Annotated in this window: 55 protein-coding genes (2 of these 55 cut by a window edge); 29 read left to right on the top strand and 26 right to left on the bottom strand. The window is 29.0% G+C overall.

The window, feature by feature from the left end; genetic code table 11:
• The 4 genes from BLT70_RS16430 to BLT70_RS16415 all read left to right on the top strand — a co-directional run.
• On the top strand, positions 1–1,688 hold the 3' portion of the coding sequence (locus BLT70_RS16430; RefSeq protein WP_091896906.1) for a nitric-oxide reductase large subunit. 532 nt of this gene lie to the left of the window's left edge; the window shows 1,688 of its 2,220 coding nt (coding positions 533–2,220); the start codon falls outside the window, past its left edge; it ends in the stop codon at positions 1,686–1,688.
• Between the two features lie 623 nt (positions 1,689–2,311).
• A complete protein-coding gene (locus BLT70_RS16425; protein ID WP_091896903.1) occupies positions 2,312–3,094 on the top strand; it encodes an MbnP family protein in 783 nt (260 codons plus the stop codon).
• A gap of 52 nt (positions 3,095–3,146) precedes the next feature.
• Positions 3,147–4,196, top strand: a complete 1,050-nt coding sequence (locus tag BLT70_RS16420; protein ID WP_091896900.1) for a cytochrome-c peroxidase — start codon at positions 3,147–3,149, stop codon at positions 4,194–4,196.
• Positions 4,183–5,190 carry a hypothetical protein gene (locus BLT70_RS16415; protein WP_231962752.1) on the top strand — a complete coding sequence of 336 codons (1,008 nt, stop codon included), beginning with the start codon at positions 4,183–4,185 and terminating at the stop codon, positions 5,188–5,190. The genes BLT70_RS16420 and BLT70_RS16415 overlap by 14 nt, the downstream gene beginning before the upstream one ends.
• Before the next feature lie 33 nt (positions 5,191–5,223).
• On the opposite strand, the gene BLT70_RS16410 is transcribed toward BLT70_RS16415, so the two are convergent.
• Positions 5,224–6,087, bottom strand: coding sequence for a winged helix-turn-helix domain-containing protein (locus BLT70_RS16410; protein ID WP_091896894.1), 864 nt, complete (start codon positions 6,085–6,087; stop codon positions 5,224–5,226).
• A 130-nt stretch (positions 6,088–6,217) separates the two neighbouring features.
• On the opposite strand from BLT70_RS16410, the gene BLT70_RS16405 reads away from it, so the two are divergent.
• Together BLT70_RS16405 and BLT70_RS16400 are read left to right on the top strand one after the other, a co-directional pair.
• On the top strand, positions 6,218–6,775 hold the full coding sequence (locus tag BLT70_RS16405) for a YceI family protein (protein WP_157691930.1): 558 nt from the start codon (positions 6,218–6,220) through the stop codon (positions 6,773–6,775).
• Between the two features lie 4 nt (positions 6,776–6,779).
• The gene (locus BLT70_RS16400) at positions 6,780–7,358 is read left to right on the top strand and encodes a hypothetical protein (RefSeq protein WP_091896889.1); all 579 of its coding nucleotides are present in this window, start codon (positions 6,780–6,782) and stop codon (positions 7,356–7,358) included.
• 47 nt (positions 7,359–7,405) lie between these two features.
• Here BLT70_RS16400 and BLT70_RS16395 read toward each other — a convergent pair whose 3' ends face one another.
• From BLT70_RS16395 to BLT70_RS16380, 4 genes are all read right to left on the bottom strand, one after another.
• Complete coding sequence (locus BLT70_RS16395) at positions 7,406–7,762, bottom strand: cupredoxin domain-containing protein (protein ID WP_091896887.1); 357 nt, start codon at positions 7,760–7,762, stop codon at positions 7,406–7,408.
• 33 nt (positions 7,763–7,795) lie between these two features.
• Positions 7,796–8,344 carry a carboxymuconolactone decarboxylase family protein gene (locus BLT70_RS16390; protein ID WP_091896885.1) on the bottom strand — a complete coding sequence of 183 codons (549 nt, stop codon included), beginning with the start codon at positions 8,342–8,344 and terminating at the stop codon, positions 7,796–7,798.
• 300 nt (positions 8,345–8,644) lie between these two features.
• A complete protein-coding gene (gene trxA / locus BLT70_RS16385; protein WP_091896882.1) occupies positions 8,645–8,959 on the bottom strand; it encodes a thioredoxin in 315 nt (104 codons plus the stop codon).
• Positions 8,960–9,242: 283 nt separating this feature from the next.
• Positions 9,243–10,082, bottom strand: coding sequence for a helix-turn-helix domain-containing protein (locus BLT70_RS16380; protein WP_091896879.1), 840 nt, complete (start codon positions 10,080–10,082; stop codon positions 9,243–9,245).
• A 138-nt stretch (positions 10,083–10,220) separates the two neighbouring features.
• Here BLT70_RS16380 and BLT70_RS16375 point away from each other — a divergent pair, with 138 nt between their 5' ends.
• Positions 10,221–11,159, top strand: coding sequence for a hypothetical protein (locus BLT70_RS16375; RefSeq protein ID WP_091896876.1), 939 nt, complete (start codon positions 10,221–10,223; stop codon positions 11,157–11,159).
• Positions 11,160–11,175: 16 nt separating this feature from the next.
• On the opposite strand, the gene brnQ is transcribed toward BLT70_RS16375, so the two are convergent.
• A complete protein-coding gene (gene brnQ / locus BLT70_RS16370) occupies positions 11,176–12,438 on the bottom strand; it encodes a branched-chain amino acid transport system II carrier protein (RefSeq protein ID WP_091896873.1) in 1,263 nt (420 codons plus the stop codon).
• Between the two features lie 2 nt (positions 12,439–12,440).
• The gene (locus BLT70_RS16365; protein ID WP_091896870.1) at positions 12,441–13,991 is read right to left on the bottom strand and encodes a serine hydrolase; all 1,551 of its coding nucleotides are present in this window, start codon (positions 13,989–13,991) and stop codon (positions 12,441–12,443) included.
• 93 nt (positions 13,992–14,084) lie between these two features.
• Between BLT70_RS16365 and BLT70_RS16360 the strand changes: the two genes are divergently transcribed.
• The 4 genes from BLT70_RS16360 (at position 14,085) to BLT70_RS16345 (ending at position 19,012) form a co-directional block, all read left to right on the top strand.
• Positions 14,085–14,864: an alpha/beta fold hydrolase gene (locus tag BLT70_RS16360; protein ID WP_091896868.1), complete on the top strand. Its 780-nt coding sequence runs from the start codon at positions 14,085–14,087 to the stop codon at positions 14,862–14,864.
• A 26-nt stretch (positions 14,865–14,890) separates the two neighbouring features.
• On the top strand, positions 14,891–16,012 hold the full coding sequence (locus tag BLT70_RS16355) for an AraC family transcriptional regulator (RefSeq protein ID WP_091896865.1): 1,122 nt from the start codon (positions 14,891–14,893) through the stop codon (positions 16,010–16,012).
• Between the two features lie 145 nt (positions 16,013–16,157).
• Positions 16,158–18,536: a TonB-dependent receptor gene (locus BLT70_RS16350; RefSeq protein ID WP_091896862.1), complete on the top strand. Its 2,379-nt coding sequence runs from the start codon at positions 16,158–16,160 to the stop codon at positions 18,534–18,536.
• Between the two features lie 191 nt (positions 18,537–18,727).
• Positions 18,728–19,012 carry a hypothetical protein gene (locus BLT70_RS16345; RefSeq protein WP_091896860.1) on the top strand — a complete coding sequence of 95 codons (285 nt, stop codon included), beginning with the start codon at positions 18,728–18,730 and terminating at the stop codon, positions 19,010–19,012.
• Between the two features lie 25 nt (positions 19,013–19,037).
• Here BLT70_RS16345 and BLT70_RS16340 read toward each other — a convergent pair whose 3' ends face one another.
• Both BLT70_RS16340 and thiL read right to left on the bottom strand, forming a co-directional pair.
• Entirely contained in the window at positions 19,038–20,198 is a 1,161-nt protein-coding gene (locus BLT70_RS16340) for a sugar MFS transporter (protein ID WP_091896857.1), read from the bottom strand.
• A 30-nt stretch (positions 20,199–20,228) separates the two neighbouring features.
• Positions 20,229–21,275 carry a thiamine-phosphate kinase gene (thiL, locus tag BLT70_RS16335; RefSeq protein WP_091896854.1) on the bottom strand — a complete coding sequence of 349 codons (1,047 nt, stop codon included), beginning with the start codon at positions 21,273–21,275 and terminating at the stop codon, positions 20,229–20,231.
• Between the two features lie 48 nt (positions 21,276–21,323).
• Between thiL and BLT70_RS16330 the strand changes: the two genes are divergently transcribed.
• From BLT70_RS16330 to BLT70_RS16300, 7 genes are all read left to right on the top strand, one after another.
• Positions 21,324–23,237: a M1 family aminopeptidase gene (locus BLT70_RS16330; RefSeq protein ID WP_091896851.1), complete on the top strand. Its 1,914-nt coding sequence runs from the start codon at positions 21,324–21,326 to the stop codon at positions 23,235–23,237.
• A gap of 131 nt (positions 23,238–23,368) precedes the next feature.
• A complete protein-coding gene (locus tag BLT70_RS16325) occupies positions 23,369–23,698 on the top strand; it encodes an iron-sulfur cluster assembly accessory protein (RefSeq protein ID WP_091896848.1) in 330 nt (109 codons plus the stop codon).
• A gap of 15 nt (positions 23,699–23,713) precedes the next feature.
• Positions 23,714–25,162: a Fe-S cluster assembly protein SufB gene (gene sufB / locus BLT70_RS16320; RefSeq protein WP_091896846.1), complete on the top strand. Its 1,449-nt coding sequence runs from the start codon at positions 23,714–23,716 to the stop codon at positions 25,160–25,162.
• Positions 25,163–25,172: 10 nt separating this feature from the next.
• Positions 25,173–26,024: an N-acyl homoserine lactonase family protein gene (locus tag BLT70_RS16315; RefSeq protein WP_091896843.1), complete on the top strand. Its 852-nt coding sequence runs from the start codon at positions 25,173–25,175 to the stop codon at positions 26,022–26,024.
• A 19-nt stretch (positions 26,025–26,043) separates the two neighbouring features.
• The gene (sufC, locus tag BLT70_RS16310; protein ID WP_091896840.1) at positions 26,044–26,793 is read left to right on the top strand and encodes a Fe-S cluster assembly ATPase SufC; all 750 of its coding nucleotides are present in this window, start codon (positions 26,044–26,046) and stop codon (positions 26,791–26,793) included.
• A gap of 139 nt (positions 26,794–26,932) precedes the next feature.
• Complete coding sequence (gene sufD, locus BLT70_RS16305; protein WP_091896837.1) at positions 26,933–28,246, top strand: Fe-S cluster assembly protein SufD; 1,314 nt, start codon at positions 26,933–26,935, stop codon at positions 28,244–28,246.
• Positions 28,247–28,334: 88 nt separating this feature from the next.
• A complete protein-coding gene (locus tag BLT70_RS16300) occupies positions 28,335–28,541 on the top strand; it encodes a hypothetical protein (protein ID WP_091896834.1) in 207 nt (68 codons plus the stop codon).
• A gap of 45 nt (positions 28,542–28,586) precedes the next feature.
• Here BLT70_RS16300 and BLT70_RS16295 read toward each other — a convergent pair whose 3' ends face one another.
• Positions 28,587–29,912, bottom strand: coding sequence for a serine hydrolase (locus BLT70_RS16295; protein ID WP_091896831.1), 1,326 nt, complete (start codon positions 29,910–29,912; stop codon positions 28,587–28,589).
• A gap of 100 nt (positions 29,913–30,012) precedes the next feature.
• Between BLT70_RS16295 and BLT70_RS16290 the strand changes: the two genes are divergently transcribed.
• Positions 30,013–31,227, top strand: coding sequence for an aminotransferase class V-fold PLP-dependent enzyme (locus BLT70_RS16290; protein ID WP_091896829.1), 1,215 nt, complete (start codon positions 30,013–30,015; stop codon positions 31,225–31,227).
• Between the two features lie 140 nt (positions 31,228–31,367).
• Here the strand turns inward: BLT70_RS16290 and BLT70_RS16285 are convergent, their stop codons facing one another.
• Together BLT70_RS16285 and BLT70_RS16280 are read right to left on the bottom strand one after the other, a co-directional pair.
• Complete coding sequence (locus BLT70_RS16285) at positions 31,368–32,897, bottom strand: G-D-S-L family lipolytic protein (protein WP_091896826.1); 1,530 nt, start codon at positions 32,895–32,897, stop codon at positions 31,368–31,370.
• 14 nt (positions 32,898–32,911) lie between these two features.
• Entirely contained in the window at positions 32,912–35,563 is a 2,652-nt protein-coding gene (locus BLT70_RS16280) for a TonB-dependent receptor (RefSeq protein ID WP_091896823.1), read from the bottom strand.
• A gap of 192 nt (positions 35,564–35,755) precedes the next feature.
• Between BLT70_RS16280 and BLT70_RS16275 the strand changes: the two genes are divergently transcribed.
• Both BLT70_RS16275 and serS read left to right on the top strand, forming a co-directional pair.
• Positions 35,756–36,688 (top strand): bifunctional riboflavin kinase/FAD synthetase, encoded by a 933-nt coding sequence (locus tag BLT70_RS16275; RefSeq protein WP_091896820.1) that lies wholly within the window; start codon positions 35,756–35,758, stop codon positions 36,686–36,688.
• A 344-nt stretch (positions 36,689–37,032) separates the two neighbouring features.
• Positions 37,033–38,307, top strand: coding sequence for a serine--tRNA ligase (gene serS / locus BLT70_RS16270; protein WP_091896818.1), 1,275 nt, complete (start codon positions 37,033–37,035; stop codon positions 38,305–38,307).
• Between the two features lie 66 nt (positions 38,308–38,373).
• Here the strand turns inward: serS and BLT70_RS17280 are convergent, their stop codons facing one another.
• Entirely contained in the window at positions 38,374–38,517 is a 144-nt protein-coding gene (locus tag BLT70_RS17280; protein ID WP_172824432.1) for a hypothetical protein, read from the bottom strand.
• Positions 38,518–38,643: 126 nt separating this feature from the next.
• Here BLT70_RS17280 and BLT70_RS16265 point away from each other — a divergent pair, with 126 nt between their 5' ends.
• Together BLT70_RS16265 and BLT70_RS16260 are read left to right on the top strand one after the other, a co-directional pair.
• On the top strand, positions 38,644–40,449 hold the full coding sequence (locus BLT70_RS16265) for a tetratricopeptide repeat protein (protein ID WP_091896816.1): 1,806 nt from the start codon (positions 38,644–38,646) through the stop codon (positions 40,447–40,449).
• Between the two features lie 102 nt (positions 40,450–40,551).
• Positions 40,552–40,881, top strand: a complete 330-nt coding sequence (locus BLT70_RS16260; protein ID WP_091896814.1) for a DUF4286 family protein — start codon at positions 40,552–40,554, stop codon at positions 40,879–40,881.
• A gap of 143 nt (positions 40,882–41,024) precedes the next feature.
• Here the strand turns inward: BLT70_RS16260 and BLT70_RS16255 are convergent, their stop codons facing one another.
• Positions 41,025–41,879: a hypothetical protein gene (locus BLT70_RS16255; RefSeq protein ID WP_157691929.1), complete on the bottom strand. Its 855-nt coding sequence runs from the start codon at positions 41,877–41,879 to the stop codon at positions 41,025–41,027.
• A gap of 83 nt (positions 41,880–41,962) precedes the next feature.
• On the opposite strand from BLT70_RS16255, the gene rsmA reads away from it, so the two are divergent.
• Together rsmA and mgtE are read left to right on the top strand one after the other, a co-directional pair.
• Complete coding sequence (gene rsmA, locus BLT70_RS16250; RefSeq protein ID WP_091896809.1) at positions 41,963–42,766, top strand: 16S rRNA (adenine(1518)-N(6)/adenine(1519)-N(6))-dimethyltransferase RsmA; 804 nt, start codon at positions 41,963–41,965, stop codon at positions 42,764–42,766.
• Complete coding sequence (mgtE, locus tag BLT70_RS16245) at positions 42,756–44,111, top strand: magnesium transporter (RefSeq protein WP_091896806.1); 1,356 nt, start codon at positions 42,756–42,758, stop codon at positions 44,109–44,111. The genes rsmA and mgtE overlap by 11 nt, the downstream gene beginning before the upstream one ends.
• A gap of 149 nt (positions 44,112–44,260) precedes the next feature.
• Here mgtE and BLT70_RS16240 read toward each other — a convergent pair whose 3' ends face one another.
• From BLT70_RS16240 to BLT70_RS16230, 3 genes are all read right to left on the bottom strand, one after another.
• Positions 44,261–44,938, bottom strand: a complete 678-nt coding sequence (locus BLT70_RS16240) for a response regulator transcription factor (protein WP_091896803.1) — start codon at positions 44,936–44,938, stop codon at positions 44,261–44,263.
• A 3-nt stretch (positions 44,939–44,941) separates the two neighbouring features.
• Positions 44,942–45,220 (bottom strand): sensor histidine kinase, encoded by a 279-nt coding sequence (locus BLT70_RS17615; protein ID WP_368086359.1) that lies wholly within the window; start codon positions 45,218–45,220, stop codon positions 44,942–44,944.
• A gap of 703 nt (positions 45,221–45,923) precedes the next feature.
• Positions 45,924–46,454, bottom strand: coding sequence for an RNA methyltransferase (locus tag BLT70_RS16230; RefSeq protein ID WP_091896796.1), 531 nt, complete (start codon positions 46,452–46,454; stop codon positions 45,924–45,926).
• Positions 46,455–46,571: 117 nt separating this feature from the next.
• On the opposite strand from BLT70_RS16230, the gene mutS reads away from it, so the two are divergent.
• Positions 46,572–49,202 carry a DNA mismatch repair protein MutS gene (gene mutS / locus BLT70_RS16225; protein WP_091896793.1) on the top strand — a complete coding sequence of 877 codons (2,631 nt, stop codon included), beginning with the start codon at positions 46,572–46,574 and terminating at the stop codon, positions 49,200–49,202.
• A 313-nt stretch (positions 49,203–49,515) separates the two neighbouring features.
• Here the strand turns inward: mutS and BLT70_RS16220 are convergent, their stop codons facing one another.
• The 4 genes from BLT70_RS16220 to BLT70_RS16205 all read right to left on the bottom strand — a co-directional run bounded on the left by BLT70_RS16220 (position 49,516) and on the right by BLT70_RS16205 (position 53,160).
• On the bottom strand, positions 49,516–50,298 hold the full coding sequence (locus tag BLT70_RS16220) for a glycine zipper family protein (protein WP_091896789.1): 783 nt from the start codon (positions 50,296–50,298) through the stop codon (positions 49,516–49,518).
• A 351-nt stretch (positions 50,299–50,649) separates the two neighbouring features.
• A complete protein-coding gene (locus BLT70_RS16215) occupies positions 50,650–51,498 on the bottom strand; it encodes an IS3 family transposase (protein ID WP_231962863.1) in 849 nt (282 codons plus the stop codon).
• Positions 51,444–51,902: a helix-turn-helix domain-containing protein gene (locus tag BLT70_RS16210; RefSeq protein WP_091893387.1), complete on the bottom strand. Its 459-nt coding sequence runs from the start codon at positions 51,900–51,902 to the stop codon at positions 51,444–51,446. The genes BLT70_RS16215 and BLT70_RS16210 overlap by 55 nt, the downstream gene beginning before the upstream one ends.
• A gap of 391 nt (positions 51,903–52,293) precedes the next feature.
• The gene (locus BLT70_RS16205; protein WP_091896782.1) at positions 52,294–53,160 is read right to left on the bottom strand and encodes a hypothetical protein; all 867 of its coding nucleotides are present in this window, start codon (positions 53,158–53,160) and stop codon (positions 52,294–52,296) included.
• Between the two features lie 487 nt (positions 53,161–53,647).
• Between BLT70_RS16205 and BLT70_RS17200 the strand changes: the two genes are divergently transcribed.
• Positions 53,648–53,791: a hypothetical protein gene (locus BLT70_RS17200; protein WP_157691928.1), complete on the top strand. Its 144-nt coding sequence runs from the start codon at positions 53,648–53,650 to the stop codon at positions 53,789–53,791.
• The gene (locus BLT70_RS16200; protein WP_091896780.1) at positions 53,791–54,246 is read left to right on the top strand and encodes an RNA methyltransferase; all 456 of its coding nucleotides are present in this window, start codon (positions 53,791–53,793) and stop codon (positions 54,244–54,246) included. The genes BLT70_RS17200 and BLT70_RS16200 overlap by 1 nt, the downstream gene beginning before the upstream one ends.
• Here BLT70_RS16200 and BLT70_RS16195 read toward each other — a convergent pair.
• A complete protein-coding gene (locus BLT70_RS16195) occupies positions 54,243–55,508 on the bottom strand; it encodes a D-alanyl-D-alanine carboxypeptidase/D-alanyl-D-alanine-endopeptidase (RefSeq protein WP_231962751.1) in 1,266 nt (421 codons plus the stop codon). The two genes, BLT70_RS16200 and BLT70_RS16195, sit on opposite strands and share 4 nt — an antisense overlap.
• A 101-nt stretch (positions 55,509–55,609) precedes the next feature.
• Here BLT70_RS16195 and BLT70_RS16190 point away from each other — a divergent pair, with 101 nt between their 5' ends.
• On the top strand, positions 55,610–55,891 hold the full coding sequence (locus tag BLT70_RS16190) for a twin-arginine translocase TatA/TatE family subunit (protein WP_172824431.1): 282 nt from the start codon (positions 55,610–55,612) through the stop codon (positions 55,889–55,891).
• A 93-nt stretch (positions 55,892–55,984) separates the two neighbouring features.
• Here BLT70_RS16190 and BLT70_RS16185 read toward each other — a convergent pair whose 3' ends face one another.
• The 4 genes from BLT70_RS16185 to BLT70_RS16170 all read right to left on the bottom strand — a co-directional run.
• Positions 55,985–56,626: an O-methyltransferase gene (locus BLT70_RS16185; protein WP_091896774.1), complete on the bottom strand. Its 642-nt coding sequence runs from the start codon at positions 56,624–56,626 to the stop codon at positions 55,985–55,987.
• 180 nt (positions 56,627–56,806) lie between these two features.
• Complete coding sequence (locus tag BLT70_RS16180; protein ID WP_091896772.1) at positions 56,807–57,067, bottom strand: hypothetical protein; 261 nt, start codon at positions 57,065–57,067, stop codon at positions 56,807–56,809.
• 4 nt (positions 57,068–57,071) lie between these two features.
• The gene (locus BLT70_RS16175; protein WP_091896770.1) at positions 57,072–57,638 is read right to left on the bottom strand and encodes a sigma-70 family RNA polymerase sigma factor; all 567 of its coding nucleotides are present in this window, start codon (positions 57,636–57,638) and stop codon (positions 57,072–57,074) included.
• Positions 57,639–57,666: 28 nt separating this feature from the next.
• Positions 57,667–57,671, bottom strand: the final stretch of a protein-coding gene (locus BLT70_RS16170) for a nuclear transport factor 2 family protein (protein WP_091896767.1). It continues 475 nt past the right edge of the window; only the last 5 of its 480 coding nucleotides appear in the window; its start codon lies beyond the right edge, outside the window; the stop codon is at positions 57,667–57,669.

Here is a 57,671-nt window from a genome sequence, read left to right as displayed (position 1 = left end):
TAAAACAATTAAACGCTTTTTTCTTTTGGACTTCTTGGGCTGCAAGTACTAACAGATTAGGAAAAGACTATACATATACTTCTAACTGGCCACACGAACCTTTAATTGATAATAATATTACAGATGGTTCTATAATTTGGTCTGGTTTATCAATTGTATTGTTACTTGTATTTATCGGAATTTTATCCTTCTATTACTTAAGAAATCATGAAAAAGGAGAATCTCTTACAAAACCAGATTCAGATCCTTTACTTAACATGAAATTAGCAAAATCACAAAAAGCAGTATTAAAATACTTCTTTGTAATTTCATTATTAATTGCTTTACAAGTAATTTTAGGAATTATAACGGTTCATTATACGGTAGAAGGACAAAGTTTCTTCGGATTTGATTTAGCTAAATTTTTACCATATTCAGTAAGTAGAACGTGGCATACACAATTAGCTGTTTTTTGGATTGCTGCTACTTGGTTGGCAACAGGATTGTTTTTAGCGCCAATGATTTCTAAAAAAGAAATGAAATATCAACTTTTTGGAATCAACTTTCTTTTTGTCGCTTTAATCGTTATTGTGCTTGGTTCTATGTTAGGAGAATGGTTAGGTATTCATCAATTTTTAGATTTAACAACCAACTTTTTCTTTGGTCATCAAGGATATGAATACATGGACTTAGGTAGATTCTGGCAAATATTTTTAGGAATCGGTCTTGTTTTATGGGTTGTTATGGTTAGTAGACATATTTTATATGCAATTAGAAAAAACGACGAATCTAAACACTTATTAATTATTCTATTAATATCTGTAATGGCAATTGGTATGTTTTTCTTCTCTGGATTAATGTATGGAGAAAACAGTAGTTTACCAGTAATTAACTATTGGAGATGGTGGTTGGTACATTTATGGGTAGAAGGCTTTTTCGAAGTTTTTGCAACAGTAGTAATTGCGTTTATTTTCTCAAGAATGGAAATAATTTCTGCTAAAACTGCTGGTAGAGTTTCTATCGCTTCTGCATCTATATTTTTAGCGGGTGGAATTATCGGAACTTTACATCACTTATATTATTCTGGTACGCCAGTACAAGCAATCGCTTTAGGAGCAACATTTAGTGCTTTAGAAGTTGTGCCGTTAACTTTAATGGGTTTTGAAATTAGAGAAAACTGGAACCTTTTAAAAAGTAAAAAATGGATTCAGAATTATAAATGGCCAATATTCTACTTTATCTCTGTTTCTTTTTGGAACTTTTTAGGAGCCGGAGTTTTTGGCTTCTTAATTAATCCACCAATTGCTTTATATTATATTCAAGGTTTAAATACCACTGCAGTTCATGCGCATACAGCTTTATTTGGTGTGTACGGAATGTTAGGAATGGGCTTTATTATAATCTGTTTACGTTTTTATTCTGATAGAGCTTGGAGCAATACAAAACTAAAAAGAGCTTTTTGGTTTTTAAATATCGGTTTAATAGCAATGATGGTATTTAGTATGTTACCAATAGGAATTATACAAGCATATACTTCTATCACAGAAGGATATTCTTTTGCAAGAGAATCAGATCTTTTATATTCACCAACAATACAAACATTAAAATGGATGAGAATGATTGGAGATATTCTCTTTTCTATAGGAATCTATTATTTCTGTTGGTTTACTATTGATGAAGTAATTTACAATTACAAAAGGAAAAAATAGTTTTTAGTAAAAAAGGCGAGCAGAAATGTTCGTCTTTTTTATTTTATCTATGGCAAATACAAATTAACCATACTATATTTGCGAAAAAATATTTTTTCTGAAAAAATTAATTTTCATAGTATTATTTACAGCATTTGCTTTTAGACCCATATATCACTTAGGATATATTGGGTATTTTGAGTTAAATATTGATTATATTATAGAAACATATTGTGTAAATAAAGATAAACCAGAACTACAATGTAATGGTAAATGTCATTTAGCAAAACAGATTTCGACAAATATTGATACTTCTAGCAAAGATGTAAAAGGCACAAATTCACTTTCTGAATCATTTTTTCCTGTTTTTCATCAGATAAATGAAGATTACGTTGCAAAAAACATATTACTTCTTAACAATAAACTTATCAGGAATAAAAATTCTTTACGTTCCTTTTCTTGTCAAAATAAATTAGAACAACCACCAGATTTTCTTTCTTAAATAACCCGTTTTATTAAACCTTTTTGGTACACTTTTATAGAAACACTTTATGTGCTTTCTGTAAATATGTTTTGTGCTAAAAAAAATTACACCCTATTTATAACCAACCAAAATACGAAACACGTATTTTAAAAAGAAAATTATGAAAATCACAAAATATATCGTTGCATGTTTTATTGCAATGTCAATTACAGCATGTTCATCTAACGAAGATGAAGAGATGATAACAGGAGAAGGATCAGTTTCTGTAGAGTTTGATAACTCATACCTTACATCAGATTTATTATTAAGTACAGCCACTTATTTAGCAAACGACACAGAAGAAATTAAAATTTCTGATGTAAAATACATTGTAAGTAACATTCGTTTAGAAAATGAAGAGGGCGTTATTTTTACATATCCAAAAGAAGAATCTTATTTTATTGTATCAGAAGCAGATACAGATTCTCAATTTATAACACTTTCTAATATTCCTGCTGCAAACTACACTAAAATTACATTTGGAATTGGTGTAGATCAAGAAAAATATTTAGAAGGCGCAACTGATCAAGGAGACTTTTTAACTTTAGCACAAGATGCTGGAATGATGTGGTCTTGGCAAGCTGGTTATAAGTTTTTTGTATATGAAGGTCTTTATACTTCTGATGCAACAACTACAGAAACTGCTTTTGCTTTTCATATGGGAAGCCATGGTAGTTCTTTAGATAACTATAAAGAAATTACGTTAGATTTAACAAACTCTGCAAGAGTAAGAACAGATTTAACACCAGAAATTCATGTAGTTGCAGATCTTTCTAATGTTTTGTCTGGTACAACAACTTTTTTGTTAGACGATGCTGCTCAAATTCATGTAGATGCTGTAAAATCGCCACAAATTGCTACAAATGTAAACAGCATGTTTACAATAGATCACGTACATAATTAATCTTTTAAAAAACGTAACCAGTGCTTTTGCTGGTTACGTTTTCACTTTAATTATGAGAAAAATAATTATACTATTTTTAGGAATTTGCACACTCATTTCTTGTGATAAAGAAGATGTGTATACTGCAATCCCTACTTATATAGATTTAGAAATTCCAAGTAATTTTCCGCAATTAGAATACAATTTATCTAAAAATCCTTTAACAGAAGAAGGTGTTGCTTTGGGTAAAAAATTATTTTATGAAGGACGATTAGCTTCTGATGGAATTATTGCTTGCGGATTTTGCCATGAACAAGCTTCTGCTTTTACACATCATGGCCATACAGTTAGTCATGGAGTTGATGGTGCAATTGGTTTTAGAAATGCACAACCAATTCAGAATTTAGCTTTTTTTACAGAATTTACTTGGGATGGAGCAGCAATTCATTTAGACTTGCAACCAATAATTCCTATTACAAGTGAGGTAGAAATGAATGAAACTATTCCTTCAATTTTAGCAAAATTAAGCTCTTATTCTGAATATGAACCGTTATTTACCAAGGCGTATGGAGATGCAGAAGTTACATCAGAAAGAATGTTAAAAGCACTTTCTCAATTTATGGTAACTATGATTTCTGGCAATTCTAAATATGATAAAGTAGTTAGAAACGAAGATAATACAGCTTTTACATCAGAAGAAAATAAGGGTTTAGAAATCTTTACTAATAAATGTGCTACTTGTCATTCTGGTGCATTATTTACTGATAAAACCTATAGAAATAACGGCGTTCCTTACAATTCTAAATTTCCAGAGGAAGAAGGCAGAAAACGTGTTTCTGGTTACGAAGCCGATTTTTATAAATTTAGAGTACCAAGTTTACGAAATGTAGCATTATCATTTCCTTATATGCACGATGGTAGATTCGGAACTTTAGAAGATGTTCTTAATTTTTATACGGATGGAATGACAGAAAATGGTGGAATCGTAGATCCATTATTAATAAAAGAAGATGGTAGCTTAGGTATTGATTTAACTACGGATGAAAAAACTGCTTTAATTGCTTTTTTAAACACATTAACAGATAATACATTTTTAAATGATGAGCGTTTTGCTGAATATTAAAATAAAAAAATCAATAGTATTTTTAGGATTTGTATTGCTTGCTTTTCAAAATTTTGCAAATCATAATTTTAAAATTTGCTCTAATCACGAGCCAGATTCTTTTGAGTTTTTCTTTTGCGATTTATGCGGATGCTCAACAAGCAGTGGTTCTTTTGGTTTAGGAACTTTAAACAACGCCAGCTTTGTTGGTATTCGTTATATTTATCAAACATTTGAATCTAAAGACGGAATTTTCTCAAATTCGCCAACAAGTACAGAAAACTTTCATACTTATCAACTTTGGGGAAGAGTTCCTGTAACCGACAATTTTTATGTGAGTGCCATTTTACCTTATCAAGATTTAAAGAGAAAATATACAGATAGAGAAGAAAATATTAATGGTTTTGGTGATGCAACTATTATGGGTTGGTACAAAATTAAATTCTTTAAAAAAGTTGATAAAGAAAAAGCCAAATTATATACAAATGTGCAAAAAGAAGCTTCTGGTCATTCTTTAGAAATTGGTTTAGGAACAAAATTACCAACAGGTAAATTCGAACAAATTTTAACTGATAGAGTAAACCCAGGTTTTCAATTAGGAACAGGAAGTTTTGATGGTATTTTTGCACTTGCTCATAGTTACGGTGCAGATAAATTTGGTGTAAATACAAGTGTAACGTATTATTTAAAAGGAGAAAACAAAAACGATTATAAGTTTGGAAATCAGTTTAGTTATGCTTCTAATTTCTTTTATGCTATTTCAAAAGAAAAATATTTATTATTACCTTTTATAGGTCTATCTGGCAATATTTATGATAAAATAGAACAGTATGAAGAAGAAATTCCTAAAACGGATGGAAACGTTTTTAACGGAACTTTTGGCGCAGAAATAACGACCAAAGATTTTATTATTGGGGCAAATTATACGCTACCTATTTCACATAATTTATTTGGTGGAAATGTTACTCCTAAACAATCTTTATCTATTTATATAAACTTTAATTTAAATAATTAAAAACTAAAAGGCGAACAAAAATGTTCGTCTTTTTTATTTTATTTCCAATTTATAACCAACTCCATGAACATTGGTAAGTTTAATATTTTTATCTTCTTGTAATTTTTTTCTTAGTTTAGAAATATACGTATCTAAACTTCTACCTACAAAAACACCATTATCTTCCCAAACTTTTTTAGTAAGTTCTTCTCTTTTTATAACTTGATTTGGATTTGCAACAAAAATGGCTAACAACTCACATTCTTTCTTAGACAAATTAATTTCTGATGCTTTTTTAACCAACTTATTTTGGGCCGGATAAAAAATAAAACTACCTAAAACAGTACAATTATTATCAACTTTTTCTATAACCATTTTTTGCTTTTCTACTTTAAAAAAACGCTTGTAAAAAACACCAAAAATTATAGGAATAAATATGTAAAAAATCCAAAGAAAATTAGACGATTTAATTTCTAAAAAAGTAACTTTAATCGTATATCTATTTTTGGGTAAATTTCTACCAGAACAAGGAATAATAGTTTTTTCTTTGTCTGCATTTATTTCATAACTATAAGCAACTTCGCTATCAAAACTACTAATTACGGAAACTCTATAATTTTTGGAAAAAGTTGTTTTTTTAAATACTTTTTTCACAATTAAAACCAAATCGTTTGGCATAAATTTTAATTGATTTTCAAAGGAAATTTCAAATTCATTTTTATCATGTTCTTTAACTGGTAAAACTAAAGAAATACTATCTCCATTAGATAACAATAATTGATTACCAACTTCTCTTAATGCAACTTTTACCCTTTCAGAAAAATCTTTATTTTCATCTGATGAATCAGTAAAATTGAAAAAAACAAAAACGGTAATTGCTAAAAGTAAAATTAAAAAAAGATTCTTTTTTTGCTTCATAATTACAAATAACCAACAAATCCATCAATTTTTACAATTATTGACACTTCTTTTACATTTTTTTGACACTTTTTATCTAATGTAGAGATAGTTTTACATCAAACTTTAAAATACTATTATGATTAAAAAAATGTTTACACTAATTATTATCTGTTTTTTCACGTTAATAATAAATGCACAAGAAAAGATAAAACTAAACACTAAAAAAAGCACTATTACTTGGGAAGGAAGCAAACTTTTTGGCTTTGGTAGCCATGATGGAACTGTATATTTTAAAGAAGGCGAAGTTGTAGTAAAAGACAGTAAAATTATAAATGGTTCTTTTATTATTGATATGAATTCTATAAAATCTAACGAAAAAGAAACCTGGGTTTATGATCTTATAGAACATTTAAAAAGTAAAGATTTTTTTGATGTAAAAAACAACTCAACATCAATAATTGTATTTACTAACATAAAATATGTTGGTGATGGTTTTGTGCAAATTACTGCAGATTTAACCATAAATAAAATAACAAAATCTGTCTTTTTTGTAGCAAAACAAAATGATACTAAAAAGCAATTAGAAACCCGTTTAAAAATTGATAGAACAGATTTTAAAATTACTTATAAATCTCAAGGAGAAACAAGTATAAAAGATCAAATTATTTCTGATGCAATTTCTTTCAAAGTACTTTTAAACTTTTAATCTGATGAAAAAATTACTAATCATTATTTTATTCTTTTGTTCAATTTTTACTTTCGGACAAAAAAGCGATTTCAATTTAATACAACTAGATTCAACTTGGGGACAAGAAGTATTGCGTTTCCCTGCAAGAAATATGAATTATATTGGAGTTGGAGATATAAGATTTCCGCCAAAAGGTTGGATAAATCCAGAACACACTTTTTTTTGGTCTTATGCGTATGCTTGGAGCATTGATGTAAACAGAAAAATCCCTGCAAGTGAATTAGAACTAGATTTAGAAAAATACTTTAATAGTTTAAATAAAGTTGATGTAAATGATAAAACAAATTCACGAAAAGCTTCAGCAACAATCAAAAAGGTAAAAAGTAAAAAAAATGTTACTTTTTTTGAAGGAAAAGTACATACTTTCGATCGTTTTGCAACCAACAAAAGATTTGTTTTAAACGTTAAAATTAAAAGTCATTTTTGTAAAAAGGCTAAAAAAACAGTGCTGTTATTTACTTTTTCTCCAAAAGAATTTACAAACGAAGTTTGGGAAACTTTAAATAATATTGACTTAGAAAAAGGGGGTTGTAAAAACTAAAAAAGGCGAGCATTTCTGCTCGCCAATCACTATTTGAATTAAAAAAATTATTCTACAATCAAAGTATATTGTGGTGTTGGATTTAAAGGACAGAAATACACATATTCTCCCTTTTTAAGTGTTACTTTTTTAGAAGTTTCCTTCGTGTTGTTTTTAACTTGTGCAGTAACATACGCATTTTTAATATGAGCTTTTACATCAGATTTTGGAGCTAAAACAAAACCTACATTATGACCAACATTGTTGTTTGCTACTTCAAAAATGTATGTTCCTTCTGATAAAGTAAGTTGTTTCTGAGTGAACTCACCTTTTGTTTGTTCTAAAGAAACTGTTTTTACTTCTTGAGCACTTGTGTTAAATGCAAAACCTAATACGATTACTACTACTGCTATTAATTTTTTCATGTTTTCTATTGTTTTATTTATTTAAATTATTGATTATATAGTTGCTACTTCTAATGTTTGAGCTACAGGAAAATCTACTGCAACATCTGTTGTTTTATGAAAGTAATTAGTGATTGTAATTTCTCCTATTAAGATAATTGAATCTGCTAAGTTTCCTTTTGTATAACCTGCTGCATATAAGTTCTCTATTGCTTCTGTCGTTGCAGAACCTCTGTTAATTGCTACACTTCTTGCAAACTTTGCTAAAGCATCTAATTTTGCATCAAAAGAAGCTTCACCAGCTCTTAATTCTAAGATTTGCGCTTCTGTAAAACCATTCATTTTACCAATTGCAGTGTGTGCAGATAAACAATAAACACATTCGTTTACTTGACTTACTGCTAAATTAATTACTTCTTTTTCTTTCGCTGAAAAACTTGTTTTTCCTTGTCCGATTGCTAAAAAGTTACCCAATGCAGTTTCACTGTGTGCAAATGCTGCGTATAAATTTGGTACAAAACCTAATCCTTTTTCTAATTGATTAAAAATTGCTTGGTTGTTTTCTGATACTTCGTTTTTTGTTGGTACGTTAAATGTGCTCATAATTATATTTTGTATTTGTTTTATTATTAATTTTTACTCTTATTTTTACTTGTGCTGAACTTGTTTCAGTGTCTTATTTGCATTCGCAAAGTTGTTGATCTGGGTTTTGCTCATCGTATGTTTGATAACCCCAACAGTTTGGACATTGTGTGTTTTCTATTGTTTTCATATTGTTGTTTTTAACTGTTATTATTTGATACTCCAAAGATGCAACCGATAGTAACCTCAAAAATTGGACAAAAGTTCCTACTGTTTGGACGCTGTAAAAAAGTTGTCTTTTTTTTTTGATGGTTGCAGCCTTTATTTTAACCTGTTTATTTTACTTCTTAAATTTCTTTCTGTAATTAAACCTGTATGTCTGTCTGCCGGTTCTCCGTTTTTAAAGAAAAGTAACGTTGGTATATTTCTAACATTAAACTTTGCTGCTAACTTTGGGTATTCATCAACATTTACTTTTTTGATGAGTACATCGTCTTTTAATTCGTCTGCTAATTTGTGTATTGTTGGCAATAAAGTCTGACAAGGTCCACACCATTCCGCATAAAAATCTAATAATACATTGTCGTTATTTTCTATAACATTGATAAAGTCTGTTTGTTCTAATTGGATTTCCATTTTTTCTTATTTTTAATTGTTGCTAAAGCAGGATGATTATCTTATTGTTGTGTTGTTATTGTTTCACACTGCAAAGATGCAACCGAGATGAAGCTTTAAAAATGGACAGAAGTTCCTACTGTTTGGACAAGGTTTTTTTATAGTAAAAATGCCCGCGTGAAGGATTGAACAATTTGTTTGAGCTCTTTTAAAGTTTTATAAAACTTTAAAAAGCGAGTTGTGAAAGCCTGACCTGAAAGGACACGCCCAAATACGTATTATTAATTATAAAAAAAGAAAGAGACTAATATTCCTTTTTAAACTGAAGTGGAGATTTTGAAATGGCTTTGGTAAAGAAACGCGTAAAGTAGGCAGGATCGTTAAAACCAAGTTCGAAAGCGATTTCTTTTACCGTTTTGTCGGTATAAATCAATTGACGTTTAGCTTCTAATAAAATACGGCTTTTAATAAAGTCTGAAGGTGTTTTTGCACCCAATTTCTGAAAGTGTTTGGTAATAGATTTTGGCGAAAGTCCTAATCTGTTCGCATAATCTGTTACAGAATGCATTGTTTTAAAATTCTGCTCTACCAACAAACTAAAATCTTTAAAAAGACGCGTTTCTACATCTTCTTTAATAACATGGTTTTCTTTCTTTACACGAACTGCGCAAATAATAAATTGTTTCAAATAGGACTGTAACATATCGTATTGTGCCGTTTCATCTTGCTGAAATTCTTCTATTAAACTTTCTAGAATAAAGTTGAGTTTGGCCGTGTCTTTTTCGCAAGGTTTTACAAACGGAGTTTCATAAATATTGTTGAAAAGAATTCCGTTACACGCCACTTCTGCATCGTGGGTTTGTATGCAGTAAAAATCACGCACAAAAGTTAGTTTGTAAGCGGTTTTTATTTGTTCGGAATCTACTGTAAATACTTGTCCGGGTGATAAAAAGAACAACACATTGTCATTAAAAGTATAACTTTCAAAATCGATGTTATAAGATCCACTTCCTTCTTGAATCCAATAAATAGAATAGGCGTTTTGTTGCACTGAGTGATCTATTGTACAAGCTTTTTCGAACTGAACTGTGCTTACTGAAAATGTATCTTTATAAGAGTGTTTTGTAATGTTTTGGATTGCCAAATTTAAGTTTGTTTTGTTGGTTGGTCGTAAAAGTTAGTTGAAACTTTACGATTAATTTAGTTTGTTTCTAAAATTAATTTCAGGTACCTTTAACTAACGTTGAATTTCTAGTACATATACATAAAGTCAAACAAGATAATGAAAAAGAAAAAAAAGAAAAAAGTTATAGAACTTCGTACACTAATAATAATTATACTTTTTTTATGGATAATTTCAGCTTTTATAAGTTGGTTTATTTTTAAAGACTGGAAAGAAAGTGCATCTTTTGGGGATACTTTTGGAGGAATTAATTCTCTCTTTTCAGGTTTAGCATTAGCAGGCATTATTTATACTATTTTTCTTCAAAAAACGGAGCTTAGTCTGCAAAGAAAAGAATTAAAATATACTCGAGAAGAATTAAAAAGAACAGCAATTGCACAAGAAGATTCGGCGAAATCGATGACTATGCAAATACGATTAACAAATTTCCCATATTTAGAATTTGATTCAGAAATTAATAATGATGAGAAATGTATAACTATTAAAAATAGAACTAATAACGTAGCTTTTGATATTGCTATTTCCATTTTCTGTTTTATTCCTGAAGATGAATATCCATTTTCAAAATACATTGAAAAAAATATTTCTGAATCTTACAAGAAAAGGGCATTAGGTATATCCTTGTTAGATGATCATTTATGGAGTATTTCTGATGTTGGATATTATCCTAGTATTTCAAAAAATAAAAAGATAATTATACCTCTTAAATTTCCGATTGATTTTGGCGTCTATTCAATGTTTGTTCAATACAAAGATGTTCTTGGAAATAATTATTCAAATTTAATTAATTTTAATTCCTTTCAAGATTATGAAACAATAGATGATAAACCATTTTCAGGGATAAGGATACGTCCAGAATTTCCCGTTATAACTGATAGAATTAATCCTAATGACAAAAAAAAGACTGGAGATAATGTTCCTAAATTCATAAATGAATTTATTAAAATAGATAAATCCTCTATTGGTTTAGGACTTTTAAAAAATGCTAAATTTATCTCTAATGATTTTAAATGGAAAGTAGAATTACATAGTTCTTAAATATCAAGGAAGTTATCTAAATTTTCTTCAAATTTAACCCAACAAAAACCACTAAAGCAGGCAATACCCAACCTAAACTATGTTCTGCAAAAGGAATCATACTTTTAATTCCTACTAAGTTTTCTCTCGGAATTATAAATCCTAAAAAATCTGGAATACTAAAAATAAAAGTTACGATAACTACAGCTCTAAAAACCAATTTAGAAGCATACTTTTCTGGTACAATATTTAGTAGAATTAACACAATTGTTATTGGGTACACAAACATTAATGCTGGCACAGCAATATCAATAATAAAACCAACATCATTGCTACCAACAACGATTCCTATAACAGCACAAACTGCAGCGGTAATTGTATAAGCAATATTAGAATTATTACAGAGTCCTCTTACGTAATCTGCGGTTCCTGTAACAATACCAATTGCTGTTGTAAAACATGCTAAAGCAACTAAAACACTTAAAAAAGTGCTTCCTAAATTACCCAAAGTTTGTGAACTTAAACTAGATAAAATTTCAATTCTTGATGCGTTTTCTGCAAAGGTTGATGAGAATAAAGATCCGCTAAAAATTAAACCTCCATAAATTAATAATAAACCTCCTCCTGCAATGACTCCTGCTTTGGTAATGAGTTCCTTTTTTGCATCAAAAGTTGTGTGACCTCGCAAGTTTAAAGAGATAATAATTACTGCACCAAGAATTACACCTGCAATGGCATCAAAAGTTTGATAACCTTCTAAAAGACCATCTACAAAAGGGTGTTTAAATTCTGATGGAGTTACGCTACCTGGAGAAGTAAAAAAGGCAATTCCTATAATTACCAATAAAATAGTGACAATTATTGGCGTTAAAAATTCACCTATTAAACTAATTACCTTTGATCGATTTACTGCAAATACAAACACCAAAACAAAATAAATAACACTTGTTAAAAGTGCTGACGAATTAAAAAATGGCTGAATTGCTATTTCGTGCGTTACCGCAGCTGTTCTTGGAGACGGAATTGCAACAGCAATTATGTAAATTAAAAAACAATAAATGGTACTAAATAGTGGCGAAACTTTTTTTCCGAAATCATACAAAGTTCCTTGTAATCTTGCATGAGCAAAAATTGCCAAAATAGGAATAACAATTGCCGTTAAAATGAATCCTAAAACTACAATCCACCAATCTGGACCTGCTTTTACGCCTAAAGAAGTTGGTAAAATTAAATTTCCTGCTCCGAAAAAGAGTGAAAATAAAGCAAAACCCGCAATCCAAATTTCTTTTGTTTTATTCAAAATTAATTTACTTTTTTAAGGTTTAAATCATGAAAATCGAAACTAAAATCTGTAATTGGCGCAATAAATTTCATAGTTGCTCCTGTTGCATTTCCTTTTTCATTAAACCTAAATTGAACAAAAACATCTGCATCATAACTTCTATTATTCCATTTTGCAACATAGGTTGTTTGGTTATAAGGCAATAATTCGCCAACTAAAGTAGATGAACGTTCGCATTCTATTATATAAGTAGTTCCGTTATGAGAAATAATAATATTTCCAAACCAATCATCTTTGTAAGTTCCTATAATTTGAGTTGGTTTTGGCAAACTTTTATCAGCTTTAGCTAATGTAATTTTATCAAAAATAGTTGCTTTTAAACTATCATTATATTCTAAATATTTAGCATTTCTTGATCCATAATTTTTTAGCCAATTTCTATCCTCATATCCTAAATAAGCATCTTTAATAGTATTTGTAATTGTATTAAATGCGTTTCCATTCATTTGATTTGTAAGTACAATAATTCCTAAATCTAAATCAGGAATCATGGTAAACTGAGTTACTGTACCAATTAATCCGCCAGTATGATATACTTGTTTGTGACCACCTTTTACATCCGTTAAAAACCAACCCAAACCATAACCTCTAAAATTGGAATTGTAAGCATCTTTTTTACTAACTTTTAAAGGTGTTTGTAATTGCCAAAGTTCATGAAATTGCTGTTCACTTAATAATCGTTTTCCATCTTTTGTAACAGCATTATTCATTAAAAAATTAGCCCATGTAAGCATGTCGTTTACGTTACTCATAATTCCACCAGCTGCATTTGCAGTTTCACTCCAATCGTGCGGAATCTGAATAACCTTTCCGTCTGCTCTTGTATGCGCATCAATTATATTTGTTCTATTTGTAACTCTGTTGTAAGACGCTTTACTACTAGTCATTCCAACAGGTTTCATAATTTTAGTTTCAATAAATTCTTCCCAAGTTAAACCAGAAACACGTTTTAAAACTTCGCCAGCAATAATAAACATGTTATTATTATATTTAAAATCGGTTCTAAAAATACTTTGTGGTTTTAAGTATTTTACATTATTGATAATATCTTGTGTTGTAAAACTCTTATTTTCTGGTAAAAACATTAAATCTCCTGCACCTAAACCTAAACCACTTCTGTGTGTAACTAAATCTCTAACGGTAAAATTTTCTGTAATCCAAGCGTCATGCATTTGAAATTCTGGAATGTATTTTCGTACTTTATCATCCCAATTAAGTTTGCCTTCATCAATCATCATTGCCAATGCAAAACATGTAAAACCCTTACTGTTAGAAGCTACACCAACTAACGTATTTTCGTTCATGTCTTTTTTATTGGTTAAAGAACGAACTCCAAAACCTTTTGCATATACTATTTTATTATCCTTTAAAATACCTACAGAAATACCAGGAACATCGAAAGTTTTTAAGGTTTGCTCTATTAAATTGTCTAGTTTTTTATCATCAATTTGTGCATTTATTGATGCTGAAAAAACGAAAAGGACTAAAAGTGTTATTTTTTTAAAAAACATACGTTTTATTTGAATTAAATACACATCAAATATAGTAAATAGTTTATGATGTTTTAAGTTCTTAAAATAGAATCAAATCTTATATTTGTTTCTATGATTTTAAATTTTAAAAACGCCAATATTTTTTATACTGATGAAGGAAAAGGATCTGCTGTTGTATTGATTCATGGGTTTTTAGAAAATGCCACAATGTGGGATGAAATTAAACCAGAACTCATCAAAAAAAACAGAATTATTACCATTGATTTATTAGGTCATGGAAAATCTGATTGTTTAGGATATGTGCATACTATGCAGATGTTTTCAGAAAGTATTGAAGCAGTTTTAAAACACTTAAAAATTAGAAAATGCATTTTGGTTGGTCATTCTTTAGGAGGTTATATTTCTTTAGCTTATACCAAAATGAATATCACTAAAATAAAGGGTTTATGTCTATTAAATTCAACATCTTACGAAGATTCTAAAGAACGGAAAGATTTAAGAACAAGAGCAAATAAAATGGTTCAAAATAATTTTGAAAACATGGTTAAATTATCTATTTCAAATTTGTTTCATCAAGAAAATTTAGCTGCTTTTAAAAACGAAATTTCCAAAATAAAAAAGGAGGCTTTACAAACTTCTTTACAAGGTTATATTGCTGCTAATGAAGGTATGAAATTACGCACAAACACAAATGCTGTTTTATCAGAAAATAATTTTAAAAAATTAATTGTAATTGGCGAAAAAGATCCTGTTTTAGATTATAAAACCTCTTTAGATGAAGCTAAAAAAACGAACTCAGAATTTGTTGTTTTTCCTGATGGACATATGAGTCATATTGAAAATAAAAATGAGCTGATTACAGTTTTAAAAGAATTCGTGAAAAAATGTTAAAGTAATTTTTAACTATATTAGAAGCCATGAATTACATATCTATACTTAGTGTTTTAAGTATTCTAATTGTTACGCTTTTTTTGTTTTTTTCTGGGTTTCTACTTACGGTTAAAACAGATAAAAAACTTAGCAATAGACTTTTAGCTGCATTTCTTATAATTACTGCAATAGATATTAGTGCTTTTTTTTATCATAATTTTATTCAATTACCACTAGGTTTAGAAATGCTTCGTGTTCGAATTTCTAGTTTTAAAGATCCGTTGCTTTTTCTTTATATTTTATCGGTAATTTACACCAATTTTAACCTCAAAAAGAAACATTTAGTTCATATTTTACCTTGGCTTGTTCATATTATTGTTTTAATTCCTAACTTTTTTTTAGTTGATGAAAACTCAAAACTGACTTTTTTTAATAACTATGAGCAAACTTCTGAAGGAAAATTCTTAACTATTTTTGGAAGGTTTATTTCTGCATCTTATTTTATTGCAGAAATTTATTATGTACTTAGATATCGTAAATTATTATTAGAAAATTATACTGATAAAAATGCATTCAAGAACTATAATTGGCTAAAACAATTGTTAATTCTTCTTACTATAGGACAAATTATAACGATTGTTAAAAATAATTTTCGCTCTTATTATTCTTTAGAAGCAACAGATGTTTTAAGAACAATTACTTTACTTTTTGGAATTTTCTTTATTTTCTGGTTGGTTTTAAAAGCCTTAAACTCTCCAAAATTATTTAGAGGTATTGATGTAAATCTACTAACATCAAAAGAAATTAGTAAGGTTTCTGTTGTTGATCAAAAAGTAAATGAACAACTAAAATCGCTTAAAAAATATATGGAAACAGAAAAACCATATTTAAATCCGTCGTTAACAATTAGAAATTTATCCGAAGAAATTAAAATGAATTCTAGAGATTTATCTGTTTTGATAAACCAAAATTTAAATCAGCATTTTTTCGATTTTGTAAACGAATATAGAATTAAAGATGCAATGGAAATTTTGAAAAATCCATCTAAAAAAGAGTTTACAGTATTAGAAATTTTATACGAAGTTGGTTTTAATTCTAAATCTTCTTTTAATACTGCTTTTAAAAAACACACCAATTTAACGCCAACACAATTTAGAAAATCACCTTAAAATCAATCGATTAACATAAAGTCGAACGTTTAAAAAATAAAGTCGAACTAATTTTTCATGCAGAAAATGGTTCGACTTTATGTTTTCGGTCGCACAAATTTCTTTTCTATTGCAATTTTGTTTCATCAAAATAAAAACATACAAGATGAACACAAAAACCTTAAATCTACTTTTTACAATTCTATGTCCAGCCATTTTATTTGCACAAACAATTACAGGAAAAATATCAGACAAAACTAATGTCATTCCGTTTGCAAATGTAATTTTAAAAGACACAAATAATAACATAATTTCTGGCACAACTACAAATAATGAAGGTTCTTTTGAAGTAAAAATGAATGCAGGAAATTATAAAATCGAAATTAGTTATTTAGGATACAGAACTTGGGAAAAACAAATTAAAGTTGATGCAAACTTAAATTTAGGAACTATTATTTTAGAAGAAAACGCACAAGCTTTAAACGAAATTATTGTAAAAACAGAAAAAAGGATTTTAGAAAGAAAAATTGATAGATTGGTTTTTAATGTCGAAAAAAGCATTGCGGCTGTTGGCGGAAATGGTTTAGATGTTTTAAAAATTACTCCAGGAATTCAACTACAAAATGGAAATTTATCCATCCTTGGAAAAGGCAAAACTCAAATTATGATTAATGGAAGAATTTCTCCTTTAAAAGGTGATGAATTAATGAGTTTTTTAAGCGGATTTTCTGCCAATGATATTGTAAAAATTGAAGTAATTACAAATCCGCCAGCAAAATATGAAGCATCAGGAAATGGAGGATTAATCAACATCGTTTTAAAGAAAGGAATTAAAGATTCTTGGAAAAATGCAACCACAATATCATACAATCAAAATCGATATAATTTTACTACAATCACCAATAACTTATTCTATAATAAAAACAAAATTTCTTTTTCTGGAAGTATAAATGCAACTAAAGGAGGTTTTGAAAATTCAGAAGGCTTATTAATTGATTATCCAGCTAATAATTGGGAAATAGATGTAAATTCTAAGACCTATAAGAATCAATTTTCTGGACGTTTTTTAATTGATTATGCACTTTCTGATAAAACAACTTTTGGGCTTCAATATTTAGGAAATAACACAAAACCAGATATTATTGGAACAACAGTTTCATCAATTTTCGATAACAATAATACATTAGAATATAGCTTAGTAAACAAAGGCGATAATATTGTTGATACTAAAAATCACACTGTAAATTTTCATTTAATTACACAACTAGATTCACTTGGAAAAAATATTTCTTTTGATGCCGATTATTTTACGTTTAATTCAGAAAATAGTCGTGATTTTTTTACTGAAAAGTTTAATAATAAAGGGAATTCTGAAGGTATAAATTCTGCTGCTTTAAACATTTCAAATCAAGAAATAAAAAACTTTAGCTCTAAAATTGATGTTGATTTTCCCATGAAAAAAATAAACTTATCTTATGGAATAAAAGCAAGTTTTACAAACACAAAAAGCAATGTTTTATATTATAATACTCTTTCTGGTTCTACAATTTTAGATTCTAATAGATCTAATAAATTTAATTACAAAGAAAATGTTTTGGCTGCCTATTTTTCTGGAAATACAACTATAACAAATCAACTAAAAATGCAATTTGGTTTGCGTTTAGAAGATTCTAAAACCAAAGGTGTAAACACAGAAATTAACAAAGAAACTGTAAATAAATACACAAAATTATTTCCATCAATTTACTTTTCTTATAAAAAAAATGAACACAATAATTTTGGATTTTCTTACGGAAGAAGAATTAACAGACCTAATTTTAATCATTTAAATCCGTTTCGATTTTACATAAACGAAAATAGTTACAGTGTTGGAAATCCGTTTTTAAAGCCTTCTTTTTCTGATAATTTTGAAATTTCACATTTGTATAAAAAGAATTTAAATACAAGTATTTATTTAAATATAACTACAGATGGTTTTGGCACTGTATTTACCTCAGTAGCAGAAAATCAGGCTCAAATTATAACAAAAGAAAATTACTTTAAGCAATACAATTATGGAATTACTGAGAATTTTTCTTTCAATAAAAATAGCTGGTTTAAAAGCATTAATAGTATAAATTTATTAGGATATTATACAAAGTTTATGAAAGATTTTGGCGCTAAACCTAAAAACGGAGTTCAACTTTATGTAACATCAAACAACACATTTTCTTTAAGTAAAAAGACAAAATTACAAGTAAATTCTTGGTACAGTTCTCAGCATAATAGAGGTTTGTATAGTTTAGGTAAAATGTTTGATATTTCTTTAGGATTACAACATCAATTTAAAAATAACATAAAATTATCTTTACTTTTTAGTGATGTGTTAAACACTGCAAGTTTAAATAATTACACCTCAACAGTAAATGATATTAAACAAATTTACAGGCAAAATGAAAGCTCTAGAAACTTTAGAGTATCACTTTCTTACGATTTTGGAAACAAAAAAATAAACGTAAAAAAGAGAGATTTTGGAAATGATGATGAACGTAGAAGAAGTAATTAATAAGTTTATTTTCTAAAATCTCTTTAGGTGAAGTTAAAAAAAATCAAAAATTTATTGTTTTTTTAGATAGAAATTTGAGTTATACTAAAATAAAAACGAGTTATTAAAAAATTATTTAAACTTAAGAAATAATTTTAATTTACAAATCATTTTTTTACATCAGTAAATAATCTTTAATACTTTTAAAAAATATGAAGAAAAAAAGATTTAGAATTATTTTGACAATTACGGTAATAATTTTACTGATTCCATTAATTGCTATGCAGTTTACCAATGAAGTAAATTGGAAATTTCTAGATTTTATTGTGGCAGGAATTCTCCTATTAGTAAACGGATTGGTGTGGGATATTGCAATTAGGAAAATAAAAAAAACAAAACACCTAATTCTTGTAATTATTGGAATTCTCGTTATTATAGCACTTATTTGGACAGAACTTGCAGTTGGAATTTTTGGATCTCCTTTTGCAGGAAGTTAGGTTTTATATTCTTGCCACAAAAAATCTAAACCTTTCTCTTTAACCCAAATAAAGCCAAACAAAAAGCAATAATTATCAATACTGATAAAAACACATAACTCATTACTAAATTACTTGCGTTAGAAATTGCACCTAATAAAACAGGACCTGCTAAAAAGCCAATAAAACCAATTCCTGAAACAATAGAAATTGCTAATGATGTTTCTATCTCCTTATTTTTTCCTGCAATTCTATAAATTTCTGGAATAATTACAGAAAGTCCAAATCCTAATAAACCAAAACCTAAAACACTTAACACCAAGTTAGCTGTTATGATAAATAAATAAGCAACAAAAGCAATTATAGTTGAAAATAATATAATTTTTCTTGAACCAATTTTATGACTAAATCCATCTCCTAAAAAGCGACCAACTGTCATCGTAAAAGAAAAAATTATAAAACCTAAACCTGCTTTACTTTCCGAAACTTTTACAATATCAAACAGAAATAAATTGCTCCAATGTTCTACAGCACCTTCGTTAAACAAAATTATAAAAGCAATAATGGCAAGCACTAAAAGTGGTTTTACATTTTTAAAAAAAGAAGTATTGTCGTTTTGATTTTCTTTTTCTTCGCCAATTATTAATTCGTAATTCTTTGCTAAAAACAAGTTAGAAAGTATAACAAAAACAGATATTAACAACATATGTAGTTGAGGGTTAGAAAACATGCTCATAAATAAACTTCCAATTCCAGCACCAATAAATCCGCCTAAACTAAAAAAACCATGTGCCGCAGACATAAAATTTTGTTGTTCTCTTTTTTCAATATTTGATGTTAATGCGTTTAAAGAAATATCTGTAAAAGCAGAAAAAAGTCCCACACACAATAATGCTGCACAAAGCAGCAAATAACTTGGTGCTAATAAAGGCAAGTTAAACGCAATTGCCAATAAAAAAACACCAATTTTAGTTGATTTACCAACACCAATTAACTTATTAATTTTAGGAATAAACGGAATTGAAATTAACAATCCTAAAGCAGTAAAAAACAATGCAAAACCTAATTCACCATCATTTAAATTAAACTTTAATTTGATAAAAGGAATGTATAAAATCCAAGTTCCTATTAAAATATTAATAGATGAAAAAACCCAAGCAGGAGCAAAAAAAGTGAAATTAGAAAGAATTAAGCGTAAAGATTTCATAAAAATTATCTTGCTTTTTGATAATTATTTTTACTCGTTTAATGCATTCCAACCTTGCGCTTTTAACTCAATTTCTTGACCAGCTCTTGTTATTAATTGTAAACCTTGATTTTCTGCTGTAACATGACCAATAATAGAAAAATTAGGATTTCCTTTTATCTTATCAAAATCTGCAATTGGCACTGTAAAAAGTAACTCATAATCTTCACCACCACTTAAAGCAACCATTGTAGAATCTAACTCAAATTCTTCACAAGTAGAAATTACTTGAGGATCTAATGGCAATTTATCTTCATAAATTTTACATCCAACTTTACTTTGTGTACAAATATGAAAAAGTTCTGACGAAAGTCCATCAGAAATATCTATCATAGAAGTTGGTTTTATTTCTAATTCTTTTAATAAACCAGCAATATCTTTACGAGCTTCTGGTTTTAATTGACGTTCAATTAAATACGTATAATTGTCTAGATCTGGTTGATTATTTGGGTCAACTTTAAAAACTTGTTTCTCTCTTTCTAACACTTGCAAACCTAAATACGCAGCACCTAAATCTCCAGAAACCACAATTAAATCGGTTTCTTTTGCAGTGTTTCTATAAACGGCTTCTCCTTTATCAACCTTACCTATTGCAGTAACAGAAATTAAAATTCCTTTGGTTGATGAAGTCGTATCTCCACCAATTAAATCTACATTATAAGTTTCACAAGCTAACTGAATTCCGGCATACAATTCTTCAATTGCTTCTAAAGGAAAACGATTAGAAACAGCAATAGAAATAGTAATTTGCTCTGCCGTTCCATTCATTGCATATACATCAGATAAATTAACCATTACAGCTTTGTAGCCTAAATGTTTTAACGGCATATAACTTAAATCAAAATGCACACCTTCTATTAACAAATCTGTAGTAACTAAAGTTTGCTTTTCTGATGTGTCTAAAACCGCTGCATCATCTCCAATTGCTTTTATTGTTGATGCATTTTCAATTTTAAAATATTTTGTAATATGATTTATTAAACCAAACTCACCAAGTTCAGCTAAAGATGTTTTTTGTTGATTTTTGTCTTGTAACATAATGTAAAAATAAAAAGAAGTATTTTTAAAGCCTCAAAAGTACTCGTTATGGTTCGATTAATTGCAATATCTTTCTTTATTCTCATAGGAATCTCAAAAATATCAGCTCAAGAAGTAATAAACATTTCTGAATCGGAAGCAAAATCAGCTTCTAAAAAAGTGCTGTTTAAAGCAAATCCTAACACTTCTAATTACGATATTACCTATCATAAATTAGAATTCTCTGTAGATCCTGCAGTTGCATCTATATCTGGTAAAGTTACTACAACTTTTACAGCTTTACAAAACATGAATTCTGTTACTTTTGATTTAGATGATAACATGACTGTAATTGCTGTTACAGAAAACAACAACTCAGTTTCATTTACTCAAAACACTAATGATGAACTAATTATAAATTTACAAAACACATTAAATCAAGGTAATTCAACATCAGTTTCTATAACTTATAGCGGAAACCCAACAAGTAATGGTTTTGGTTCTTTTGAAGTAAATACTCATAATGGAACACCAGTTCTTTGGACACTTTCTGAACCTTATGGCGCTTTAGGTTGGTGGCCTTGCAAACAAGATTTAAATGATAAAATTGATGAAATTGATGTATATATTACAGCTCCAGAACAATATATTGCTGTTACAAACGGATTGGAACAAAGCGTAACAATAAGTGCAGGAAATAAAACAACACATTTTAAACATCAATACCCAATTCCTGCTTATTTAATTGCAATTGCGGTTACTAATTACGAAACCTATTCTCATACAGTTACTAATAACGGAAATCCTTTTCCTATTGTAAATTATGTGTATCCAGAAAGTTTATCTTCTGCACAAAATAGTACAGAAATTACTGCAGATATTATGAATCATTTTATCGATTTATTTGGCAATTATCCTTTTGAAAACGAAAAATATGGTCACGCTCAATTTGGTTGGGGCGGCGGAATGGAACATACAACGGTTTCATTTATGGGAAGTTTTGATAGAAATTTAATTGCACACGAATTAGCGCATCAATGGTTTGGAAATAAAGTTACTTGCGGAAGCTGGAAAGATATTTGGCTAAACGAAGGTTTTGCAACTTATTTAACAGGTTTAACTGTTGAACATTTAGATGGAGATAATTCTTTTAAAAGTTGGAGAAATTCAAATATTAGTTCAATTACTTCATCTACAAATGGCGCTGTTTATCTTTCTGATTCCGATACTACTAGCGTTGGCAGAATTTTTAATGGCAGATTAAGTTACAATAAAGGTGCAATGGTTTTACACATGTTACGCAAAAAATTAGGCGATACTGATTTTTATAAAGGACTAAAAAACTATATAACCGACCCAAATTTAGCTTACAGTTATGCAAAAACTCCCGATTTAATTGCTCATTTAGAAGCTGCAAGTAGTTTAGATTTAGCAGAATTTTTTAATGATTGGATTTACAATCAAGGATATCCAACTTATAATTTAGAGTGGTTTCAACAAAGTGACAACTCTATAAACATCACACTAAATCAAACACAAAGTCATAATTCTGTTTCCTTTTTTGAAGCTAATGTTCCTGTGCGTTTAAACGGAACAAATGGTGAAGTATTAGATTTAATTTTAGATAATTCAAAAAATGCACAAACCTTTACAAAAACTGTTTCTTTTACTGTAAGTTCTGTTCATATTGATCCAGATTTTCATTTAATTTCCAAAAATAATACGATAGTTTTAAATACAGAAAAACAAAATCTTACATTACATAATATAGAAATATTTCCAAATCCTGTGAATGATTTTTTAACGATAAAGACCACAAATAACACAACATTTAACAAACTAATTATTTACAATTTGTTAGGTCAAAAAGTATTTAAATCTACAAAAAATCAAGTAAATTTATCAGAAATAAAAAAAGGTATTTACATTATTAAAGTTGATACAGACGCTGGAATTATTCGTAAAAAAATCATCAAAAAATAATTTTTTATCATTTTAATAAGAGCAATCAATAAAACTAATTAATCTATTAGGTTTCATAATGAAAGTTTCCTTTTTTTATACGACTTATATCGTATATTTGCAGACAATTTAGATTTAATCTATTTAAAATTATGATAAAAGTTTCAGACACAGCAAAAAAGAAAGTCATTGAGTTAATGACAGATGATGGCTTTGACGCAACAAAAGATTTTGTGAGAGTTGGCGTAAAAAGTGGTGGTTGCTCAGGCTTATCTTACGATTTAACTTTTGATAACAAACAAGAAGAAAACGATAAAATTTTTGAAGAAAATGGTATAAAAATCATTGTCGACAAAAAGAGTTTTTTATATTTAGTTGGTACAACTCTAGAGTATTCTGGTGGATTAAACGGAAAAGGATTTGTATTTAACAACCCAAACGCAAATAGAACTTGCGGTTGCGGAGAATCATTTTCACTTTAAAACTTAAGAAAAGAGATGTCAAAATATACTGAGGAACAGCTAGAACAAGAATTAAAAACCAAAGAATATGAATATGGTTTTTATACAGATATAGAAAGTGAAACCTTTGCAAAAGGGTTAAATGAAGACGTAGTTCGTGCAATTTCTAAAAAGAAAAATGAGCCACAATGGATGACCGATTGGCGTATTGAAGCTTTTAGAGTTTGGGAAAAAATGGAAGAACCAGATTGGGCAAATGTAAATTACCCAAAACCAAATTTTCAAGAAATAGCATATTACTCTGCTCCTAAAAAGAAGCCAACATTAAATTCTTTAGACGAAGTTGATCCAGATTTATTAGAAACTTTTAAGAAATTAGGAATTTCTATTGATGAGCAAAAAAAACTAGCCAATGTTGCAGTTGATATTGTGATGGATTCTGTTTCTGTAGCCACTACTTTTAAGAAAACATTGGGTGAAAAAGGTATTATTTTTATGCCAATTTCAGAAGCAATTCAAGAACATCCAGAATTGGTTAAAAAATATTTAGGAACTGTTGTACCAACAACAGATAACTTTTATGCGGCATTAAATTCTGCTGTTTTTTCTGATGGATCTTTTTGTTACATCCCTAAAGGAGTACGTTGTCCAATGGAATTATCAACCTACTTTAGAATTAACGAAGGAGGAACAGGACAATTTGAAAGAACTTTAGTTGTTGCAGATAAAGGTAGTTATGTTTCTTATTTAGAAGGATGTACAGCGCCACAAAGAGATGAAAATCAATTACACGCTGCCGTTGTAGAATTAATTGCAATGGATGATGCAGAAATTAAATATTCTACGGTTCAAAACTGGTTTCCTGGTGATGAAAACGGAAAAGGTGGTGTTTTTAATTTTGTAACCAAAAGAGGTTTGTGCGAAACAAATGCAAAAATTTCTTGGACACAAGTAGAAACTGGTTCTGCAGTAACTTGGAAATATCCTTCTTGTATTTTAAAAGGAAACAATTCTGTAGGAGAATTTTATTCAATTGCAGTTACCAATCATTATCAACAAGCAGATACAGGAACTAAGATGATTCATCTTGGTAAAAACACAAAATCTACCATTATTTCTAAAGGTATTTCTGCAGGAAAATCTCAAAACTCATATAGAGGTTTGGTTCAGATAAATTCTAGAGCAGAAAACGCACGTAACTTTTCTCAGTGTGATTCTTTATTAATGGGTAACGAATGTGGTGCACACACATTCCCTTACATAGAAGCTAAAAATAAATCGGCACAAATAGAACACGAAGCAACTACAAGTAAAATTGGTGAAGATCAATTGTTTTACTGTAACCAACGTGGTATCGATACAGAAAAAGCAATAGCATTAATTGTAAACGGATTTAGTAAAGAAGTTTTAAATAAATTACCAATGGAGTTTGCTGTGGAAGCTCAAAAATTATTGGAAATTTCTTTAGAAGGTTCTGTAGGGTAAAATAAAAATCATGAAAAAAATAATCATATTATTTTTAGGTTTAGCAATTGTAAGTTGTAAAAAAACCGAGAAAAAAGTAGAAGAAACCGCTAAAGCTGATGTAAAATTATATCAATTAGTAGGTGGTTCTATTTTTGTAAAAAAATTAGAAGCTTTTTCTCAAGACACAACATACACTGGGCAAACTAAACAATTTACAGACGCTTATTATGTAATTTCTCATCCAAAAGGAAACTTAATGTGGGATGCTGGTTTGCCAGAACAATTAGTACAACCAGAACCTTTTGATGAACCAAGTGGTGTTTTTAGAATTCAAAGACCCGATTCTTTGGTTAATCAATTAAAAACAATTGGTTTTAAGATTGAAGATTTCAACTATTTTGCCATGTCTCATTCTCATTTCGATCATACAGGACATGCAAATTATATGAAAGATGCCAAATGGATTGTACAAGAAAACGAATACAATGCAAACCTTGGTGATACATTAAAAGCTAAAAATCCTGCGTTAGCAGCATTAAAAAATGTACAAAAAATTAAAGGTGATTATGATGTTTTTGGAGACGGAACGGTAGTTATAAAATATACTCCGGGTCATACAATAGGACATCAATCTTTATATGTTGAAGTTGCTGGTTTAGAAAAACCAGTTTTATTAACAGGAGATTTATATCACTTTGAAGAAAACAGAGCAACAAAAGGGGTGCCTTCATTTAATTATGATGCAAAAGAAACCTTAGAAAGTATGGATAAGTTTGAAACTTTTGCAAAAGAAAAAAATGCAGAAATTATTATTCAACACTCGCCAATAGCATACAAAAAATTAGAAGAATTATTAAACAGCTTAGAGCCTAAAGCTTAAAGCAAATAGCATAAAAAAGATGTTAAAAATTAACAATTTACACGCAAATATAGAAGATAAATCAATTTTAAAAGGATTGAATTTAGAAGTTAAAGCAGGTGAAGTACATGCAATAATGGGACCAAATGGTGCCGGAAAAAGTACTTTAGCAAACATTATTGCAGGTAAAGAAGAATACGAAGTTACAGACGGAAATATTGAATTAAACGGTGAAGATATTAGTGAATTAGCACCAGAAGAAAGAGCACATAATGGGGTGTTTTTATCTTTTCAATATCCGGTAGAAATTCCTGGAGTTTCTGTAACAAACTTTATTAAAACAGCTATTAACGAAACTAGAAAAGCAAAAGGTTTAGAGGACATGCCTGCAAAAGACATGTTAAAAATGATTCGCGAAAAATCTGAATTATTAGAAATAGACCGTAAATTCTTATCACGTTCTTTAAACGAAGGTTTTTCTGGAGGAGAAAAGAAACGTAACGAAATCTTTCAAATGGCTATGTTAGAGCCAAAATTAGCCATCTTAGATGAAACTGATTCTGGTTTAGATATTGATGCTTTGCGTATTGTTGCAAACGGTGTAAACAAGTTAAAATCTAAAGACAACGCAGTAATTGTAATTACACACTACCAACGTTTATTAGATTATATCGTTCCTGATTTTGTGCACGTTTTATACGATGGAAAAATTGTAAAATCTGGTGATGCTTCTTTAGCTTTAGAATTAGAAGCAAAAGGTTATGATTGGATTAAAAAAGAACTTGTTTAAGTTCACAGTAAAATCAGTAGCAGTTTGCGGTTAGCAACTGTGTGTAAAAGTTAGTTAAGAATATAAAAAATCAGCCATCAGTAGTTTTATGATATCTCATAAACTGCCAACTGAAGACTGAAAACTGAAGACTGAAACAATGGAATTAAAAGAAAAAATACTATCATCATATGTAGCTTTTGAAAATGGACTAGACATCAATTCTGATGTTCATGAAATTAGAACAGAAGCTTTTGAAAATTTTGAAAAATTAGGTTTCCCAACTAAGAAACTAGAAGCTTGGAAATACACATCTTTAAACTCAGTTTTAAAACACGATTATAGTATTTTTACCAACAAAGGAAACGATGTTGAAATGGCTGATGTTAAACAGTATTTTATTCATGATATAGATACTTATAAAGTTGTTTTTATTGATGGTAAATACAGTTCTTTTTTATCAGAAACAACACATGATACTATAGATGTTTGCTTAATGTCTGCGGCATTTTCAAAACCAAAATACAAGGCTTTTGTAGAAAACTACTATAACAAAGTTGCTAAACAAGACAGTTTAACGTCTTTAAATACAGCTTTTGCAACAGAAGGCGCATATATTCATATTCCAAGAAATGTAGAGGTAGAAAAGCCAATACAGATCATTAATTTTACAACAGGTTCTGAAGCTGCAACAATGGTGCAACCAAGAAATTTAATTGTGGTAGAAGAAAATGCACATGTTCAAATTATAGAACGCCATCAAAGTTTAACTTCAAACCCAGTTTTATCTAATATCGTTACAGAAATTTTTGCTGACAAAAGCTCAACTGTAGATTATTATAAAATTCAAAATGATGAAGAAAATGCTTCGTTAGTTGATAATACTTATGTAGATCAAAAATCTAATAGTGTAGTTTCTGTGCATACTTTTTCTTTTGGAGGAAACATTACAAGAAATAATTTAAACTTCTATCAAAATGGAGAACATATAGATTCTATTTTAAAAGGAATTACCATTATTGAAGGAAAACAACATGTAGATCATCATACTTTAGTGCATCATATAGAGCCAAATTGTGAGAGTCATCAAGATTATAAAGGAATTTTTGACGAACGTTCTACAGGAGTTTTTAACGGAAAAGTAATTGTAAATAAAGAAGCTCAAAAAACTAATGCTTATCAACAAAATAATAATGTTTTAGTAAGCGATAGAGCTACAATTAATGCAAAACCTCAACTAGAAATTTTTGCTGATGATGTAAAATGTTCTCACGGTTGTACAATTGGTCAATTAGATGATGATGCTTTATTTTACATGCAACAACGTGGAATTCCTAAAAAAGAAGGGAAAGCTTTATTAATGTATGCTTTTGCAAATACAGTTTTAGAAAGTGTAAAAATTCCAGAAGTTAAAAAACGAATTAACAAGTTAATTGCTGAAAAATTAGGAGTTAATATTGGCTTTGATCTATAAGTATATAAGTTAAAAATTAGTTTAAAAGAGCTAAAAGAAACTACACTTATGTTATAATTTTGTGATGAACCAATAAAAACATTTCATTATGAACAAAACTATAAAAACGATATTATTAATAGTAGGAGTTATTTTATTAGCATACGGAATTTACACGATGGTTATTCCAGAAACTCAAGTATCAATTGGAGATTTAGATTTAATTGAATCACAAGACAACACTAATTCTTATATTACTATTGGCTTAGGACTTGTAGCTGTAGTTTTAAGTTTGATAAAAGGAAAAAGCTCATAGCTTTAGAAAAATATAGCATAAAACCACTCAAAGAGAGTGGTTTTTTTATTGCTTTATACTTTTAATAATTCCACTTAAAAAAGTATCAATATCTGCATTTTTAGTTAATCCCATTCTAACAACTACCAAATCTTGATCTGGTAAAACAAATACATTCTGCCCTTGATAACCATTAAAAGAAAACATGTTTTGTGGCACATTTTTATATGTTTTTCCTGCGTTTAACCAAATTTGAGCTCCGTAAGTTCCATTTGAAGTGGGCGTTGCTGTTGTGGCATATTTTACCCATTCTTTACTAAACATCTCTTCTCCATTCCAATTTCCATTATATAAATACAGTAATCCTAATTTAGACCAATCTCTGGCAGTTGCCCAAGCATAAGAAGAACCCACATAATTACCAGCCAAATCTCCTTCTAAAACCATTGAGTTCATACCAATTTTATCTATTAATTCTGCATACCAAAAATCTAAATATTCTTGATGTGTTTTAAACTGATTTCTTAAAATTCCTGATAATAAATTTGTAGTTCCAGAAGAATAATTCCAGGATTCATTAGGCTTGCCAATCAACGGTTTATCAATTTGAGATTTAGTCATATCGCGCTCTAAAAATAACATTTTAGAAACATCAGAAATGGAATTATAATCTTCATCCCATTCTAAACCAGAATTCATTTGTAGTAAATTATGAATAGTTATTTCTTTTCGTTCATCATTTTGCCAAGCAGAAATAGGTGCTCTATCAAACACGTTTATTTTTTTCTGATGTTCTAAAACTCCAAACAAAGTACTTACAATACTTTTAGTCATCGACCATCCTAAAATTTTAGAATCTTTTGTAAAACCATCTGCATAACGTTCTGCAATAATCTGATTTTTATAAATTACAACTGCTGCCCTAGTTTGATTAACTGAATCAAACAAAACATTTAAAGTTTCTTCTAATTTTGAATAATCTACATTATTAAAAATAGTATCTTTTTGTGCCCCATTTCCATAAGGAAAAGGCGTTATATTATCGGCTATTCCTCTTTTTGGCGATAAATATTTTTTACTTAAATCCTCTTCTTCTAAAGTCAAAACACTACCTAAACCTTCTCTAACAAATGCTTTTCTTGTTAACAACCCAAAAACACTTGAAGTTACTGATTTTTCATCAGTATTTACTGTGTCATCCGCTAAATTAATAGGAGAAAAATTAGTGTCAGTTTTGTTTGTAAATTCAAGAGTTCTATCAGCAACAAAAACAGACGAAGCTGTACTTTTAGCAGAATAACCAGCAATAATATTCAATTTTGGATAATTATAAATTACTGCAGCAATCATAATTACAAGCAATATTATTAAAATTCTTTTAAAAATTTTCATGGATGTTTGGTGTTTGTTTATGTAAAAATAAGAAATTCATATTGACTTTATTACATCTTTAAAATTGCATGCTTTATCTTTGTATTTCAAAATCATTTTTATGTTTAATATTGATAAAATTCGAGAAGATTTTCCTATTCTAAAAAGAACAGTTCACGGAAAGTCTTTAGTTTATTTTGATAATGCTGCAACTTCGCAAACTCCACAAATTGTAATTGATGCAATTGTAGATTACTATAGCAATTACAATGCAAATATTCACAGAGGTGTGCATACTTTGAGTCAAGAAGCTACAGATAAATATGAAGAAGCGCGTATTAAAATTCAAAAGCATTTTAATGCAAAAGAAGCGTTTGAAATTATTTTAACATCTGGCACAACACATAGTATTAATTTGGTTGCATCTGGTTTTGCATCGCTTTTAAATAATGGTGATGAAATAATTGTATCTGCCTTAGAACATCATTCAAATATTGTTCCTTGGCAAATGTTATGCGAAAAAACTGGTGCTATTTTAAAGGTAATTCCCATGACAGATGAAGGCTCTTTAGACATGAAAACCTATCATCAGTTATTAAATAAAAACACAAAATTAGTTTTTTGTAATCATGTTTCTAATGCTTTAGGAACTATAAATCCTATAGAAGAAATTATTGAAGCTGCACATAAAGTTGGTGCTGCTGTTTTAATTGATGGCGCTCAAGCTACACCTCACATAAAACCAGATGTTCAAAAATTAAATGTAGATTTTTATGTGGCTTCTGCACATAAATTGTGTGGCCCAACAGGAGTTGGTTTATTATACGGAAAACAAGAATGGTTAGAAAAATTACCTCCATATCAAGGTGGAGGAGAAATGATAGAAACTGTAACTTTCGAGAAAACGACCTATGCAGGTTTGCCTCATAAATTTGAAGCAGGAACACCAAATATTTGTGGAGGAATTGCTTTTGGTACAGCAATTGACTACATGAACTCCGTTGGTTTTGAAAATATAGCAACTTATGAAAATGAGCTTTTAAAATACGGTACAGAAGAACTCTTAAAGATTGATGGTTTACAAATCTATGGAACCTCGAAAGAAAAAACAGCTGTTATTTCTTTTAATATTAATGAAATACATCCTTATGATATTGGTGCAATTTTAGACAAATTAGGAATTGCAGTTAGAACAGGCCATCATTGTGCACAACCTATTATGGATTATTATAAAATTCCAGGAACCATAAGAGCTTCCTTTTCTTTTTACAATACAAAAGAAGAAATTGATGTTTTGGTAGCAGGTGTTAAAAGAGCAAAAATGATGCTTTCTTAATTGTCTTTGCAAGGAACTAAGCGATCTGCTTATTTAAAACTACAGTTTACTTTATTATTTCTTTTTTATTGACACTTTCTATATAAACAAAAAAAGGTTGAGAAAATTCTCAACCTTTTTTTGTTATCTAATTTTTAAATTTATCTTAATGTTGGTGAGTATACAGCTGTTAAATCATTTGCTTTATTAATGTTGTTAGATTCTATAAAATTAGAACCATATTTAGCATCAATAGCTTCTAAGATTTTATTTGCCATTAAACCATATCCTCTAGTTGTTAAATGAATTCCATCTAAACTAACTAAACCACCAGTTACAAAACCGGTAGTAAGCGTATACGAATCAAACATAATACCTGAACCAGCTGCTGCATTAAGAAGAGCATTTAAATCTGCAATCGCCAAGCCATTATCAACTGCAATACTTGTAATACTTTCATTATAAGAATCGGTTGCAGATTGAATTGCATCTTTTTCTTGTGGTGTTAAAACCCATTGGTCTGCTAAAGGAACAGTTACTCCGTTTATTAACTGTGCATTTCCACCTACAGTTGTACCAATAAAACTAGAACTCGTTAACAAAAGGAAATCTTCTGCAGTTGCTTGTCTATACTTTGGAATCGCTGCAAAAGCAGGATTAATAGCTCCTAAATCTGTTAAATCTTCATCTATAATTACAACTGCATTTTGACCAGCAGCAAAAGAAATTGTTCTTTTATCTAACTCTTCTTGTGTAAATAAACCCGTTCCAGCTAAAGCGGCAAAAGCTTGTTGGATACCTCCATTATAACCTGCATAACCAGTATTTACAGCACTTGCAGTTGCTGCATCTAACGGTACTGCATTATAAGGCACTGTTGTAAAAAAAGGTAAATTTACAATTGATGGTACAGTTACAATAACTCCTTTAGCTCCTGCTGAAGTTAAAGTTGTTACCATTGCATTCATCACTGTTTCAAACACTACAGGAGATGTAATATCATTTGGCCCGTAGGTACTTGCATCATAATTAGTAGTTTGTACAGTTCCTATTCCACCAGAAGTTGCATATGAAAGTACATCGTTACCTCCTATTTCTGAAATACTGAAAAAAGTAGGTGCTTGTGCCATTGCATCAGCCAAAACCGTTGTAGTTTCTGAACTAGACATTCTAGCAAAATAAGGATTAGCTGTTCCAGCTATAACACCTGGTATACTTCCATAACCTGGAGCAATCATATGAAAACTTTTTGCACTTGGTATACCAAAATTATTAAAAGATCCTGTAAGTTTAGAAGTAACTTCTGTTGTTGGAGTAGCATCTAATCTAACTGGGCCAGCACCATTAAAATACAATCTTGGTTCTACAATTACCTGACCTCCATAAGTTAAACCACCGATATTATCACTAACTAAAGGCTGAATAAATTCTCCACCCCCCATAGCAACCATTTGATTTGCCATCATTTTTGGAAAAGAGTTTTGCTGTCCTGCTAAAAAAACAGAACCATCTACAACTCCACCAGAAAATGAAGCTCCTAACGCCACAAATTTAGAGAAATTAGCAGATCCTGAACTAGCTGCTGGATATTGTATAGTTTCTTCTAGAATTGTGTCTAATTCATTATTTACATCACAAGAAGCAATGCTTAATGATAAAAGAAACAAACCTATATATTTATAATTTTTCATCTATTTTATATTTTTTAATTATTTATTGTCCAAGAAAGATAATATTGAGAACCTATTGCTCCTACTCCTGGAGCACTTAAATACTCTTGACCAGTTAAATTTGCTCCTCCTAATTTAAAGACAGATTTTAAACTTGGAACGCTATAGTTAATTTGTGCATCTAATACAGTTCTCGCTTCTATTGTACCATCTAAGAAAGTAGATTCCCATCTGTATTTATCTTGCCATCTGGCATTAATGTTAAAACCAAAGTTTTTAAATAAATCTGTTTTACCAAATTGTAATTTTACTTTATGTTCTGGAGTATTAAAACCTGCTTCAAAATCTGGATTTGACGCTTGATCAAATTCAAATTTAGCAAGTGTATAGTTAAAACCTACATCAAACCCGTCTAAAATCTTTGTATTTAATCCAATACTAGCACCATAAGAACTAATGTCTGCGGTTGAATTAGCATATAATTGAAATACTTTATAACCACCCGTTAAATTATAAGGAACTATAACATTTGTATTTGCTATAAAATCTTCATATTGATTGTAATAAACACTTAAATCTACCGTAAATCTATTAGAATCACCAGTATTTACTAAACCTCTATATCCTATTTCATAAGCGGTTACTTTTTCTGGTTTCACAAAAGCTAAATCAGCTTTTACGGTTCCTCCACTTGCTAAAGTATAAGAGTTTTCATAAGCATCTCTACCTGTTAAGGTATAAGTTTGGCCATCTCCTGGATCTGTAAAAGTTGTTGAATATCTATCAATATTATCCTCAACACCACCTACTAAAATAGCATTACCAACATCTAAACCTATGTATTGATCTTGTGTTGTTGGGTTTCTAAATCCTGTTTGAAAAGAAGCTCTAAAATTTTGATTTTTATTTTCTCCACCTGCATATGCAAATGAAACTCTTGGTGAAAAATTACCATCAAAATTTTGTGCTTTATCGTAACGAAGAGATGCAGTTACTTTTAAGCGATCTTCATCTAAAAAGTTTTTTTGAACTTGTGTATATATACCATATTCGTCATAATCAATAGGACCATCTGTATCTGTAAATATATTTCCAAAAGAATTTAAAGAATACCTTCTATAAGAACCACCAATTTGTAATTCTGCAAAATCTATAACATCTTGAAAATTATAATTTGCATCTCCATGATATAATTTAGTTTCATCTCTAAATTTAGAACCTGTTATTAAATTTGCGTCAGAAGTTACTTTATTAAAAGCTTCTTTAAAACCTGCTGTTCCAGGCAATAAACGATTTCTGTCTGCATAAGATCTAGCTGCTTGATGAGAACCTGTTGTAAGATATGCGCCTGCATATTCTGTAAACCAGTTAGTATCTCCACTCCATTCTCTATTAATATTTAAAGCAGTAAATAATGTATTGTATGAATCTCCAGCATCTTCAGCAGTAACATATCCTCTTACAAAAAAGTTTTTACCTTTAAGTTCTAATTTATGCTGCTCCATAAAAAAGTTTTTGATAGCATATTTTTGACCTCCTAAATATTGCGTTGTACCTGTACCTAATTTAGAATTCCAAATAATCTCTAAACGATCATCACCAAAAGGGCGATAATGTAAAGCTCCTAAAAATTTAACGCTTTCTACATCATAATCCATTAAATCTGTTTCATTATAACCTGTTCTACTTACTCTACCAATTGCGCCACCTAAATCTGTTGCAGCAACATCTCCATAAACATTTACACCGTTATAATCATTAACAGATTCTCTAGTTCCAGGTGCATATTCACCATCCGCAGTATTTCTATAATCTGTTGCAAACCAATCTGTACCTTGTAAAACAGCAAGTGTTGCTTTTGCAGCAAACTTATCAGAAAAAGCATACGCCATTCTAAGGTTAAAATCTGTAAACTCATTATTACCACCAGCATCTTGACTTGTAATTCCTCCTTTTAAAGAAACACTAATTCCTTGGTCTTCAAAAGGACTTTTACTTGTCATAAACATAATACCATTAAAAGCATTTGCTCCATATAATGCAGACGATGCTCCTGGTAATAGCTCTACTGTTTTTACATCTAGCTCAGACATACCTAATAAGTTACCTAAAGCAAAATTTAATGCTGGCGATGAATTATCCATACCATCTACCAATTGCATAAAACGTGTGTTAGAAAATGTAGCAAAACCACGTGTATTAACAGATTTAAATGTTAAACTGTTTGTATTTACATCAACTCCTTTTAAGTTTTCTAAGCCATCGTAAAAACTAGGGGCAGAAGTGTTTTTAATAGATCTAGCATCCATTCTTTCTATAGTTACCGGGGACTCCATAATACGTTCTGGAGTTCTGGAAGCAGAAACAACAATTTCGTCTAAAGAAGTTTCATTTTCTTTTAAACTAACCTCAACTTTTTGATTGTTTTTTGTAATTTCTGCGGTTATACTATGAAAACCAATCATAGAAATTTCAATTGTAAAAGGTGGTTTGTCTGTAACTATTAATACAAAATTTCCATCAAAATCTGTACTTGTTCCTACAGCTCTTCTAGAAATTTTAATATTAGCTCCAGGGAGTAAATCTCCCGTTTTTGCATCTTTAACAGTACCTGTAACCGTGGTTTGACCAACCATTGCTAAGCTACTAAATGCAATAAATGCAACTAGTAAAATCTTTTTTATCATAATTTAAATTATTTGTTAACTATCACGAAAATACAATTTTTTTTGAATTTACGAATAAATAGGCAATAAATTTGTGTTTTTGTTAAAAATATAGTCATACTATTATCAAATAATAACCTTGCAAGTATCAAATTTTATTTAACATTTTAAGTTACAGTTATTGTACATTTGTACTTTACAAAATTTCTTTCCTTGAAAATAGTACAAGACACTTCTAATTTTTCTGATAAAGAAAAAACATATGTTACCATTGGCACTTTTGATGGTGTTCATTTTGGGCATCAAAAAATTATTGAAAAACTAGTTAATGAGGCTAAAAAAGCGAATAAAAAATCGGTGGTTTTAACTTTTTTTCCGCATCCAAGAATGGTGTTACAAAAAGATGTAGCTTTAGAATTAATTAACACAATTGATGAACGAGCTGCTTTATTAGAAAAAACGGGTTTAGATTATTTAATTATTCATCCGTTTAGTAAAGAGTTTTCTAGAATGACGGCGCTAGAATTTGTGCGAGACATTTTAGTAAATCAATTAAATATATCGAAATTAATTATTGGTTACGATCATCATTTTGGTAAAAATAGAGAAGGAAATATTGTTCAATTAACAGAATATAGTCATTTATATGATTTTGTTGTTGAAGAAATTCCAGCACAAGATATTGATGATGTTTCTGTAAGTTCTACAAAAATTAGACGCGCTTTAGCTAGTGGTAATTTAGAAACTGCCAATGATTATTTAGGCTATAATTTTATGCTGAATGGCAACGTTGTAAATGGTAAAAAATTAGGTGGAAAAATTGGTTTTCCTACAGCTAATATTGATGTTAATGAAACCTATAAATTAATACCTAAAACTGGTGTTTACATAGTAAAATCTAACATTGACAATAAAACTGTTTTTGGAATGATGAATATTGGCAGTAGACCAACTGTAAATGGCAAACATCAAACAATTGAGGTTCATTTTTTTGATTTTAACCAAAATTTGTATGATAAAAATATAACTGTAGAATTGATTTATTTTTTAAGAAATGAAGAAAAATTTGATTCTGTTAATACTTTAGTTCAGCAACTTAAAAAGGACGAAAAAACTGCTAAAGATTATATTAAAACTAATTGCTAATAGGTTTAACTAAAAAATAAACCTTCTAATCTATATTTTGTTAAAAAGACTTTCACGTTTTAAAAAATGATAGCTCTAAATATTTATAATATTCTTTCTTTTTAGAACTACAATTTGCATTAAGGATAGAGCAATTGCTTGAGCTCTTTTTTGTTTTTCTACAAAAAAAGCGAGTGCGAAAGCCTGACCCTTGTGGTAACGCCCAAAAAAAATTGAATTAAGAAAACTTTTTTCTAGTGTTTTATAGCATTTATATGCGTAACTATTGTCAAATTTTTTATTTCTGATTTACGCCAAAATCAACATGACAAATTATATATTTGCAATTCGTAATTTCAAGAAAAATGTTACAAGTAAATTTTATTAGAGAAAACAAAGAAGTTGTTTTAGAAGGATTGGCAAAACGTAATTTTGCAAATGCTACAACTATTATTGAGCAAGTGTTAACTGCAGATGAAAATAGAAGAGCTACTCAAGTTGAGTTAGATACTACTTTAGGAGAATCTAATAAACTATCGAAAGAAATTGGAAACCTTTTTAAATCTGGAGAAATAGAAAAAGCGAACATTTTAAAAGAGAAAACTGGTTTATTAAAAGAAAGTTCTAAAAATTTATCTGATAAATTAACCATGTATGCAGATGAATTGCAAACGCTTTTATATCAGATACCAAATATTCCTCATGCTTCTGTAAAACAAGGAGTTTCTGCGGATGATAATGAGAACATTTTTAGCGAAGGAAATATTCCTGATTTAGGAGAAAATGCTTTGCCTCATTGGGAATTAGCAAGAAAATACGACATTATAGATTTTGAATTAGGTACTAAAATTACTGGTGCTGGTTTTCCTGTTTATAAAGGAAAAGGCGCAAGATTACAACGTGCTTTAATCAATTATTTTTTAGATAAAAATACAAAAGCTGGTTATACAGAAGTGCAAGTGCCACATTTGGTAAATGCAGATTCTGCAACGGCAACTGGGCAATTACCAGACAAAGAAGGGCAAATGTATCATTGTGAAGTAGATGATTTGTATTTAATACCAACAGCAGAAATTCCGATTACAAATATGTTTCGTGGAAATTTAATGCAAGAAACCGAGTTTCCTATAAAAGCTACTGGTTACACACCTTGTTTTAGACGTGAAGCGGGAAGTTATGGTGCGCATGTTCGTGGTTTAAATAGATTACATCAATTTGATAAAGTAGAAATTGTTAGAATTGAACACCCAGACAATTCTTACGCTGCTTTAAATGAAATGGTAGAGCACATTAAAAATATTTTAAGAGAATTAAAATTACCTTACAGAATTTTGCGTTTGTGTGGTGGAGATACTGGTTTTACTTCTGCTTTAACATTCGATTTTGAGTTGTTTTCTACAGCACAAGACCGTTGGTTAGAAATTAGTTCTGCTTCTAATTTTGAAACTTTTCAGGCTAATAGATTAAAACTTCGTTTTAAAAATAAAGATGGAAATAGCGAGTTTGCACATACTTTAAACGGAAGTTCTTTGGCATTACCGCGTGTTTTAGCAGGAATTTTAGAAAATTATCAAACTGCAAACGGTATTAAAATACCTGATGTTTTAGTACCTTATTGCGGGTTTGATATTATAAAATAGATTTCAGTTTTCAGTAGCAGCTTACAGTTTATCATCTTACTGAAAACTGAGACTGAAAACTGCAAACTAATTAGCTATTACTGCAGTTAATAATCTTTTGTATTTATTCATTTCTAAAAGCGCATTAAAGTAAGCACTAATTTGTCCTGTTTTCATAAACTCGATAGAGTTTAATTTTGCGTTTTCGTATTTGTTGTTTAGATCGTTCATCTTTTTAAGTTTTGGTTTGTTTGTACAATAAAGACAAGTTTCGTGCCAAAATGTTACAAGAGAAACTTAAAACTTAATAGGCTTTAATAAAAATTTAACATTTTTGTTGATTATCTTTGAATTAACATGAAGCACTTTCTTATACTTATTTTATTAACTTTTAGCAGTTTAAGCTTTTGTCAAGAAACTGATCAAAATGATTTTTTCTTGGCAGACACTTATTATAGACAAGGAGAATTTGAAAAAGCAACTCAAATTTTTAAAAAACTTTATGATAAAAGTCCGTTTAATACCACTTATTTAAGCAAGCTAATTACTTGTTATCAAGAAACCGATAATTTTAAAACTGTAGAAAAATTACTTCAAAAGCGAATTCAACAAAACAACACAGTAGCTTATTTGTATGTTTTTTTAGGTTACAATTACGAACGTCAACAACAAGAAGAATTGGCAAATGCTAATTACCAAAAAGCAATAAATTCTTTAGATAAAAATCCTGCTTATGGCACTGCAATTGGTAATCTTTTTAAGTATTACAACTTACTTGACAATGCGATTTTAGTTTATAAAAAAGTAATGGAACAAAATCCGAATGCAAACTACAGCTTTCAAATTGCACAGATTTATGGAGAAAAAGGTAATTATCAAAAAATGTTTGAATCTTATTTAGATTTGGTTGCTAAAAACGTAAGTTACCTAAGTTTAGTACAACGATATGCAAGCAAATATATTACAGATGATGCAGAAAACGAGACCAATATTTTATTCAAAAAAACACTTTTAAAAAAGTCTATTAGTAATGCAAAAAACGAGTGGAATGTTTTGTTAAGCTGGTTATTTGCGCAACAAAAAGAATATGGAAAAGCGCTAATACAAGAAAAAGCTTTATACAAAAGAAATCCTTTTAATCTTGATGAAATATTTAGTTTAGGAAAATTAGCTTTTGATAATGAAGATTTTGAATCGGCTAAAAGTTGTTTCGATTTTATCAACGAGAAAACATCTTTTGCAGAAGAAAAAATTGATGCAAATTTATACTTGGTAAAAATTGCTGTAGCAACAAAAAACCCAGAAACCGAAAAAATATTTGAATCGTTAATTACAGAATTTGGTATTAATGAATTTACCATAAATCTTCAAGTTGAATATGCAAATTTTTCAACTTTTAATAAAAATAATCCAGAAAAAGCAAGAGCTATTTTAGAAAAAGCTTTAACATTTTCTCGTTCAAAATTTGATGAAGCCAGCATAAAATTAAAATTAGGCGATGTATTGGTTTTTAGTGGAAATTATAACAAAGCACTGATCTATTTTTCTCAAATCCAAACGCAATTAGAAGATCATGAACTAGCGCAAGAAGCACGTTTTAAAGTGGCGCAAACAAGCTATTTTAAAGGCGATTTTACTTGGGCAAAAGCACAATTAAAAGTATTAAAAGGTTCTACAACACAACTTATTGCAAACGATGCGTTAGATTTATTTTTAAAAATTACAGACAACGAACCTGTAGATTCTATTCCGTCTGGATTAAAACAATTGGCAAAAGCAGAATTATTAGCATATCAAAATAAAGATGCAGAGGCATTAGCAGAAATAGAAACCTTATCTAAATCTAAAAAAATATTGGTAAATGGACTTGTTCCTGGTGAAGTTATTTATGATGATGTGCAATTTTTTAAAGCAAAATTATACATAAAACAAAAAAAATATGATGATGCAATTATAACTTTAGCAGAAATTATTGCAGCCGATAATCAAAGTTTTTTAACAGATGATGTTTATTTTATGATGGCAGAAATGTATAATTATAATTTAAACAACGTAGAAAAAGCAAAAGAATATTATCAGAAAATAATATTTGAACAACCTTCAAGTATTTATTTAGTAGAAGCCAGAAATAAATTTAGAAAATTAAGAGGAGATACAATTTAGTTTTTGGTTGATGGTTACTAGTTTATGTAAAATTTTTATTAAAAAACCAAAACACACAACGTAAAACCTTCAACTAAAAACCAAACACTAACAACTAAAGAAATGTATATATACAACGTAACAATTAATATAAATGAAACTGTTCATGAAGAATGGTTAACTTGGATGGAAACTCACATTCTTGATGTTTTAAACACTGGCAAATTTATATCGGCAAAACTAACTGAGGTTTTGGTTGATGAAGAAATGGGAGGTAAAACTTATTCTGTACAATACGCAGCAAATACAAGAGAAGATTTAAACGATTATTACGAAAAAGATGCGGATAGATTACGCATAAAAAGTTTGAAAAAATTTGGCGATCAAATATTGGCTTTTAGAACAGAATTAAAATTAGTAAAAGAATTTTATCCTACAAATGTTAGTAATTAATTTATTGTTAATACTAAGCTATAAATTTAGAAAAGGTTAAACAAGAAATTCACCAATTTTCACAAAAATCTATTTTCTATGAGCAATTGTGGCAGAAACTATTTTACAAAGATTAACAGAATAAGTTAAAAAAATCACTTATTCTATAAACTAACTCCTACGCCAATAGAAAAAGCATCAATCTTAGAAACACCAATTTTAAAATGCTCATATCCAGAAGAAATATGATAGTTTTTAATATGGTATTTTAACAACAATTTTGTGTTATTTACTTCTCTACTGTTGATGTTTGTCCATTTATGAGAAAACTTAAAACTAATTGGTTTTGCAACAAACCATTCTGCGCCTAAACCAATACCAAAACCAGTTTTATTTACATCGTAACCTACATGCATAACACCTAATCCAAACCAAGCATCTAGTTTTTGAGTTCGTATTCTATGATAATTAATTAAAGCCGAATACATAGAAAATTGATCTCTATTTGTGTTTATTTTTTCGGTTAAATACAAATAGTCAAACTCCAAACCAAAACGTTTTAAAAAGCGAAAATCTACACCAAAATTATTTCCATATAAATTACTATTTTCAATTACAAAGTTATTGGTAATATCAAATCTTGCAATATTATAATTCATAGAATCTGTATAAATAAAATTTCCATGAAAAGAGTTTTTATAAGGATAATTAGCAAGTTCTGCATCGTGCATTCTACCATTTAATTCAAATGGAGATTCTATTGCAACACCATAAGCAGTGTAAGCAAATAAATCTATAAAAATACCCGCAAAAAAAGATCTAAATGAAGAATTATCATTGTAATTTCTTGTTCTTCTACCAGATTTTTTTGTTGTTGATCTAGTAGTACTAGAAGTTGTGTTTGGAGAAGCGCTAGACTCTTTTAAACTTTCTTTTCCTTCTTCTAATTTTCCGGTTTGAGCAAAAGAAACAAGATTCATAGCAAAAAGGAACATAATTAATACAAATATTCTTTTCATTTGGTTGATTTTAAACTTAAACCAACCAAAAATTATGCCGAAATTAGAGTACATTTGCTCTTTAAATCTTAAAAACTCTCATCTTGTCTGTAAAAGCAAAAAAACATTTAGGTCAACATTTTTTAACTGATGAAACCATCGCAAAAAATATTGCTGATGCTTTAACGGGAACAGGTTATAATAACGTTTTAGAAATTGGCCCAGGTATGGGCGTTTTAACAAAGTATTTATTACAAAAAAAACCAAAAGTTACTGTTCTAGAATTAGACAGAGAATCAGTAAGTTATCTTAAAGACACATTTTGGTTAGAGCATATAAAATTAGATACTTCTAAAGACAAGTTTACCATTTTAGAAGGCGATTTTTTAAAGCAAAATATTGAGGAACTTTTTGATAAAAAACAAGTAGCAATTATTGGTAATTTTCCCTATAATATTTCTACTCAAATTGTTTTTAAAGCAATTGAATATAGAGAATTTGTACCAGAATTTGCCGGCATGTTTCAAAAAGAAGTTGCTATGCGAATTGCAGAAAAAGAAGGCAGTAAAATTTATGGAATTCTTTCTGTTTTAACACAAGCTTTTTTTGATGTTGAGTATTTATTTACGGTTCCGCCAACTGTTTTTAATCCGCCACCAAAAGTAGATTCTGGCGTAATAAGACTTATCAGAAAAAAAGATTATTCGCTTCCTGTAGATGAAAAATTATTTTTTAGAGTGGTAAAAACAGCATTTAATCAACGAAGAAAAATGTTACGTTCTAGCTTAAAGTCCTTTAATCTTTCGGAGTCCTTAAAAGAAGACCCTATATTTGCGAAAAGGCCAGAACAACTATCTGTAGCTGACTTTATTTTACTTACCCAAAAATTAGCAAATCATGGCATTTGATATTACCAATGACTTTCTAGACAACCTTACAGATCTCATAGAATCTAACAATAAAACTGCAATTCATGACCTTTTTGAAGATCATCATTATGCAGATATTGCAGAAGTTTTAGATGAGGTAGATTTTGATGAAGCTGTTTATATTATAAAACTTTTAGACAGCGAGAAAACATCAGAAATCCTTACCGAATTAGATGAAGATATTCGTGAAAAAATACTAGATAATTTATCTGCAAAAGAAATTGCTAGAGAAATTGGTGAAATGGATACCGATGATGCTGCTGATATTATTGGTGAATTATCCGAAGAACGCCAAAGAAACGTAATCTCTGCATTAAAAGATGAGGAACACGCAGCAGATATAAAAGAATTGTTATCTTATGATGATAACTCTGCAGGTGCTTTAATGGGTAAAGAGTTGGTTAAAGTTTATGAAACTTGGACCGTTGCTGGTTGTATGCGCAGAATAAGAGCTCAAGCAAAAGAAGTAAGCAGAGTACACTCTATTTATGTTGTAGACAAACAAGATAAATTAATGGGACGTCTTTCTTTAAAGGACTTAATTGTAGCAAAAAACGATCAAAAAATTTCAGAAATTTATATTGATAAAGTAGATTTTGTTAATGTAAATGAAGATGACGAAGAAGTTGCCAAAATTATGTCTAAATACGATTTAGAAGCAATACCTGTTGTAGATGATAATAACATTTTATTGGGTAGAATTACTATTGATGATATTGTAGATGTTTTAAAAGAAGAAGCAGATAAAGATTATCAATTGGCAGCTGGTTTAACACAAGATGTAGAAGCAGACGATACAGTTTACCAGTTAGTAAAAGGGCGTTTACCTTGGCTAATTTTAGGATTATTTGGTAGTTTGGGTGCTGTAATTATTATGCAGAATTTTCAAACAATTATGGAAAACCCAGAATACAAAGCGTTGTTCTTTTTTACTCCATTAATTGCTGCAGTTGCAGGAAATGTTGGTGTACAATCTTCTGCAATTATTGTTCAAGGTTTAGCTAACGATTTAATTAAAGGTAGTTTATGGAGTAGGTTATTAAAAGAAATAGCAATAAGTTTAATAAACGGCTTACTACTTTCTATTATAATAACCATTTTTACAAGCATTTTAGGCTTTCATTTTAGCTTTAGTTTAGCAATTTCTATTTCATTAATGTCGGTAATTATAATTGCTTCTTTAATAGGAACTTTTGTACCAATTATTTTAGATAAAAGAGGTATAGACCCAGCATTAGCAACAGGTCCGTTTATTACCACAAGTAATGATATTTTCGGAATTCTAATTTATTTTTCTATAGCAAAATTTATTCTTGGAATTTAAAATAAAAATCCTGAGGTTTTTTAAGCCTCAGGAAAAAAATTATAAATCGTCCCCCAACAATAGTTACATTTTTACAGTAAAGGTACGATTATATCACTTTTTAAAAAATACATTTTACGCAACTATATGTGCGTTTTTACGCAAAAAAATTAATCGATTATTCCTAATTCTTTTGCTTTTAAAACAAGATCTGTATTATTTTTAGCATTTAAATCAATTCTTAAATCTGCTAACTTCATTTCTATAGATCTTATTTTTAAAAGTTTTCCATCTTCTCTTTTTATATGCCCAACTAAATTATTTATTTTAGCATGTTTAGGTAATTCTTCTAGAATTTGTATAGCAATAGAATCCATAGAGATTTGAACAATACTTCTTTTTAAAATTTTTTGATGTACCAAATGTGAATAATAATTTTGATTTTTCAACATTTTATGAATGGCAAAATTTAATTCGGTTGCATTACAATCATCTTTTAAAAGATAAACTAAAGGTTGTTGGTTTTTTATAACATTAAAGATTCTATTTGTTTCTGAATGCCCTGTAATTACACCAATTTTTAAATTCGGAGCTACTTTTTTTAATTGATTAATTAATTCTTCTCCAGAAACAATATTCCCATCATTTAAACTAAAACTTAAACCTGTTAAAAGAATATCAAAAGGGTTTGTTTTTTCTGATAAAAGAACAGCTTCATATGCACTATCGCAGCTTGTTTTATATACAATATCAAAAGTAAAATCTTTAATTTCATCAAACGTTAAAACCAATCCTTTTAAAAGTAAAGGATGATCATCAACCAATAAAACACGTATTTTATTTTTCATATTTTAGGCTGTTAAAGGTATTTCTATGTTTGTAGTTGTACCTGAATTTGGGACACTGTTTATAGTAAAATTTCCGTTTAATTCTTCTATTCTTTTTTTCTGATTTTTTAAACCCAACCCAAATTTTAATGAACTAATATTAAAACCTTTACCATTATCTTTTATACTTAATACAAAGGTATTGTGTTTTATTTTAAAGTCTATTAAAACCTCTGATGCAAAAGCATGTTTTTTACTATTTTGTATAGACTCTCTAATAACTAAATAAAGTGTTCTTTTAATTTGATTATCTATTAAAAGCCAATCGATTTTATCAAAATTTTTAAGCTTTATTTTAAACTTTGGTGCATAATAATCGCTAACTAAATTAATTATTTGATCTTTAAAAGAAACTTCATTAAAATTTACAGAACTTAATTTATGCGATAAATTTCTAATTTCTGAATTTACTTTAGATAAAGGTTCTGCAATATCATTTGCCTTACTTTTAAGTGATCTTTGGTAAATTAATCTTAAATCTCCTACTACTTTAACTTTATTATAATAATAGTAAGCACTAAATTTATTTGAATTATTATTAAAATATCATCCTTTATTATGATAATACGAACCTAATACTGCATAATATTTTTTATTTTGATAAATTTTTCATAAAACATTATTAGCTTTCTCATAATTTTCAATATTATCTGATATAACATTTTCACCTGCCAAAGACGAAGAAACTTTAATTATCAAAACTATCAACATTAGACTGTTTTGTAAAAAAATATGTTTTATTTAAATATTTAATTTTTTTTCTGGAAAAGGGATACTAACAGAAATAGAAAAATATTTATTCAAAGAATCTAAAAGCCTTTCTGCCTTGTTCTCTGAATAAAAAGTACTGCAAATCATCATAACAGCTAATAAAAATACTTTTTTAAACATAAGTAAAGGTAATTAAAAAAAGCAATAAACTGAATATTAAATAATTACTTGTTACTTATCTAATAATTTTTGTAAATAAATCCCAAATTACAACACCAGTAGTTACAGATATATTTAAAGAATGTTTGGTACCTAATTGAGGAATTTCAATAACCAAATCTGAAGCTGTTACCACTTTTTGCTGAACACCTTTTACTTCATTCCCCATTACAATGGCATATTTTTCTCCTTTCTTCGGATAAAAAACATCTAATTTTGTAGAATTTTCAGCTTGTTCAATAGCTAAAACTTTTACATTTTCAGCTTTCAATTTTTCAACTAATTCTAAAGTATCTTCAACATATTCCCAAGCTACAGATTCTGTTGCACCTAAAGCAGTTTTATGAATGTCTTTATTTGGCGGAGTTGCACAAATACCACACAAGTATATTTTTTCAATCAAAAAAGCATCACTAGTTCTAAACACAGAACCAATATTATTTAAACTTCTAATATTGTCTAAAACTACAATTAATGGCGTTTTTTTAACCGTTTTAAATTCATCAACCGAAATTCTACCTAACTCATTATTTTTTAATTTTCTCATAATTTTAGTTATTGGTTAATGGTTTTTTGTTGTTGGTATCTTAACTAATAACCAAAAACTAAACACTAACAACTATATTTTATATCTTCGCAAAACTAACTGAAAATTTCCAAAAACTTGGCAAAATCAAAAGCTAAAAAGGTTACGCCTTTAATGAAACAATACAATGCCATCAAGAATAAATATCCTGATGCAATGTTACTTTTTAGAGTAGGAGATTTTTATGAAACTTTTGGCGAAGATGCTAAAAAAGCCGCCGGAGTTTTAGGAATTACACTAACAAAACGTGGTGCCGGAAGTGAAACCGAAACTGCTTTGGCTGGTTTTCCGCATCATTCTTTAAATACGTATTTACCAAAGTTAGTAAAAGCAGGAATGCGTGTTGCCATTTGCGATCAGTTAGAAGATCCTAAAATGACCAAAACCATTGTAAAACGTGGTGTTACAGAATTAGTAACTCCAGGAGTTTCTTTAAACGACGAAGTTTTACAAACCAAAACTAACAACTTTTTAGCGGCTGTTCATTTTGATACTTCAACACGCTCAGCAACAAAAAAACAACTCGGAATTTCATTTTTAGATGTTTCTACAGGTGAATATTTAGTGGCGCAAGGAAATGCAGAATATATTGATAAATTGTTGCAAAATTTTAGTCCGAGTGAAGTCTTGGTTCAAAAACAACACAAACAACAATTTTTAGAACTTTTTGAAAACCGATATTATACGTTTTACTTAGATGATTGGGTTTTTCAAAAAGAATATGCAAACGAAACTTTACACAATCATTTTGAAGTAAAAAGCTTAAAAGGTTTTGGTATTCAGGATGTTAAAAACGGAATTATTGCCGCTGGTGCAGTATTGTATTATTTGTCTGAAACACAACACAATCAACTAAAACACATTCAACATATTGGTAGAATTGCTGAAGACAATTATGTTTGGATGGATCGTTTTACAGTTAGAAATTTAGAATTGTACAATCCTAATTCTATAAATGCTGTAACGCTTTTAGATGTTATTGACAAAACCATTTCGCCAATGGGCGGACGTTTATTAAAACGTTGGTTGGCATTGCCTTTAAAAAATATAGACGAAATTAAAAATCGTCATGAATTGGTAAAGGTTTTTATAGATTCTGATGAATTTTCTCAAACAGTAACCTACCAATTAAAACAAGTTTCAGATATAGAAAGATTAATTTCTAAAGTTGCCACTGGTAAAGCATCACCAAGAGAAATAGTTTTATTAAAAGATTCTTTAAAAGCAATTTTACCAATAAAAGCATCCGCAGAAAATAGTAAAAACAAAACGGTTCAGCATCTTGGAAATCAATTGCATTCTTGTATGGTTTTAATTGATAAAATTACAGAAACCTTATTTGATGATGCGCCTGTAAACATCAATAAAGGAAACGCAATTGCAACTGGCGTTCACCAAGAATTAGACGATTTACGCGCCATTTCTAGCACTGGAAAACAGTATTTAGATGATATGTTAGCGCGTGAAACAGAACGTACAGGAATTTCGAGTTTAAAGATTTCGTTCAACAACGTTTTTGGCTATTATATAGAAGTTAGAAATACGCATAAAGACAAAGTTCCGCAAGAATGGATTCGTAAACAAACCTTGGTTTCTGCAGAACGCTATATTACTGAAGAATTAAAAGAATACGAAACTAAAATTCTTGGCGCAGAAGAAAAAATAGCCAAACTAGAACAAGAAATATTTTCAAAATTATTACAATATATCATCCAATTTGTACAAATTGTGCAAGAAAATGCGCAGATTATTGCAAAAATTGATTGTTTATTATCTTTTTCTGTTTTAGCAATTGATAATAATTATGTGCGTCCGATTATGGATGAAAGCACAGATTTAGACATCAAAAATGGGCGTCATCCTGTTATTGAAAAACAGTTACCAATAGATCAAACGTATATTGCAAATGATGTTGTTTTAAATAGAAATCAACAACAAATAATTATGATTACTGGGCCAAATATGTCTGGTAAATCGGCAATTTTAAGACAAACAGCATTGATTGTTTTATTAGCACAAATGGGAAGTTATGTTCCGGCTCAAAATGCTAAAATCGGAATTGTAGATAAGATTTTTACACGAGTTGGCGCAAGTGATAATATTTCTATGGGCGAATCTACGTTTATGGTAGAAATGAACGAAACTGCATCAATACTTAATAATCTTTCTGAACGAAGTTTGGTTTTGTTAGATGAAATTGGTCGTGGAACTTCTACGTACGACGGAATTTCAATTGCTTGGGCAATTACAGAATTCTTGCACGAACATCCATCAAAAGCAAAAACATTATTCGCAACACATTATCATGAATTAAATGAAATGACAGCCACTTTTGAGCGCATTAAAAACTTTAATGTGTCTGTAAAAGAATTAGAAGACACCATTATTTTCTTACGAAAATTAGTTTCCGGTGGTTCTAATCATAGTTTTGGTATTCATGTTGCAAAACTAGCCGGAATGCCAAATATGGTCATTCACAGAGCAAATAAAATTTTGGCTCAGCTAGAAAAAAACAATAAAAATTCTGATGTAAAAGACGTTTTAAAACAAACGCAACATGAAGAGATGCAACTCAGCTTTTTTCAGTTAGATGATCCTCTTTTAGAAAACATTAAAGAAGAAATTCTTGCTACAAATATTGATACATTAACCCCAATTGAGGCTTTGATGAAACTGAATGAGATTAAGAGGATGTTGGTTAAGAAATAACGTGGTTGTGTTATAGAAAGTAGCAGAGTGAAATGCTATTATTTTCAGTTTAACAATAAGAATAGCAGTTAAGTACAAACTTTGTAGTTAGCAATTAACTGCTATTTTTTATATACGTGGTTGTGCCAAGTTATTATTTACTTTCTTGTTTTTAAATAAGCCAAAATCTGAATTACTATAATTGGCAATATGAAAACAGAAATAGACAGAAATAATGAATATTCAATTGACAATTTAATTATATAGTAGATTACTAGAAAGAATAATATAGCACTAATTACGTAAGAAATTAAATTTAATCTTTTCATAATTTCTACCAAAATGAGTCCCAAGCCCAAGCGAGTAATTGTGCACCAACTGCTAAAGCAGAGCCTTGAGCTCCACCAGCTAAAGCCCCACAAATTGCGCCAGGTACAGCACCTATTCCACCTAATAATACTCCAGATGCAGCACCAGCAATTCCACCTCTAACAGCACCAATTGCATCTGCTGCACCAACTACTGTGTAATTAATATCTGGCCCATCTATACGTTTTGCAACATTATCATTTAAGTTAATCCAATCGTCAATATTAGATTCCCAGTATAAAAGTGAATCTTTATATAAATCAATTGTTGAAAGTAGTATTGCCTTTTGTGACAATGTTAATGACGTATCATATTGTATTATATTAAACTTTGTGTCTAAATTACTAACTATATCATTTGAGTCAGTTGCGTTGAAACTTCCAAGCATAATATTTTTTATTTCATTTAGATAATTTTCATTAGTTTCTGAATTCAAGCCACTTGAATTAAAAGAATTACTTATATCGTTAAACGAAATTTCTAAAGTATTACTAAATGTTTTGTAATTATTTAAACTATCAGCTTGCGTAATATTACTTTCTCCTGTCGTAATTGATTCCTTATATGTAATTAACTCATTTCCTGAATAAATAGTTTCGCCAACTGTACTTAATATATTATTTACATTAACTCTTGGGTCAACTACGCTAGTTCTAAATTTTATATTCTCATTTTTCTTTCTCAATAAATCTTTGTAAACAGCATTTAATGCAATTGTATGATTTTCTCCAACTTGTTTAATTTTCACAATATCGCTTGATCAAAGTTTATTTACTACAGAGTCCATTCGACTTATTTCATAAGAACATCCGAATATTAGGAAACCTATTATTAGAATAATTATGGAATTCAATGTTTTTTTCATTTTAATTTATTTTTTTGAAAAGATTGCTTTTTTTTATAAAGTGGTTTTTCAGCTTTCATATACTCCACTCACTAATTTTTATGAAAATTTAGTCGGATTGGTCAGTCCGTTTTCGACCGTAATTTTTTGTATTATACTGATATAGGTTGACCTTTTTTTTTATTAATTTACCCGTTCAAAGTATTTTTTTTAGCCGTTTAGAAGGCAAAAAAATAATTTGAACTAGCTTTTAGTTTAAATTTTAAGTTCAGGTAAATTTACTTTATTTTTTCGATATGATTTGTATTTGATGTTAGGATTTAAATGTACGTCAGCAGGATTTCTTAAATCTAGGCTAAAATGCTTTCTCAAATTATTGTATATATCTACAGCTTGTTTTGTGATTTCTTGAGCAATAGCAGTGTTTTTAATACAGTTTCTAAGTCCATATTCATATTTTAAAGTTCTATTAATTCTCTCAGCGATTGCATTTTCGTAAGGATCATATTGTTCTGTCATACTCATTATCATTCCATTTTCTTCGGCAAATGCTGTGTATTTAGGATTACAGTATTGAAAACCTCTATCGGAATGATGAATTAGTTTTTCATCAGGATATTTTCTGTTTTTAATAGCCATAGCAAGAGCTTCTGTACAAAGAGATGTTTTCATGTTGTTATCTAATTTATAGCCCATAATTTGCTTGGAATAAGCATCTGTTACGATTGCTAGATAATTGTGTCCATTTTCTGTTTTAATGTATGTTATATCGGTTACCCAGAGTTGTTCTGGTCTATTAGGCACTTGGTCTTTAATCAGGTTTTTATATTTTCTAAATTGATGATTCGAATCTGTTGTTGTCACGTAATTTTTAAGCTTAGGGACGAGCAAATTATGGAGCCTTAAAAAGTCGTAAAATTTATCTCTTCCCATCTTTATGTTTTGTTTTATGAAGTCAGATTTTAGTTCATCATACAGCTTAATACCACCAGTTCTCATGCCTACTTTTTTGCGATAATCTAGTATCATTACAATAAGTTTATCATAATTTATTTGTTTGATTTCTTGCTCTTTACATCTTTTGTAGAAGGCTTGTTTACTAATCCCAAAACATTCATAGAACCACTTTCTTTTAAACGGTTTTTCTTTTTTAGCTCTATCTCTTTTACTAATGTTTTGGGCAGCGACTTTTTTGATAAATCGACTCCTGTAATGATTTCCATATCGGCAATAATATCTTGCTGAAAGTCTTTGATAAACTCAAGGGCTTCAATACGTTCCTTTAATTTTTTTATTTCGTTTATTTTGCTCATTCCTGTATTTTGTTGCACTAAAGTACTATATTTTTTAATCCAATAGCCAATGGTAGTTCTAGGAATGTCATATTTTTTAGAAGCGAAGTTGGTTGAGATCTGACCATTTTGAATTTGGTCAACGACTAATAATTTAAGCTCTAAAGTTACTTTTTCGTAAGTTTTTTTTCGGCAGTGTTCATTTTGTGTTTTCATAAGTGACTATAATTAAGTGTTTAATTTTTAGTCAACCTATTTCAGGAAAGTATATTTGTTTAATGTGGCATAACGTTATTGTATATGAAAAGTAGAAGAGTAAAATTACTATTATTTTCAGTTTTTAAATTAAAATAGCAGAAAAGTACAAGCTTTGAGGTTAGCACTTAACTGCTATTTTTTATATACGTGGTTGTGTGCAGTTTATGTTCTGTATTCAATAGCTGAAATTGTAATAAATATTATAATAATTGTAAAACAAAGAAAAATTAATTCAGCTTTTGTTTTTTCTTTATTTTTATTCTTAACAGATAAAATTATATTATCTATTCTGGTTTTTATACTTACAGCGATTATAGGTAGTATTACAAAATATAACATAGATATAAATTTAATCGGTTAAATACGCTTCAGCAATACATATACCAAATGTGCCTACTGCAATAGCTACTCCAATAGGTCCTAAAAGTCTTTTTGCAACAGCTCCAAAAGCTCTTTTCATTGCTGCTTTTCCCCAACTTGAAGAGCTTGAACCACCTAATGCCCATATAGCATCTGCACCAATTCCAATAATAGCACATCTAATATAATCTTTATAATTTACTTTCGCATAAGCTGTATTCGCAAATAAGTTTGGGGATTTTATATTGTTCGCTTGTTTTTGATTTTTTTCAATAGATGTTAAAGCCATAACAAAAGGAATCAAATCTAATTCTTGACCTTCTTCTTCCAAAATCATATTCTGAATTTCTAAATCATTAAAGCCTTTTGTATATAAATATTTTTTAGCTTCAATTAAAGTTGGTTGAAGCATATTTGTAACTTCTTCTACGGGAATATCGTAAACAATTTCAGATTCAGAATTATCATAAGTCATAACTGCATCGTATTTTTGAATAGCACCCATTAAATCAGTAAAAGACTCTGTATTATTATTTATTTCGTCAATTTCGTTTTCACTAAAATTGTCAGGGAAACTTAATGAAACTATTTCATTATCTGAATCTATGCCTTTTCTAAATAAATTTTTCTTTTTGAATTTCGGGAGAATTAAATTTGCTTGATTTAAATCCATTTTATTCTGCTCTAAAACAGATAAAAAATTTGCATTAGCATCTAATTGCTCTTGAAAATCTTCAGTTTGGCAAGATTGTACTAATAAAATCCCTCCAAATATTAAAATATTTATTGTAAAAAGAGCAAACATTCCTTTTGCAAACTTTTTAATTGAACTGTTAATTGTATCTAAAATTTTCATATTTAATAGTTTTTAAAGTTAAAATTATATTTTAAGTTTTATCTCATTTATTTTTTTCTTCCAACCAGAGAACTCTCTCGGATATTGTTAGGCTTCGTTTAATTGCACACAACCACTTATATCTAAATAAATAGTTCTTTTATCCCTAATTATTATTTGTTACTACCAATGCTTAGAGCTTTCAGAATTAGAATTCGTCCAACTATTTTTACTATCTATTTTATAGCATTAATATATCTAGACATGAGATTATTAATCTCTCTTTCTTTTACCATAAAATCTTAGCATTTTTTCTGTTTGCAATATAAAAGCAAAAAACATACAAATCAATACCCATTTATGGGGAGTTAACTCCCCAGAAACAGGGAGAAGAAAATTTATAAATAGTTTATTATAAATAAGTTAACTAAAAATAATTTTTCAATAAAACTCGAGGTTTTCTGGATTTAAGAAATCTATATTTTATCAGAATAATCAACATAAAGAAATGAAACTCAGCTTTTTTCAGTTAGATGATCCTCTTTTAGAAAATATTAAAGAAGAAATTCTTGCTACAAATATTGATACATTAACGCCTATTGAGGCATTAATGAAGCTGAATGAGATTAAGAGAATGCTTGTAAAAAAATAATGGTAAACAATTTAGAACAAGGTTTTTTCGGAATTGGAATTCAGAATGGAAAAACTCCTGAAAATTTAGGTGTTCTTTGGCGTTCTGCCCAAAATATGGGTGCTAGTTTTATCTTTACCATTGGTAATCGCTATGCAAAACAAGCTTGCAACACTCATAAAGCTATTGGTGCAATGCCTTACTTCCATTACGAAACTTTTGAAGATTTCTTTAACAATCTTCCTAAAGGTGCTATGTTGGTTGGTGTAGAATTAGATGAAAAAGCAGTACAATTAGAAACTTTTAAGCATCCAAGACGTTGCGTTTATTTATTAGGTGCAGAAGATCATAGATTGTCTAAAATAGCCATTGAAAAATCGCATCATTTAGTGAAATTTAAATCTGAATTAAGCTTAGACGTTTCTGTAGCAGGAAGTATTATTATGTACGATAGACAAGCAAAGTTTAGTTTTTAATAATTGTCTCTTAACTCTTCAAAAACGGCTTGCATTTTCTTTTTTACATCAGCATTAGAATGCATATAATGATTATTCATATAGCTAAAAATTAAAACTTTGCCCGAGTTTGTAATTAAATATCCGCTTAAATTATAATTGTTACCCAAAGTACCCGATTTTGCATGAATATATGGTGTTGGATTTCCTGCATACCAATTTTTTAAAGTACCAGATTTTCCACCAACAGGAAAAAACTGGAACAATCTTTCTTCTGGTATTTTTTGATACATTTTAGTTAATACTTGTACAAAAGAATTTGGTGTAAATAAGTTATATCTGCTCAAGCCAGAACCATCTACCCAACGTGGTTTTTGTTCTAAATCTTTTAATTGATTTTCTAGCATAAAATTTTTGGCAAAAGTTGTATTTAAAGTATCAGAAATTGTTGATGATGCCAAAATTAAAATCTGTTCTGCTAAAAAATTATCACTTACTTCCATCATTCTTTTGTATAAAGAATCTGAAGGAACACTATAAGCTATTTTTGATGGTTTTAAGGTTGTAGTTTGATTTAAATTTACTCTGTTTGGCAAAATATCATTCCAAAGATTTAAAAGCAGTGCATCGCTTATAATTATAGGTATGGTTGTTTCACGAGTCCTGTTTTTATCAAAATAAAAATCATTAGCAAACTCTTTTCTACCATAATTTTTATCAGTCATTTTTAAGTCATTTTCAAAAAAATTAGGCGTTACTTTTAGTTCGTTTTCATTTTGGATTGTAAGCACATTTCCATACATAGGAAAAGCACTTCTTTCTGGGCTAAAATAACTATCAAAATCTTCCCAAGCCCAACCTGGGGCATATTTTTTATCACTAATATTATTGGTTATTAAATTTACTTTTTTATACTTTTTTGCCATTTTAAAAGCGGTACTATCTTTAAAAAAAGGATGTAAAAATGTTGGATCTCCAGTTCCTAAAATCGTAATTGTATCTTTATGTATGGAGTATTTAAAAGCCGGAATTGAGTCTGATAATAACTCTAAACCTGTAAAAAGTGTAAATATTTTTGCGTTACTTGCTGGCGTAAAATACTTTGTTCCGTTATAATTATAGATTGTTTTATCTGCATTTACATCATAAATATAAATCCCTGTAAACTGATTTTTAAAAATTGATAAAGTTAGCTCTTTGTTAATTTTATGTTTGATTTTTAGCGTTTTACACCCAACTAAAACTATTATAAAGCATAAAAAATAAAGTTTTTTTTTAAACATTAAAGCCATTTTTTAAATATATATTACAATTTACAAATTTTTTTATTTGATAACTTTATATCACTTATAATATTTACCTTTGTTACAACTTTATGTTAATTATGAATATAACTTTTTTATTTATTGGTGCTCCAGAAGTAATGATTATCCTATTAATTGTGGTAATGGTTTTTGGCGCAGATAAAATTCCTGAAATTGCAAGAGGTTTAGGTAAAGGAATTCGTCAAGTTAAAGATGCCACAAACGAAATTAAAAAGGATATTAATGAAAGTGCAAAAAGCCAAGGTTTAGATACTGATTTTACAAAAGATATTAAAAATAGTATTTCTGATGTAAAAGAAAATCTAGATGATATTACGGGACCAATTAAAAGAAATAGATAACGCTTTTGTGTAATTCTAGACAAAGATTATAATCTCATTTTAACTTTCAATAAATTTATTAAAAAGTAAAATAAAAATTAGCTTTCTGTACAATTATTTTACTCTACTTATTGTTAAACCATCTCTTATTGGTAACAAAACAGTTTCTATTCTTTCATCAGAATTTAATAATTTATTATACGCTAAAAGTACTTTTGTGTCTACATCTTTTGGGTTTAATTCTTCTACAATTTTACCGCTCCAAAGTACATTATCAGACAAAATAATTCCGCCAGAATTCATTTTATCAATAATTAAATGAAAATAATTTACGTAGTTTCTTTTATCTGCATCAATAAAAACTAAGTCAAATTTTTCATCAATGTTTGGAATAATTTCTATAGCATTACCAACCTTTTGTTTAATTTTATTTCTGTAACCAGATTTTTCAAAATATTTGTTTTGTAAGGTTTCTAATTCCTCGTTTTTATCAATCGTTATAATTTGTCCTTCGGATGACATTCCTTCTGCTAAACACAAGGCAGAATAGCCTGTATAAGTACCTATTTCTAAAATAGATGTAGGTTTTATCAATTTAGAAATCATAGATAAAACTCTACCTTGAAAAGCACCGCTTAACATTCTAGGATTTAATACTTTTTGCCAAGTTTCTTTACTTAATTCTTGTAAAATTTTTGGTTCTTGTTGCGAATGATTTACTACGTAATCGTCTATTTTTTCTGGTAAAAAATGCATTTTAATAATTTTAATAATTGAGTAAAAAAAAATTTGGTTTTAACATAAAAATATCACTTCATTTTTTGATAGATTACCAAAACCAAAAGTACAAAAAAACGGAATCTATATTTCTATAAATTCCGTTTCAATCTAACAAAAAATCAAAAATCACGGTTTTGAAAAAACCGAAAAAACAAATTAAATTTTAGATTCTATATTTTTTTTAAGTTCAGCTTTATCTTCATCACTTAAACAATGTTTCATTTTTTTGCAACTTTTTGCATGGTCTTTATACATTAAAGACAAAAATACATTTTGTTTTGAATATACAGAACATATTTTACATCTTAAAAAATGAATTCCTAATTTTACTTTATCTGCAATAGTTGCTTCTCCATATTGATTTTTATCACATATAGTAGTAGCTTGATCACAATTGATTAAAAATTTCTTAAACATGATACTAATTATTAAACCAATTATCTTCCATACATTTTCTAAGCTGTGTTCTTGCTCTATGAATGATAACCCATAAGTTTGACGCAGTTATGTCTAGCTCCTTACAAATTTCTTCAGTTTCAAATTCTTGAATAGTTTTCATTCTAAAAACCATAGCATATTTTTCTGGTAATTTATCTATACAACGATCTAATTGCGTTTTTAATTCTTCGTTTTCGATGTCTTTTTCTGATGCATTATCCCAACTTTGTGGTACTCTTTCTTCAAGCCAATTTCCTTCATTTTCGCCATCTTCATAAAAATTCATTCTAACTTCGGCTTTTCCTTTTTTAGAATTTATTTTTCTATAATAATCTATTACTTTTCTTTTTAAAATAGAAACTAACCAGGTTCTTTCTGTAGATTTTCCTTGAAAATTTTTGGCAGATTTTAGTCCTGCAAAAAAAGTTTCTTGCACTAAATCTTTTGCTAAATCACTATCATTTACACGCACAACAGCATAATTAAACAGATAATCTGCATAATTATCAATCCATTTATTTGGGTTTAAAGTGCTTATCTCTTTAATCATTCTTTAACTTAAAAAATCAAATATAACGCTATT

Source organism: Polaribacter sp. KT25b, assembly GCF_900105145.1.
In the GTDB taxonomy this organism is placed as follows: Bacteria; Bacteroidota; Bacteroidia; order Flavobacteriales; family Flavobacteriaceae; genus Polaribacter.
The sequence above is the reverse complement of the archived record's forward strand: the minus strand, read 5'-3'. Positions and strand labels throughout refer to the sequence as shown.

Bases quoted from the DNA above. Each gene is read 5' to 3' on its own strand.
- BLT70_RS16280 (WP_091896823.1), bottom strand. From the start codon at position 35,563: ATGATAAAAAAGATTTTACTAGTTGCATTTATTGCATTTAGTAGCTTA.
- BLT70_RS16210 (WP_091893387.1), bottom strand. From the start codon at position 51,902: ATGAAAACACAAAATGAACACTGCCGAAAAAAAACTTACGAAAAAGTA.
- trxA (WP_091896882.1), bottom strand. From the start codon at position 8,959: ATGGAAATCCAATTAGAACAAACAGACTTTATCAATGTTATAGAAAAT.
- BLT70_RS16300 (WP_091896834.1), top strand. From the start codon at position 28,335: ATGAACAAAACTATAAAAACGATATTATTAATAGTAGGAGTTATTTTA.
- BLT70_RS16265 (WP_091896816.1), top strand. From the start codon at position 38,644: ATGAAGCACTTTCTTATACTTATTTTATTAACTTTTAGCAGTTTAAGC.
- BLT70_RS16365 (WP_091896870.1), bottom strand. From the start codon at position 13,991: ATGTTTTTTAAAAAAATAACACTTTTAGTCCTTTTCGTTTTTTCAGCA.
- BLT70_RS16360 (WP_091896868.1), top strand. From the start codon at position 14,085: ATGATTTTAAATTTTAAAAACGCCAATATTTTTTATACTGATGAAGGA.
- sufB (WP_091896846.1), top strand. From the start codon at position 23,714: ATGTCAAAATATACTGAGGAACAGCTAGAACAAGAATTAAAAACCAAA.
- BLT70_RS16190 (WP_172824431.1), top strand. From the start codon at position 55,610: ATGAATATAACTTTTTTATTTATTGGTGCTCCAGAAGTAATGATTATC.
- BLT70_RS16315 (WP_091896843.1), top strand. From the start codon at position 25,173: ATGAAAAAAATAATCATATTATTTTTAGGTTTAGCAATTGTAAGTTGT.
- BLT70_RS16400 (WP_091896889.1), top strand. From the start codon at position 6,780: ATGAAAAAATTACTAATCATTATTTTATTCTTTTGTTCAATTTTTACT.
- serS (WP_091896818.1), top strand. From the start codon at position 37,033: ATGTTACAAGTAAATTTTATTAGAGAAAACAAAGAAGTTGTTTTAGAA.
- BLT70_RS16285 (WP_091896826.1), bottom strand. From the start codon at position 32,897: ATGAAAAATTATAAATATATAGGTTTGTTTCTTTTATCATTAAGCATT.
- mgtE (WP_091896806.1), top strand. From the start codon at position 42,756: ATGGCATTTGATATTACCAATGACTTTCTAGACAACCTTACAGATCTC.
- BLT70_RS16390 (WP_091896885.1), bottom strand. From the start codon at position 8,344: ATGAGCACATTTAACGTACCAACAAAAAACGAAGTATCAGAAAACAAC.
- BLT70_RS16180 (WP_091896772.1), bottom strand. From the start codon at position 57,067: ATGTTTAAGAAATTTTTAATCAATTGTGATCAAGCTACTACTATATGT.
- BLT70_RS16395 (WP_091896887.1), bottom strand. From the start codon at position 7,762: ATGAAAAAATTAATAGCAGTAGTAGTAATCGTATTAGGTTTTGCATTT.
- BLT70_RS16290 (WP_091896829.1), top strand. From the start codon at position 30,013: ATGTTTAATATTGATAAAATTCGAGAAGATTTTCCTATTCTAAAAAGA.
- sufD (WP_091896837.1), top strand. From the start codon at position 26,933: ATGGAATTAAAAGAAAAAATACTATCATCATATGTAGCTTTTGAAAAT.
- BLT70_RS16205 (WP_091896782.1), bottom strand. From the start codon at position 53,160: ATGAAAATTTTAGATACAATTAACAGTTCAATTAAAAAGTTTGCAAAA.
- BLT70_RS16240 (WP_091896803.1), bottom strand. From the start codon at position 44,938: ATGAAAAATAAAATACGTGTTTTATTGGTTGATGATCATCCTTTACTT.
- BLT70_RS16185 (WP_091896774.1), bottom strand. From the start codon at position 56,626: ATGCATTTTTTACCAGAAAAAATAGACGATTACGTAGTAAATCATTCG.
- BLT70_RS16260 (WP_091896814.1), top strand. From the start codon at position 40,552: ATGTATATATACAACGTAACAATTAATATAAATGAAACTGTTCATGAA.
- BLT70_RS16350 (WP_091896862.1), top strand. From the start codon at position 16,158: ATGAACACAAAAACCTTAAATCTACTTTTTACAATTCTATGTCCAGCC.
- sufC (WP_091896840.1), top strand. From the start codon at position 26,044: ATGTTAAAAATTAACAATTTACACGCAAATATAGAAGATAAATCAATT.
- BLT70_RS17200 (WP_157691928.1), top strand. From the start codon at position 53,648: ATGAAACTCAGCTTTTTTCAGTTAGATGATCCTCTTTTAGAAAATATT.
- BLT70_RS16340 (WP_091896857.1), bottom strand. From the start codon at position 20,198: ATGAAATCTTTACGCTTAATTCTTTCTAATTTCACTTTTTTTGCTCCT.
- BLT70_RS16255 (WP_157691929.1), bottom strand. From the start codon at position 41,879: ATGAAAAGAATATTTGTATTAATTATGTTCCTTTTTGCTATGAATCTT.
- BLT70_RS17280 (WP_172824432.1), bottom strand. From the start codon at position 38,517: ATGAACGATCTAAACAACAAATACGAAAACGCAAAATTAAACTCTATC.
- BLT70_RS16355 (WP_091896865.1), top strand. From the start codon at position 14,891: ATGAATTACATATCTATACTTAGTGTTTTAAGTATTCTAATTGTTACG.
- BLT70_RS16195 (WP_231962751.1), bottom strand. From the start codon at position 55,508: ATGTTTAAAAAAAAACTTTATTTTTTATGCTTTATAATAGTTTTAGTT.
- BLT70_RS16175 (WP_091896770.1), bottom strand. From the start codon at position 57,638: ATGATTAAAGAGATAAGCACTTTAAACCCAAATAAATGGATTGATAAT.
- BLT70_RS16420 (WP_091896900.1), top strand. From the start codon at position 3,147: ATGAGAAAAATAATTATACTATTTTTAGGAATTTGCACACTCATTTCT.
- thiL (WP_091896854.1), bottom strand. From the start codon at position 21,275: ATGTTACAAGACAAAAATCAACAAAAAACATCTTTAGCTGAACTTGGT.
- BLT70_RS16345 (WP_091896860.1), top strand. From the start codon at position 18,728: ATGAAGAAAAAAAGATTTAGAATTATTTTGACAATTACGGTAATAATT.
- BLT70_RS16230 (WP_091896796.1), bottom strand. From the start codon at position 46,454: ATGAGAAAATTAAAAAATAATGAGTTAGGTAGAATTTCGGTTGATGAA.
- BLT70_RS16330 (WP_091896851.1), top strand. From the start codon at position 21,324: ATGGTTCGATTAATTGCAATATCTTTCTTTATTCTCATAGGAATCTCA.
- BLT70_RS16410 (WP_091896894.1), bottom strand. From the start codon at position 6,087: ATGAAGCAAAAAAAGAATCTTTTTTTAATTTTACTTTTAGCAATTACC.
- BLT70_RS16375 (WP_091896876.1), top strand. From the start codon at position 10,221: ATGAAAAAGAAAAAAAAGAAAAAAGTTATAGAACTTCGTACACTAATA.
- BLT70_RS16325 (WP_091896848.1), top strand. From the start codon at position 23,369: ATGATAAAAGTTTCAGACACAGCAAAAAAGAAAGTCATTGAGTTAATG.
- BLT70_RS16295 (WP_091896831.1), bottom strand. From the start codon at position 29,912: ATGAAAATTTTTAAAAGAATTTTAATAATATTGCTTGTAATTATGATT.
- BLT70_RS16405 (WP_157691930.1), top strand. From the start codon at position 6,218: ATGTTTACACTAATTATTATCTGTTTTTTCACGTTAATAATAAATGCA.
- BLT70_RS16200 (WP_091896780.1), top strand. From the start codon at position 53,791: ATGGTAAACAATTTAGAACAAGGTTTTTTCGGAATTGGAATTCAGAAT.
- BLT70_RS16425 (WP_091896903.1), top strand. From the start codon at position 2,312: ATGAAAATCACAAAATATATCGTTGCATGTTTTATTGCAATGTCAATT.